The 57671-nt window shown below is 42.1% G+C and carries 46 protein-coding genes, 1 other RNA gene and 1 pseudogene (1 of these 48 running past the window's edge); 30 read left to right on the forward strand and 18 right to left on the reverse strand.

What is annotated here, in order from left to right; translation table 11 throughout:
* The first annotated feature begins 137 nt into the window (after positions 1 to 137).
* The 5 genes from VB740_RS20115 to VB740_RS20135 all read left to right on the forward strand — a co-directional run bounded on the left by VB740_RS20115 (position 138) and on the right by VB740_RS20135 (position 3884).
* On the forward strand, positions 138 to 503 hold the full coding sequence (locus VB740_RS20115) for a ferredoxin thioredoxin reductase catalytic beta subunit (RefSeq protein WP_323201731.1): 366 nt from the start codon (positions 138 to 140) through the stop codon (positions 501 to 503).
* On the forward strand, positions 500 to 892 hold the full coding sequence (locus VB740_RS20120) for a DUF309 domain-containing protein (protein WP_323201690.1): 393 nt from the start codon (positions 500 to 502) through the stop codon (positions 890 to 892). Before VB740_RS20115 ends, VB740_RS20120 begins: the two co-directional genes overlap by 4 nt.
* A gap of 325 nt (positions 893 to 1217) precedes the next feature.
* Positions 1218 to 1715: an LptA/OstA family protein gene (locus VB740_RS20125; RefSeq protein ID WP_323201691.1), complete on the forward strand. Its 498-nt coding sequence runs from the start codon at positions 1218 to 1220 to the stop codon at positions 1713 to 1715.
* A gap of 30 nt (positions 1716 to 1745) precedes the next feature.
* On the forward strand, positions 1746 to 2474 hold the full coding sequence (gene lptB, locus VB740_RS20130; protein WP_323201692.1) for an LPS export ABC transporter ATP-binding protein: 729 nt from the start codon (positions 1746 to 1748) through the stop codon (positions 2472 to 2474).
* 294 nt (positions 2475 to 2768) lie between these two features.
* The gene (locus VB740_RS20135) at positions 2769 to 3884 is read left to right on the forward strand and encodes an LptF/LptG family permease (protein ID WP_323201732.1); all 1116 of its coding nucleotides are present in this window, start codon (positions 2769 to 2771) and stop codon (positions 3882 to 3884) included.
* Positions 3885 to 4109: 225 nt separating this feature from the next.
* Here the strand turns inward: VB740_RS20135 and VB740_RS20140 are convergent, their stop codons facing one another.
* Entirely contained in the window at positions 4110 to 4730 is a 621-nt protein-coding gene (locus VB740_RS20140) for a CP12 domain-containing protein (protein WP_323201693.1), read from the reverse strand.
* A gap of 430 nt (positions 4731 to 5160) precedes the next feature.
* Between VB740_RS20140 and VB740_RS20145 the strand changes: the two genes are divergently transcribed.
* Positions 5161 to 6459: a hypothetical protein gene (locus tag VB740_RS20145; protein ID WP_323201694.1), complete on the forward strand. Its 1299-nt coding sequence runs from the start codon at positions 5161 to 5163 to the stop codon at positions 6457 to 6459.
* A 30-nt stretch (positions 6460 to 6489) separates the two neighbouring features.
* Here VB740_RS20145 and VB740_RS20150 read toward each other — a convergent pair whose 3' ends face one another.
* Entirely contained in the window at positions 6490 to 7170 is a 681-nt protein-coding gene (locus tag VB740_RS20150) for an S-layer homology domain-containing protein (RefSeq protein ID WP_323201695.1), read from the reverse strand.
* A gap of 154 nt (positions 7171 to 7324) precedes the next feature.
* The gene (locus VB740_RS20155) at positions 7325 to 7804 is read right to left on the reverse strand and encodes a hypothetical protein (RefSeq protein ID WP_323201696.1); all 480 of its coding nucleotides are present in this window, start codon (positions 7802 to 7804) and stop codon (positions 7325 to 7327) included.
* Between the two features lie 189 nt (positions 7805 to 7993).
* Between VB740_RS20155 and rpiA the strand changes: the two genes are divergently transcribed.
* A complete protein-coding gene (rpiA, locus tag VB740_RS20160) occupies positions 7994 to 8704 on the forward strand; it encodes a ribose-5-phosphate isomerase RpiA (protein ID WP_323201697.1) in 711 nt (236 codons plus the stop codon).
* A 248-nt stretch (positions 8705 to 8952) separates the two neighbouring features.
* Here the strand turns inward: rpiA and VB740_RS20165 are convergent, their stop codons facing one another.
* Positions 8953 to 12894, reverse strand: coding sequence for a DUF4347 domain-containing protein (locus tag VB740_RS20165; RefSeq protein ID WP_323201698.1), 3942 nt, complete (start codon positions 12892 to 12894; stop codon positions 8953 to 8955).
* 501 nt (positions 12895 to 13395) lie between these two features.
* Between VB740_RS20165 and VB740_RS20170 the strand changes: the two genes are divergently transcribed.
* Together VB740_RS20170 and VB740_RS20175 are read left to right on the forward strand one after the other, a co-directional pair.
* Positions 13396 to 15624, forward strand: a complete 2229-nt coding sequence (locus tag VB740_RS20170; protein WP_323201699.1) for a hypothetical protein — start codon at positions 13396 to 13398, stop codon at positions 15622 to 15624.
* A 13-nt stretch (positions 15625 to 15637) separates the two neighbouring features.
* On the forward strand, positions 15638 to 17947 hold the full coding sequence (locus VB740_RS20175) for a hypothetical protein (protein ID WP_323201700.1): 2310 nt from the start codon (positions 15638 to 15640) through the stop codon (positions 17945 to 17947).
* On the opposite strand, the gene VB740_RS20180 is transcribed toward VB740_RS20175, so the two are convergent.
* From VB740_RS20180 to VB740_RS20205, 6 genes are all read right to left on the reverse strand, one after another.
* Entirely contained in the window at positions 17922 to 18767 is an 846-nt protein-coding gene (locus tag VB740_RS20180) for a class I SAM-dependent methyltransferase (protein ID WP_323201701.1), read from the reverse strand. The two genes, VB740_RS20175 and VB740_RS20180, sit on opposite strands and share 26 nt — an antisense overlap.
* Before the next feature lie 35 nt (positions 18768 to 18802).
* Positions 18803 to 20005, reverse strand: a complete 1203-nt coding sequence (locus VB740_RS20185) for an FtsW/RodA/SpoVE family cell cycle protein (RefSeq protein WP_323201702.1) — start codon at positions 20003 to 20005, stop codon at positions 18803 to 18805.
* 526 nt (positions 20006 to 20531) lie between these two features.
* Positions 20532 to 22013: a sensor histidine kinase gene (locus VB740_RS20190; protein WP_323201703.1), complete on the reverse strand. Its 1482-nt coding sequence runs from the start codon at positions 22011 to 22013 to the stop codon at positions 20532 to 20534.
* Between the two features lie 10 nt (positions 22014 to 22023).
* Entirely contained in the window at positions 22024 to 22575 is a 552-nt protein-coding gene (locus VB740_RS20195; protein WP_323201704.1) for a heme NO-binding domain-containing protein, read from the reverse strand.
* Between the two features lie 323 nt (positions 22576 to 22898).
* A complete protein-coding gene (locus VB740_RS20200) occupies positions 22899 to 23633 on the reverse strand; it encodes an iron-containing redox enzyme family protein (RefSeq protein ID WP_323201705.1) in 735 nt (244 codons plus the stop codon).
* On the reverse strand, positions 23630 to 24400 hold the full coding sequence (locus VB740_RS20205) for a class I SAM-dependent methyltransferase (RefSeq protein ID WP_323201706.1): 771 nt from the start codon (positions 24398 to 24400) through the stop codon (positions 23630 to 23632). The genes VB740_RS20200 and VB740_RS20205 overlap by 4 nt, the downstream gene beginning before the upstream one ends.
* A 475-nt stretch (positions 24401 to 24875) precedes the next feature.
* On the opposite strand from VB740_RS20205, the gene VB740_RS20210 reads away from it, so the two are divergent.
* Entirely contained in the window at positions 24876 to 25892 is a 1017-nt protein-coding gene (locus VB740_RS20210; RefSeq protein ID WP_323201707.1) for a hypothetical protein, read from the forward strand.
* Positions 25893 to 25973: 81 nt separating this feature from the next.
* On the opposite strand, the gene VB740_RS20215 is transcribed toward VB740_RS20210, so the two are convergent.
* From VB740_RS20215 to VB740_RS20230, 4 genes and pseudogenes are all read right to left on the reverse strand, one after another.
* Positions 25974 to 26180 carry a phycobilisome linker polypeptide gene (locus VB740_RS20215; protein ID WP_190729938.1) on the reverse strand — a complete coding sequence of 69 codons (207 nt, stop codon included), beginning with the start codon at positions 26178 to 26180 and terminating at the stop codon, positions 25974 to 25976.
* Between the two features lie 222 nt (positions 26181 to 26402).
* Positions 26403 to 26891: an allophycocyanin subunit beta gene (gene apcB, locus VB740_RS20220; RefSeq protein ID WP_100899351.1), complete on the reverse strand. Its 489-nt coding sequence runs from the start codon at positions 26889 to 26891 to the stop codon at positions 26403 to 26405.
* A gap of 65 nt (positions 26892 to 26956) precedes the next feature.
* The gene (gene apcA / locus VB740_RS20225; RefSeq protein ID WP_323201708.1) at positions 26957 to 27442 is read right to left on the reverse strand and encodes an allophycocyanin subunit alpha; all 486 of its coding nucleotides are present in this window, start codon (positions 27440 to 27442) and stop codon (positions 26957 to 26959) included.
* 397 nt (positions 27443 to 27839) lie between these two features.
* Positions 27840 to 31103: pseudogene (locus VB740_RS20230) on the reverse strand (phycobilisome rod-core linker polypeptide); the annotation flags it as partial.
* Positions 31104 to 31642: 539 nt separating this feature from the next.
* On the opposite strand from VB740_RS20230, the gene VB740_RS20235 reads away from it, so the two are divergent.
* A complete protein-coding gene (locus VB740_RS20235; protein ID WP_323201709.1) occupies positions 31643 to 32173 on the forward strand; it encodes a hypothetical protein in 531 nt (176 codons plus the stop codon).
* Here the strand turns inward: VB740_RS20235 and VB740_RS20240 are convergent, their stop codons facing one another.
* Positions 32174 to 32944 carry a 2-phosphosulfolactate phosphatase gene (locus VB740_RS20240; protein ID WP_323201710.1) on the reverse strand — a complete coding sequence of 257 codons (771 nt, stop codon included), beginning with the start codon at positions 32942 to 32944 and terminating at the stop codon, positions 32174 to 32176.
* Between the two features lie 108 nt (positions 32945 to 33052).
* On the opposite strand from VB740_RS20240, the gene VB740_RS20245 reads away from it, so the two are divergent.
* Complete coding sequence (locus VB740_RS20245; RefSeq protein ID WP_323201711.1) at positions 33053 to 33427, forward strand: hypothetical protein; 375 nt, start codon at positions 33053 to 33055, stop codon at positions 33425 to 33427.
* Positions 33424 to 33846, forward strand: a complete 423-nt coding sequence (locus VB740_RS20250; RefSeq protein ID WP_323201712.1) for a type II toxin-antitoxin system VapC family toxin — start codon at positions 33424 to 33426, stop codon at positions 33844 to 33846. The genes VB740_RS20245 and VB740_RS20250 overlap by 4 nt, the downstream gene beginning before the upstream one ends.
* Before the next feature lie 92 nt (positions 33847 to 33938).
* Here VB740_RS20250 and VB740_RS20255 read toward each other — a convergent pair whose 3' ends face one another.
* Complete coding sequence (locus tag VB740_RS20255; protein WP_323201713.1) at positions 33939 to 34457, reverse strand: hypothetical protein; 519 nt, start codon at positions 34455 to 34457, stop codon at positions 33939 to 33941.
* Entirely contained in the window at positions 34454 to 35749 is a 1296-nt protein-coding gene (locus VB740_RS20260) for an LlaJI family restriction endonuclease (RefSeq protein ID WP_323201714.1), read from the reverse strand. The genes VB740_RS20255 and VB740_RS20260 overlap by 4 nt, the downstream gene beginning before the upstream one ends.
* Positions 35750 to 35822: 73 nt before the next feature.
* Between VB740_RS20260 and VB740_RS20265 the strand changes: the two genes are divergently transcribed.
* The 11 genes from VB740_RS20265 (at position 35823) to ssrA (ending at position 45379) form a co-directional block, all read left to right on the forward strand.
* Positions 35823 to 37004 (forward strand): class I SAM-dependent methyltransferase, encoded by a 1182-nt coding sequence (locus VB740_RS20265; RefSeq protein ID WP_323201733.1) that lies wholly within the window; start codon positions 35823 to 35825, stop codon positions 37002 to 37004.
* A gap of 549 nt (positions 37005 to 37553) precedes the next feature.
* Complete coding sequence (locus VB740_RS20270) at positions 37554 to 37994, forward strand: ATP synthase subunit I (RefSeq protein WP_118167295.1); 441 nt, start codon at positions 37554 to 37556, stop codon at positions 37992 to 37994.
* A 61-nt stretch (positions 37995 to 38055) separates the two neighbouring features.
* Entirely contained in the window at positions 38056 to 38817 is a 762-nt protein-coding gene (atpB, locus tag VB740_RS20275; RefSeq protein ID WP_181984851.1) for a F0F1 ATP synthase subunit A, read from the forward strand.
* Positions 38818 to 38966: 149 nt separating this feature from the next.
* Complete coding sequence (gene atpE, locus VB740_RS20280; protein WP_012411162.1) at positions 38967 to 39212, forward strand: ATP synthase F0 subunit C; 246 nt, start codon at positions 38967 to 38969, stop codon at positions 39210 to 39212.
* A gap of 337 nt (positions 39213 to 39549) precedes the next feature.
* On the forward strand, positions 39550 to 39981 hold the full coding sequence (locus VB740_RS20285; protein ID WP_100899338.1) for a F0F1 ATP synthase subunit B': 432 nt from the start codon (positions 39550 to 39552) through the stop codon (positions 39979 to 39981).
* A 193-nt stretch (positions 39982 to 40174) separates the two neighbouring features.
* The gene (locus VB740_RS20290) at positions 40175 to 40747 is read left to right on the forward strand and encodes a F0F1 ATP synthase subunit B (protein WP_323201715.1); all 573 of its coding nucleotides are present in this window, start codon (positions 40175 to 40177) and stop codon (positions 40745 to 40747) included.
* On the forward strand, positions 40744 to 41298 hold the full coding sequence (gene atpH, locus VB740_RS20295; protein ID WP_323201716.1) for an ATP synthase F1 subunit delta: 555 nt from the start codon (positions 40744 to 40746) through the stop codon (positions 41296 to 41298). Before VB740_RS20290 ends, atpH begins: the two co-directional genes overlap by 4 nt.
* A gap of 190 nt (positions 41299 to 41488) precedes the next feature.
* Positions 41489 to 43009: a F0F1 ATP synthase subunit alpha gene (gene atpA / locus VB740_RS20300; protein ID WP_323201717.1), complete on the forward strand. Its 1521-nt coding sequence runs from the start codon at positions 41489 to 41491 to the stop codon at positions 43007 to 43009.
* A gap of 95 nt (positions 43010 to 43104) precedes the next feature.
* A complete protein-coding gene (locus VB740_RS20305) occupies positions 43105 to 44052 on the forward strand; it encodes a F0F1 ATP synthase subunit gamma (protein WP_323201718.1) in 948 nt (315 codons plus the stop codon).
* A 103-nt stretch (positions 44053 to 44155) separates the two neighbouring features.
* Positions 44156 to 44920, forward strand: a complete 765-nt coding sequence (locus VB740_RS20310; protein WP_323201719.1) for a class I SAM-dependent methyltransferase — start codon at positions 44156 to 44158, stop codon at positions 44918 to 44920.
* Between the two features lie 66 nt (positions 44921 to 44986).
* Positions 44987 to 45379, forward strand: a transfer-messenger RNA (tmRNA) gene (gene ssrA, locus VB740_RS20315).
* Between the two features lie 129 nt (positions 45380 to 45508).
* On the opposite strand, the gene VB740_RS20320 is transcribed toward ssrA, so the two are convergent.
* Positions 45509 to 45964: a helix-turn-helix domain-containing protein gene (locus VB740_RS20320; protein WP_323201720.1), complete on the reverse strand. Its 456-nt coding sequence runs from the start codon at positions 45962 to 45964 to the stop codon at positions 45509 to 45511.
* An 868-nt stretch (positions 45965 to 46832) separates the two neighbouring features.
* Between VB740_RS20320 and VB740_RS20325 the strand changes: the two genes are divergently transcribed.
* From VB740_RS20325 to VB740_RS20350, 6 genes are all read left to right on the forward strand, one after another.
* Positions 46833 to 48551: a diflavin flavoprotein gene (locus VB740_RS20325; RefSeq protein WP_323201721.1), complete on the forward strand. Its 1719-nt coding sequence runs from the start codon at positions 46833 to 46835 to the stop codon at positions 48549 to 48551.
* 180 nt (positions 48552 to 48731) lie between these two features.
* Complete coding sequence (locus VB740_RS20330; protein ID WP_323201722.1) at positions 48732 to 50444, forward strand: diflavin flavoprotein; 1713 nt, start codon at positions 48732 to 48734, stop codon at positions 50442 to 50444.
* Between the two features lie 425 nt (positions 50445 to 50869).
* The gene (locus VB740_RS20335) at positions 50870 to 51931 is read left to right on the forward strand and encodes a hypothetical protein (protein ID WP_323201723.1); all 1062 of its coding nucleotides are present in this window, start codon (positions 50870 to 50872) and stop codon (positions 51929 to 51931) included.
* A 308-nt stretch (positions 51932 to 52239) separates the two neighbouring features.
* A complete protein-coding gene (gene cysC / locus VB740_RS20340; RefSeq protein ID WP_323201724.1) occupies positions 52240 to 52767 on the forward strand; it encodes an adenylyl-sulfate kinase in 528 nt (175 codons plus the stop codon).
* A gap of 438 nt (positions 52768 to 53205) precedes the next feature.
* Positions 53206 to 54294, forward strand: coding sequence for a TIGR03032 family protein (locus VB740_RS20345; protein WP_323201725.1), 1089 nt, complete (start codon positions 53206 to 53208; stop codon positions 54292 to 54294).
* 19 nt (positions 54295 to 54313) lie between these two features.
* A protein-coding gene (locus VB740_RS20350) for a beta strand repeat-containing protein (protein WP_323201726.1) crosses the window boundary here: on the forward strand, positions 54314 to 57671 show its 5' portion. It continues 944 nt past the right edge of the window; the window shows 3358 of its 4302 coding nt (coding positions 1–3358); its start codon is at positions 54314 to 54316; its stop codon lies off the right edge, out of view.

Consider the following 57671-nt stretch of genomic DNA (forward strand, 5'->3'; position numbering starts at 1 on the left):
TGATCCCAGCAGACTGTACATATCAGCCTTTGAGCCAAGGTAAAACAATTTGAGCAGGTAAGGTTGGGGAAATACACCCAGTAATCCCCTAGTACGGCTGAGGTACAATGCAAAGAAATATTTAAATTATGAGCGACATGATCACATCAGAACATAACACAAAATCCAGCGATAAAAGCCTAGAGGCAATGCGGCATTTTTCCGAACAATACGCCAAGCGTACTGGAACATACTTTTGTTCTGAACCCTCTGTTACCGCGGTTGTGATTGAAGGACTAGCCAAACATAAAGATGAACTAGGTGCGCCTTTATGTCCCTGTCGCCATTACGAAGATAAAGAGGCTGAGGTTCACGCGACATATTGGAACTGTCCCTGTGTACCAATGAGAGAACGCAAAGAATGCCATTGCATGTTATTCCTCACCCCTGACAACGAGTTTGCTGGAGACAAACAAGACATCTCTCTCGAAACAATTAAAGAAGTACGAGAAAGTATGGGATGAGCGAAACTATCCCCCAAGAGTTTTGGCAAGGCGTAGAACAGTTCAATTCTGGTCAGTTCTACGCTTGTCATGACACTTTAGAGGCTTTGTGGATTGAAGCTAGTGAACCGGAAAAAACCTTTTATCAAGGTATCCTCCAAATCTCCGTGGCGCTGTATCATTTGGAGAATCGGAACTGGCGAGGTGCAGTAATTCTATTGGGAGAAGGCGGCAATCGCCTGCGGCGTTACCCATCTAGTTACGGCGGCGTTGATGTAGATGAGCTATTGAGTCAGAGTGCATCATTGTTGACGACATTACAACAAATAGGGCCAGATAAGATTACATCTGGTGATCTAGGTGAAAATCAAGTCTTATCTTTGCCTAAAATTGTGCTTTCTACTGATTAGGCAGCTGGTAAATTAATTATGCGTTGCCCAAAATTTTTAGTAGACACAATTCATGTAGACGCATACTCCTAAGTCGAAGCAAGCTACGCAAAGCGTCACGTAGAGAAGCGGCTACTCTTGCGAGAACGCTTTCAGTGAAGCCGCAGGTTATTGTGCCTACGTCATTTTCCCTTAAATGCCAATTACCTGAAACCTTGAGGTTGGGGGTAGCGTCACTACTTCAGCCAGTAGTTATCCGAAATCACTCCAGATTGTATATTTAATATCTGGATAAAGTACTTGAGATAATTAGAATGCAAGCTGAAATCCTGAATCCCCAATTGCTATGATGCCCTGCTATCAATTGCCCATATCCCAGATGCGTCGCTTTGGATTAGCTTTAATGCTGCCAGTTGTACTCTTGGGCACTTTTGCCTTGCCTGCCCAACTGCAAACCGCTACTGCACAAACATCTAGAGACAATCGACCCCTCACTATCCGCGCTGATGTGCAGGAATATGATGCTAAAAATCAAGTAATTACCGCTCGCGGTAACGTGCAAATGTTATATCCTTCTCGTCAGCTTCAGGCAACATCTGCCCAAGCACAGTACTTTAGTAAGGAACGTCGGATTGATTTCAGTGGCAACGTCTATATTTTGCAACAGGGCGGTAACAGTATTCGGGCAGAGAAGGTAACGTATTTAATTGATGAAGGGCGATTTGTTGCCTTACCTCAATCCAACCGTCAGGTAGAGTCCATTTACATGATCGAGGAATCAGATAATAACGCACAAAGTGCGACACCTGCCCCACAAACACCACCTTTGAAGCCTTCTAATTAGCATCTACCACCAAGAAAGGGCGGCTCCAGCGTGAAAATTGTTTTAGAGAATATTCACAAATCTTACGGCAAGCGAGTAATTGTCAATCGGGTTAATCTTTCTGTTGCTCAGGGCGAAGTCGTTGGTTTATTAGGCCCCAATGGGGCTGGAAAAACGACGACTTTTTACATTGCCACAGGTTTAGAAAAGCCCAATCAAGGAAAAGTCTGGCTGGGTAATCTGGATGTTACAGAAATGCCAATGCACAAAAGGGCACGACTTGGTATTGGCTATCTAGCGCAAGAACCAAGTGTTTTCCGCCAACTCTCGGTACAGGATAATATTCTGTTGGTACTAGAGCAAACGAATGTGCCACGATGGGAGTGGTCAAGGCGACTCACAACTTTACTGCGGGAGTTTCGGTTGGAAAAATTAGCCAATAGCAAAGGAATTCAACTTTCTGGTGGTGAGCGACGGCGGACAGAATTAGCAAGGTCTTTAGCTGCTGGACAAGAAGGGCCAAAATTTTTACTTTTGGATGAACCATTTGCGGGAGTTGATCCGATCGCAGTTTCAGAAATTCAGCACATTGTCGCACAACTGCGCGATCGCGGTATGGGAATCTTAATTACAGATCATAATGTCCGCGAAACCCTAGCTATTACAGACCGCGCCTATATTATGCGCGAAGGACAAATTCTCGCTTTTGGCGCTGCTGATGAACTCTACAGCAATCCCCTAGTGCGGCAATATTATTTAGGGGATAATTTTCAAGTTTAAATTAATATTTATTTAATTAATAATTTTAAAAGCTATTTTTAATTTTTAAACATGAATTTATCAGTTAATTTTGACATGTTTAAAATTAAAGTTGAATACTAAATACAGTCAAAAATCTATTCCCTATTCCCTGTTCCCTATTCCCTGTCTCCACGACTAACTTCACAACTTAAATAGAATCGCTATATATTTTGCTTTACCAGGGTTGCCAATATTTAACTTTTCAAATTGCTTATGATATCAAAGAAGTTTACGTCTTTCTATAAACTCCATTCGCTGATGCCTTTTACGATCATGGATCGTTACCTTGCCAGCGAATTGTTAGCGCCGTTTTTCTTTGGTGTCGGAGCTTTTTCATCAATTGGCGTCACTATCGATGCTGTATTTGATTTAGTCAGAAAAATTGTAGAATCTGGGCTACCGATAGACATTGCTATTCAAGTTTTTTTGTTAAAGTTTCCCAACTTTATCGTTTTAGCCTTCCCCATGTCTACGTTGCTGGCTACTTTGATGACCTACAGTCGTCTTTCTAGCGAAAGCGAATTAATTGCCCTGCGTGGTTGTGGGGTAAGTGTCTATCGCATGGTGCTAACTGCCGTGATGTTAAGCCTTGTGGTTACAGGAATGACATTTGTGTTTAACGAACAAATTGCACCAGCAGCAAATTACCAAGCGGCGATGACTTTAGAGAAAGCCCTTAAATCAGATAAGCCAACTTTTAAACAGCAAAATATTTTTTATCCTGAATACCAGGATGTTACACAGCCCGATGGCTCTAAGAATAGGATATTGACACGTTTATTTTACGCCGACCAATTTGATGGTAAGCGGATGTCAGGTTTAACGATTATTGACCGTTCAACAAAAAATCTAAATCAAATTGTGGTATCAGAATCTGCCCAGTGGAATGCTTCTCAAAATGTCTGGGATTTTTACAACGGTACCATCTATTTTGTCGCTGCCGATCGCTCCTATCGCAACATCGTCAGATTTGAACACCAACAATTGCAACTACCGCGCACGCCATTAAGTCTGGCAGAAAAAAGTCGGGACTATGGTGAGATGAATATTTCCGAAGCACTAGATCAACTAGAAGTTGAATATCTTGGTGGCGATCGCCAAAAAATTCGTAAACTCCAAGTACGGATTCAACAAAAAATCTCTTTACCTTTTGTATGTGTAGTTTTTGGCTTAGTAGGTGCAGTGATGGGAAGCATACCCCAGCGAACTGGGAGAGGTACCAGTTTTGGGATTAGTGTTGTAGTTATTTTTTCGTACTACTTAATTTTCTTTATTAGTGGTGCGATCGCGCAAGCAGGTGTTCTCTCTCCCTTCATAGGAGCTTGGTTACCCAATTTTCTGTTTTTGGGAATCGGCTTATTCTTATTGATGCGAGTTGCCAAACGATAAATTGAAATAGCAGGAGAAGACACAAGGGGGCAGGGGGCAGGGGGCAGGGGAGGCAGGGGAGGCAGGGGAAGCAGGGGAAGCAGGGGAAGCAGGGGAAGATGAGGGGGAAAAGGGGAAATTATTTAACAAGTTTTTTCCTTGTCTCTTCCCAATGCCCAATGCCCAATGCCCAATGCCTTCATCCCCAATGCCTTCATCCCCAATGCCTTCATTCCCAAACTTCAATTAAGGATGATAATTTCGACATTCTGGTGCATTTGGGTTTTCCTTACAGTATTCTTCAAAAGACACTTTGGCTGATACCATCCCCTCAGCTTTTTGATGAGCGGCTTCTGCTTGAAGTTCTTCTACCTCATCCCAGGCAGCTGCACAGGCTTTAGAATAAGCACCTTGTTCGGTACAAATAGCCCGAGATTGCTCAATAGCTTTTTTAATTCTCTCCTCTAGCAATAGGGCTTTTGGCGCTTCTACAAAGTCGCTTTTGGTCAAAATATCGGTAATCGAGATGATGCCCAACAGCTTGCCTTGAATCACAGGTGCTCGATGAATACCAGTGTTAGCAAATAACCGCGCTACATATTCCACACCCAAATCAGGATTGACCACAATGCAAGGCTTGCTCATAATTTCGTAAACCCGCACTTGCTTTGGGTCTTTACCGTAGGCTGTTACCTTATAGACAATATCCGTTTCTGTAACAATGCCATAAGCATCATTCTCATGGCGATGATCCACAACCAGCGCCCGCAATTTTTTTTCCTTCATCACCCCCACTGCTTCAGCAACAGTCGCCGAACCGCGAATGGTAACTACATCTTTGGTCATGATATCTTCAGCTTTCATCATTGCTGTAGTCTCCTGGTTAATAGTACGGTGCAGCACAGTGCCCTTAGAGGCGTATCGAAGCATTGCAGCACACAGTTTAGTTTGCTAACTAGAAAGTAAAAAAGTTGAACTTTTGTCCAGCTACAACAATAAATTAGACCAGTTGTCAACTCCTGATGTTATCCACTGTTACCGATACCAAAAAAATAACCACAAATTGCCATAACTTTCTAGAAAATCTTGTCAAAGGACTTCAGCCACTAAAAAGTAAATTTTTGACTACTACATGTCTATTGATAATGACTAATAAGTGGTGGAGAAGTTAGGATAAAATCACTATCCAACTTCATTTGAGATATTTCCTGTTGAGGAAACCAAAAGAATTAAACAGCAACGCCTTCAGCTTCCATCAAGTTTTACCAATTTAAAGTAAATTTACATTAACAATCCCATGCCAAATCGTCATTATCCTCCCGCCTATTTACGCTATCTCAAAGCCAGGTTATGGAATCTAGGGCGACCTGGTTTTTGGGTAACTGCAATTTTTCTATCCGTATTAGGGCTAGTAACCTGGGAATACTGGTCAAACCCAGATATTTTTGTTTATAAGCAAAAAAAACAAGTCGCTTCGCAAACACCTACTGATTCATCGCTGTCAGAAGAAAACAGAGCCATTGCAGCTGATATTGATAACCTGCCAGTTTTATTTAATGACTTTGAGCAATCAACTCTTCCAATAACGGCAAATAACCCCAACGAGAATACTGAGGCAAAAAATAGCAAAAACTTTTTAGAGGATGTCATTAACAAACAAAAATCTGCTAGCAATATCAAATTAAATCCTGGTTTAGGTGTTAATAGCGACATCTCTCCAAGCGTGAAAAATCCCTTTGTTGTACAAACAGAAAATTTATTGCGGACTGGGACGTTTGATAGTAATAACCAGTTTTTAGGTCTCAAGACCTTAACTGCGGCGTCTGAACCAACAGGAGAGGAACAAACATCTTCTAGCCGGGGAATTGGATTCCCAAATCAAACCAACAAGAATCAAAATTCTGTCTCCATCAGTCCTCTGCAAGCGTCACTTAATCAATCGACAAACCAAAAATTTTCTAGCTTCAATGGGACTGCAACTCAGACAAATGCCTTCGGTCGAGCCTCTGAGCCAGGAACAACGTTAATGCCACCCATTAACACCTTAGTAAATCAAAATTCTCTACCAACTACTGGGTTAACTACTGGGACAGGCTACACCTCAACGGGTACGAACTTCCAGCAAAATCCCTATACTAATTTAAATAACGGTCAGGTATTGCCTAGTAATGGGTTAAATACTGGTACAGGCTACACGTCAACAGGTACGAACTTACCGCAATATCCCTACAATAATTTAAATAGTGGTCAGGTCGTGCCTAATTTAGCACCAGTCACACCTCCAGTCACCTCTGCTGCACCATATAATATTGCACCTTACTCCAGCCAGAGTCCAAATCAAAATGTGGTCATCCCCACAAATCCTGCGGGATATGGAAATTATGGATTACAGCAACCGATGCAACCACCACAATCTAGTTATGGAAATTATGGGTTGCAGCAACCGACGCAACCACCACAATCTAATTATGGAAATTATGGGTTGCAGCAACCGACGCAACCACCACAATCTAATTATGTGTTGCAGCAACCAACACAGTCTAATTCCTTATATCTTCGCCAGATTCGAGACAAGTATAGACCGGATCAAAGGTAATTTTAAGCACCTTGGCTGGATAAAGTCTAGCTAAGGTGATTGTGGGCTATTTGGAATAATCGGAACTTCTGGTGTTTCGGGTTGTTGCTGTTGTCGTTGTAAATATTTACTCAATACATAAGCCATATCTCCACGGGTAACGGGTCGTAATGGGGAAATATTGCCTTGGGCATCTGTGTTGAGAAATCCTTCAGTAGCTACTGTAGCGATCGCTTTTCTAGCCCAACTTGGGATAGACTTTTCATCTGGATATGAAGCCAGAATTTCATTAACAGCCTCATCGGGAAACTGAAATACACCATAAGCTTGGGCGAAAATAGCAAGAGCTTCTGCCTTTGTCACCTTTTGGTTAGGGAAGAATTCATTGCCCCGATAGCCTTTCATGATGTCAGTTTTTAAGACTGTCTGTATATCATTAAATGCCCAATGAGAACGAGGAACATCTGGAATAGCTAAATTTTCTTTGCTAACAGCTTGTCTGTTATTTAGCCCAAATGCCTTTACCATAATTGACGCTAATTCCGCCCTACTTAGTAACCTTTCTGGATAAAATTTGCCATCAGAAAAGTTTGTCATCCATTTGACAGCAGTTACCTGTTGAATGGAATCAGATGCAACCCCAGAAGTAGTTTCTGGCACTTGGGTCTGAGCAATTGCTGGTAAGTTTTGTAGTAGTACCACTAAAGATAGAGTAATTGAAAGCTGACGCATCACCATAACCACTTTTAGCTGCTAACGTGAATTTAAAAAACTACGTTACTGAGGTTAACGCAAAATTTGGTATTTTTAACAACCCGTAACTCAGCTAGTGACGAATTGAGGCTGGGTAATGTTGCTTTAGCTACGTAGGGTGTAACTATAAATTTTAAAAATTAGGACTTTGTTCAGAATCCCAGCACTTATAATTATTCCAGATTCTACCAGTGTGTTCACATTCTGATTTATCATCAATCCAAGGAATTGAAGTAGGGTAATAGGAGCTTGATGTGGGAGTAAGTGAAGACAATGCAGAAGAAAATATAGTGTAGCTACAAATTGATAGAATGATTAGAAATCCTATGAGGAATAAAATATTGGCAGGAGTCCACAAAGGATATAAACCTCTTTCAGAGCGTAAACGAACTTTAGACCGATGTTCTGAACCTGCTAGCAACACCAGATAAAACCTTAATCTGGGAATTGGTACTGAAACTCTTATGTCTAAAGAATGACGTGTCCTAGCACGAGATGCAAAACTCTTTTTTATGGCTTCTAATTGCTCTAACGTGAAGGTATTTGCTACTTCAGGGTCAATCTTAGCGAGAAGTTGCTCAAAAGTATGATCGACGTACTGAGGCTTTTTCATATTTTTGTATAGTAATATACACTGTTTACGTTAGTCATCTCCTTTTTTCCGGACATTAAGATATTTTATTTTTTAGAATTCCCTAATCAAGGAAGTAGAAATTAGCAAAAACTTGTTTTTTACCTTTCATCTTTTGAGGTTATCTGCCCACTACTATGGACTATAGTCAGTTTTTCAGGAGTTTTGGCAATGACCGCAGCAGCAGATCCCGTAAAGTTGATGAAGCAAGAAGTTGGCAAAGCCGCCGCGGCCCTAGTAAAGTCGGGTTCGATTGTCGGGTTGGGTACGGGGTCAACTACAGCATATACAATTCAGTTTTTAGGCGATCGCCTCAAGTCTGGTGAACTTCAAGATATCATTGGTATACCCACCTCGTTTCAATCAGAAGTACTGGCCAAGGAATACGGTGTACCTCTCGCTACTTTAGATGCTATTGACCACATCGATATTGCCATTGATGGCGCAGATGAAGTCGATCCGCAGAAGAATTTGATTAAAGGCGGTGGTGCAGCACATACCCGCGAAAAAGTCGTAGACTACCTAGCAGAACAGTTCATTGTTGTAGTCGATAGTGGTAAATTAGTAGACCGCTTGGGTTCTACTTTCGCTGTACCCGTGGAAGTGATTCCAATGGCAATTACTCCCGTGACTAATGCCATCAAAAAACTCGGTGGCAAACCAGAACTCCGCATGGGTATAAAAAAAGCTGGCCCAGTGATCACTGACCAAGGTAACTTTGTCTTAGATGTCCGATTTGACTCTATTGAAGATCCAGTCAGCCTAGAAAAGACATTGAATAACATTCCCGGCGTGCTGGAAAATGGTATTTTCGTTAACTGTGTCGATTTAGTTTTGATTGGTGAAGTCAAAGATGGTCAGCCATTAGTGCGCCAACTGTAAGAATTTTGGATTTTAGATTTTGGATTTTAGAGACATCTAAAAATCCAAAATTTAACGATGACATCTCCAGAAATTAATTTAGTAGTCGGACAAAAATATTTACAGTCATTGTGTAATTAATTCTGTCTGACTACTCCTGCGTTATCTAGAAACCTTGTAGAGATGTAGCTGTGCTACATCTCTACGTTCTTTTCACGAGATGTCTAAATATTTATTTTAAGACGTTCGCTACAGACTAGAATTGACCGCTAGACAATAACGTTAGTACCTACTACCAGATTTGTAGCCGTGAAATTATCCAAAGTCACCAAGGTGAAAAAGTAATAACCAATACCATCGGAAGAGTACTTAACTTCTGTAGAAGTACCCGATTGCACAAACCCTAGGTAGCCATCTAAGATGGGATTGCTGCCACTGTAGCCTCTACTCTTAAACAAGTCAGTAAGGATTAATTTATCCTCACTCTGATTAAAGTCAGTGATTGTACCAGCATAGCTCAAAGTTTGATAGATAAACTGGTCATCACCGCTACCGCCAGTCAGGGTATCATTACCTGCACCACCAATCAGGATGTCATCACCTGCACCACCCATCAGGATGTCATCACCTGCACCACCGCGTAGGAGGTCGTTGCCACTTTTGCCATCAATGCGGTCATCACCCTCCTGACCATTAATCACATCCGCTGAGTTATCAAAGCCATTGACATTATTGTTCAGGTCATTGAGAAAGGTGACTGTGTTTTTGTTGAAGATAGCGTTTTGGGTGGAGTTGGCATTGAAGACATCGAAGCTGTCACGAATACAAGTTTGCCCATCAAACAGGATATTGCCTACTACCCATAGGTTATCTAGATTTTCCAAGGGAAAGTTTTGCAGGATAACTGTGTCATCAGCCACCCCTTCAAAGGTGACTTCTAGATTGTTACCATTTTGGGTGAGTAGCAGATTTCGGGCAGTCAATCCAGCGCCTTGGAATTTGAGAGTATCCAATTCGCCAATGATTGCTGCTGATGGATTTGAGCCTTTACCTAACCCACCGAAATCGGTAATGGTATCAACACCGTCACCTAAATTGTAAACAAATTTATCCTTGCCACCGCCACCAGTTAGAATGTCGTTGCCTTGACTACCTGTAATGATATCGTTCGCAGCGAGAGCGTTAATTATGTCACCATAGTTGTTGCCTACGAGATTATCAGCGCCATTGGTTCCATTCAGCCCGTTGAATTCTACGGCACCAATATCAACTTTACCCTCAGATATTCTGTCAAATCCAGCACCGCGTTGATCGGTGGTGATACCAGAAGGAACTAGAGCATTATTGCCAGCGTTAATGGCAGGACTACCCGCAACTAAAGCATGAGTAAAGGTGGCGCCGCCATTATTTTGCAGCGCTCCAAGAACAGAGTCAATGTTACCGTCAATAATTAGGTTATTGCCAACATCAGTGAAACTGCCACCGAAGCTGCCTACAATGATGCTATTTCCAGCGATGACGGTGCCTTCGTTAATGCTGTAAAGGACAGTGCTTCCCGTGAGGCTGAGGTTGCCTGAGTTATAGATGTTCTTGCCGTAGGCGGGTATCTCTGGGCTTGGCAGATAGCGAGACAATGCGCTGGTTGCCACGCTATTGCCAGAGACAGTGCTATTAGTTAGGCTGAGGTTCCCTGTGTTAAATATGCCACCACCGTAGGCAGAAAATTCTCTAGTGTACGCGCTATTGCTAGAGACGGTGCTATTAGTTAGGCTGAGGATGCCTGAGTTAAATATACCACCGCCTAACGATGACCCCCTATTATCAGTGACACTGCTGCTAGTCAGACTGAGAGTGCCTCTGTTAAAGATGCCACCTACTGCCCCGGTATTGTCAACGACAGTGCTTGCTGTCAGGTTTAGGCTGGCGTTGCTATTGACCAAAATACTGCCATATAAGACATCATTACCATTAGCAATCGTCAAGCCATCAATACTGGTATCTGTTCCTGTTCCTGATATCTCCAACACACCGGAGGTATTATTTCCGCTGACGGTGAGGTTAGATACCCCAGTCCCCAAAATGGTCACATCATCGGTAATCACCAATTTTCCAGAGGTGAGAGTAATGATATCTGGGGTAGCATCGGTGAACACACCCGCAAAGGTAATCGTATCCGCCCCAGCAGTAGCATTGGCATTGAGGATAGCTTGCCGCAACGACCCTGCCCCAGAATCGTTGGTATTAGTCACTACGGTGTCACTGTTAACAGGTGGTGTGATGGTGGACTGGACTTCATAAGCACCAATATCCACAGTACCGCCAGATATCCGGTCAAATTCAGCGCCCCTTTGGTCAGTAGTGACACCAGCAACGAGGGAATTATTGCCAGCATTAATGGCGGAACTATCCGCAAGTAAAGCATGGGTAAAGGTTGCACCACCGTTATTTTGCAGCGTACCGAGTTTTGGGTCAATGGGGCTGGTGCTAGTGCCAACGAAAGTGCTGGTAGTAAAACCAGTGCTACCAGTGTTATTGCCAATCAGGTTATTGCCAGAGTCGTCGAAGTTGGCGGAAACATTGGGGTTGATGTCGGCGGAGGTAGAGTTGTCGAAGTTGCCTGCAATGATCGTGTTTCCAACAGTGATAGTCTCACCATCGTTGGAAACGCCGCCACCGTTGCCACTATTATCGCCGTCAGAGTCAGCCGTGTTATTGGTAATCGTGCTGTTTATGAGGCTGAGGATGTTGTAGTTATAGATACCACCACCATTTAATAACGATGTATTTCCAGAGATGGTGCTATTAGTCAGGATACCTGTACCAAGTCTTATACCATAAAAATATGTTCCACTATAGATGCCACCACCGTCGTAGTTCGCTGTATTACCAGAGACAGTGCTATTAGTCAGCATCAGGATGCTTTCATTAGAGATACCGCCGCCATAGTCCGCCGTATTGCCAGAGACAGTGCTGTTAGTTATGCTGAGGATAACGTTATCGTTGCCGTTTGGGTCACTGTTAGTGATGCCGCCGCCCCTGGACGCTATATTGCCAGAGACAGTGCTATTAGTTAGGGTGAAGTTGCCTTGATTAGAGATGCCACCGCCGCTATATTTGGCAGTATTGTCAGAGACAATGCTATTAGTTAGGCTGAGGTTGCCGCCAAGGTCATTATAGATGCCACCGCCAAGGTTGTTCGACGTATTGCCAGAGACAATGCTATTAGTTAGGGAAAGAATAGTATTGGCATTGATCCTAATACCGCCGCCCCAGATATCAGTCTTACCATTAACGATCGCCAAACCATCAATGCTGACATCTTTCCCTATTCCCGATATCTCGAATACTCTGGAAGCATTATTTCCACTCACGGTCAGCTGAGATGCCCCAGTTCCCAAGATAGTGATATCATCGGTAATGCTCAGTTGGCCAGAGGTGAGGGTGATAACATCTGGAGTGGCATCAGTAAAAATTCCCCCAAAGGCGATCGCATCATCCCCAGCTGTAGCATTGGCTAAGTTAATTGCCTCTCGGAGTGTTGTGATGCCGTTATTCGGCTCACCATCATCAGTGTCCCCAGTATCGTTTACTGTGAACGTCGCCAGTACTCCTACGTAAGCCTGCTGCGTCTTTTCCGTAAACACTAAACCCGCTTCTATCTCAGCAGTGCGGACTGACAACTCCCAGTTACCGCCTAATGCTGCATTACCTATTCGCTGACGGGAAGCGGCAATATTCGCTCCGGTGAGTTGGTGCAGTTTGTCTATAAATTCTATCCCTGTATCACCCAAAGCCACATTGCAACCATAGATAAGTAAGTTCCAAAGGTTATTGGTTTTAGCAGAAGCTGAAAATATCTTTTGCCATTTTTCCAGTTGCTGGCTGTATTCGTCGAGGGTATCCAGTCCTAAATGGGTGTTGCCCAATTGCAAGTAACCTGGGGCACCGTGACACACAATATGAATATTAGTCAAATTCGTGCGATGTCCAACGACAAGCCGCTGCGAGTCTACGTAACTCGTTAGAATTGCCGTAATTTCTTCAACACCGTTCTGTGACGAGTCAAGCACGAACACTTGGGCATTATCAAGCACGCCATTGACTAAATCGCTATAGTCTTCAACTGCCATGTCAATAAAGACTAAATTATGGGCATAAGAGTTGGAAAGTACAGGATTTGCTTGGACGTGTGAGCTATGTAGGGTTGCCATTTATTTACTTCAAGCTAAGGTAATGAGGGAAACTCAAACCGACTCCAGCCGCGTAATTACAGGATTTTCACACAACTACCAATAGCTAAAAATACTATATTTATACTCATTATTTTCCCTTTTGTTGGTATCATCTAGCAAGTTGAGGCTTTTGTAAAGTAAGAAAAGTATTGAATTTTACAGAGCTTTGTTCCTCACATATAGTACGGGAATCAGAAATCAGATTTTATACTGGTTCATCCTGAAAAACTCAATTTTTCGCCCACAAACTTGATTTAGCAAGTTTTATTAAGAATCGTATCAGATATTCAATTGATGAATTTGGATTTTGAAGATATAGCTTTTTTGAAAATGAATATTATAAATTGACAAATGTATTACACAATATTTAATAATATATCTCAGTAATCAAACGAAAAGAATTATTGCCACCTTTTGACAAAGATTAATTTTTAATAGTGCTAATCATGAAAAATATCAAAAAATATTACAAGTAAGAGTATGGAAAAAAGTGTTATTAATGCTAGTCTTTCAACTCAAAACCTAACCTTTCGTCCAGGTGATACTCCTGTATCCTTTGAAGTAACTGTCAATAATGACAGCGATCGCTTTGTCAATTTTCAGATAGAAATTGCCGCAGCGGGAGAAACCCGGAATACAGGATATCGCTGGTATCGACTCGAACCAGAGGTAGCAGCAGCTAAACCACCAGGTAGTAGTACCATATTTCAAGTTTTTGTATTCAATACACCCATTCCGGGATTTGTCGGTATTGTCAACCTGATGGTAAAGATTTTTTCACCGCAATTAGCACAACAGTCCAGGCTGGTGCTGCGCCTGAAAATTGAGCGAGACAATAGACCAACACATTTAAGTGTAGAATTGCCTGTGCGAGAGTTCCAGGTTTATCCCCGCAATTCTGTAGATATACCAGTACGTGTACGGAACTTGGGCCAACAACCAACTGAGGTAGTACTACGTTTTACAGGCGTTGAACCGTCTTGGCTGACTGGTAGTGCAGAACGCCGATTATCCTTAGATCCAGGTGGTTTAGCAGAAGCTACATTTCAATGCCAACCACCTTCTGTAGTACAAGCGCCCAGCCAAAATTACCCTTTTAGTATTGAAGCTGTTAGCAATAACGGTTATCCAACTAGTGCTGAAGGTAAGATTGAAGTCTTACCCGTGGGTTTTATAGACTTTACTACTACACAAAAACACCTCAAAATTCCTAGTAAATCGGCATGGTTGCCTGACTGGAAATCTAATACAGCTTCCTTTGAATTACTATTTAAAAATGCTAGCAACCTCAATCAGCAGATTAATGTGCAGATGCAGGGTAGAGACTGGCGAAAATGCAGTTTCAAAAAGCTTCCCGAAATTGCCAATCTCCATCTAGGAGAGACAAGTAAAGTTATCTTAGATGTTAAAACAAAACGCCCTTGGGTAGGAATTGGCAAAACTTTGTTGCTAGAGGCCAAATCGGAGTTATCTGACCAACGTTTAGGCAGTACAGACCCCGCCACGCAGACATTAGAAGTAGAGACTCTGCCAATCATACCTCTATGGTTACAGTTGGCTGCGATCGCACTTTTAGCTGCACTCCTAGCATTAATATTGCAACCAAGAAATGTAATGCATACACGTTCTGTAAACTCAGTACGTTTTAGTGGCATTGGTTTATCTGTCGTCAGTGGCTCAAATGATTGTACCTTAAGACTTTGGAGAATCGGTACTGATAGCTTAGACGCCGATGATACAGTAAGATATGATGGGCAACCCCTTGCTTGTGAACGACTGCAACAGCCCAAAGGATTGATGGCGATTACTGATGACGCAGTACAAGTCTTACGCTTCATGCCATTACAAAATGATCGTGTTGCTGTTGGTTTAGATAATGGCGTAATTGAATTAAGAGATGTCCCTTCAGGTGCAAAGATTAGCGAACTTCAAGACCCTAAAGATCAAAAAGCCGATCGCGTCTTTGACCTAGCTTTCACCTCAAACTCACTTAACTTATTCAGTGGTTATGGCAGTGGTAAAGTTAGATTGTGGTCAAGACCAGCGCCCAACACTAATTTCTTACCAGAACCGCAAGTTATCGACATCCAAAGTAGATTGAAACTATCACGTTTCCAAGTTCGGGCATTAAATCTCAGCCCAGATGCAAAAACTCTAGCAATTGGTGGAAACTTTAAGCGTTTCATCTTATGGCAGTGGAATCCAACTCAATCTGATAAACAATTCCCAAGTTTATCAGTGCAAAATCTAGAAAAACTAGACGAAAGAGTTGGGCCTGAAGACTTTATTTGGGCATTGGCTTTTGTTCCTAACTCGGCAGAAAAAATCCTCGCAACCTCCGATTCTGCGGGATTCATTACGATTTGGAATTTAAATCAATGCCAAACTCTCAAAAATCCGAATCCCCTCCTACAAGTGAATGAACTCAATTGCTCACCAATAGACCGTTGGTCAGCATCAAAAACATCTGTGCGTAGTCTGGCATTTAGTGATGATGGTAGTCTCTTAGTAAGTGGTGGCGATGATGGACGAGTAATAGTTTGGTACTTAACCTCCGAACATAAGCTCGACAAAACAAAAGCAGCAGAAGGTAAAACAATTTACCGAAGCTCTAAAAAAATTAATAGTATCGACTTGAAAACTAATCAAGTAACCATGATTGTGAGTGGTAGTGAAGATTTTCAGGTCAAACTACACCGCATCAAATAAGGGAGTCGATAAAATGCAACCTAAATTCAATCCACTGCAAGTTATTATCAACCCACCTGGAATTCAGTTTGGGATGCCAGGAGATACCATTGAACTCTATGTTGTTGTGATCAATCAGGGAGATCAAAGTGCGGTTATTGACTTATATTTTGTTTTTGACGAAGTATTTCAAAATTTAACCGGCTGGTCTAGTTCTCCTAGAGAAAGTTTAGCATTAGCTCCCCAACAGAATAGTGACGAAGTAAAATTTGAGTTTCAAATTACGGCAAATGCTCTCCCCGGAACCTATGACTATACATTAGTCGTTGATTCTCCTCTACATTATCCGCAAGATACACCCATAACCTTCCCAAACCAAATTAAGGTTCTGTTAAAAGAACAGACTGCAATTCGGGTGAATGACCCGACATTTTCCATTAGACCAAACACCAACCCCAACAAACCGCTAATTTTCAATTCTGGTGAGCCTCTGCAAGTGGAGGTTATAGTAGACAATCGCTCTTATCTGGTGGATAGGTTCCGCTTGAGTTGCCCAGATTTAGATGATGACTGGTTCACAATCAGTTATCCCGCAACTGGATTTGAGGGGGCAGGATTGATATCTGATGTAACTGCACTAGAACTCAACCCTGGTACTCAAGGTCAAATATTGTTGAAATTTCACCCACCTGGGGATACTCTCGCGGGAAGCTATTCTCCCACAATCCGCTTGTATTCGGAAAACTCTCCAGACTTAGTACTGTTGGATTTGGTATACATCCAAATTCCGACAAATTATCGCCTAGATATAGAACTTCATACCATCTTAGGACAAGTTAGCCGTAGTCTTGGCAAGTACGAATTATCACTAGCTAATCGGGGTAATATTGTTCGTGAACTGATATTAAGTTTAAAAAGTAGAGATGAGGAAGAACTATATACTTACAAATTTGAACCTACTGAAGTAAGATTATTACCCAACAGAAGTACTGTGGTCAATTTGGCGGTTAAACCCAGACCTTGGTGGCGACGACCGTGGTTTGGTGCAGGGCTATTGGTCAACTTTCAACTCGACATTAAAGACCCCCAAAATTTACCCTTGCCTAACACATTACCTCAGGGAACTTTGGTATGGAAACCCCGTCCTTTGTGGCAATTTATTCTGTTAATTTTAGCAGTTTTGGGGTTATTAGGAGGGATAGGATTCATCATTTGGCGAATTTTAAACCCTGATCCTTTGAGGCTAGAAAATTTTAGTGCCAATAATCCTCGAATTACTGAAGAGGAGGATGAGGTAGCTTTGAAGTGGGACATTCACAATTATCAACAGTTACAAAAGTTGGTTCTAACGGCTAAAGGTTCACAACCTATTCAGCCTATTACCTATGACTTTAGCAATGGCATTCCCGAAACACTGGGTAAAGTAAGCGCTAATGAAATACCTCCTTGTCAAGTACAAGATAAACAAGAGCTAATTTGTAGCAATGTTAAAACCGGAGTAAAAACAAAAGGAAATTACACATTTGAATTACAAGCCTTTTATCGTAATGGTATACAATTATTTTCTCCTAAAACCCAAGTAGTTAGCCAAACGACCCAAGTAGAAATAGCTGAAAAGCAAATTGCTGAAGTGCTTAATTTCAAAGCAGATAAACAACAGTATACAAAAGGTCAAAATATTCTTTTAAGCTGGACAATCGCCCGACCATTATTGCTGGCACAAGTTCAAATTGCTGGCAATGCAGATGATGGTACATCCTATGGTGAACCAATTACTTACAAATTTAATCAAGGTAATCTTACAGACGCTAAACTTCAAAAGCTATGTACACAACAAAATCAACAACTACAATGTACAAATATTCCTCTATCAGCAACTAAAGCCGGAAACTTTGCATTTGAAATCAAAGCTTTTCCTAACAATGGGAGTGATAAAATTAGTTCTAAAAAGACTGAGTCTAAAATTGGCATATTACCGAAACCATTTAAGATTGTCTCTTTCAGAATCAACGGTAGTGAGCAACCAAATCTCGTTCTCAACGAAGGCGAATCTGCTACTCTGAGTTGGAGAGTAGAGGGAGAAAATATTCAGGTTAAACTTCTACCATACGGCAATGACGTTAAACCAGTTGACTCAATCAAGCTTCCAGTAAATCAAGCCTTCCCGCCTCAAATCGGACTGCTAGTGAATGATATATCTGGTCAACAACAATCCCAGCAAAGAGGATTTGCAATCACAGTGCTCAAAAAAGTAGAGCCTACTCCTACACCTAGTATTAACCCACTTGCGCCTAATCTTCCATCCAACAGTAGCCCATTTAAGACTCCCCTACCTCTGAGGTAGCTTTTTGGGCGATGTGAAAAGCAGAGATATATGAAAGTTGCAGACTGCCTCCAAAATCATCTTCTATACGATGTCTCAATCCCAAAAATAAAGACTCTTTATTTTCTGAATCTAATTTTATATATGGCGAGTATGTAGTCAAAAGTGTTAAATATTCATCAGCAGTATAGGTTACTTCTGATATAACTTGTCCTGATATCAAGCCTTTGAATTTTCCCGAATCAATGGCCATATTTCCTAATTGTCTCAAGATATATTCTTGAGTTTTTTGGTCTTCATATCGATCAAGAGATGGAGTATGTACTTGATAGATTTGCGATAAACTTTGATACACTTCGTAGCTGGGTTGAAGTTCCTTGTTCCACAATAAAATCAGGTAGCCATTCTCTTTTAAGGCATTTGCTGCTTTTGAATATCCAACTTCTGGTGATATCCAATGAAAAGAACTTGCTGCTAAGACGGCATCAAATTCAAGTGCTTTTAGTTCCCACTCTTCAAATGATGTGTTCTCAATCTCTACATTAGAATACGGTTGACAATTCTGTTGAGCTAACTGGAAAAAATCTGGATTGGGTTCTAAGCAGATTATAGAGCAACCTAATTGAGCGATGCCTACCGTTGCAGTTCCAGGACCACATCCCACTTCCAAAATTTTTGAGTTAGTCGAGAGTTGAGCAATTTCCACAACTTGGTGAATCAAATCTTGAGGATAACGGGGTCTTGCCTTGTTGTAAGCTTCTGCTGCAGGAGAATACCAATTTTTGCGCTGTTCAAGGTCTGTGCTGGAGTAGTTGATTATTGTTTGTTTTAGGTCTTTCATAATCTATTGAATTCCTGCAAAGAGCTTTTGCTAGCTCAATTCCTATTCTTCTGAAAAGCTCGACGTCTACGCCCATTTTCCAATAGGGGTTTTCGCAACGGTACTACCTCAGCTTCGCTACTCTCGCGTGCTACTCGAATCAGCAACCCAGCAGCGATTAAACTAGCAATCATGGAATTACCACCATAACTAAACATGGGCAAAGGTAGGCCAGTAGTTGGTAGAGAACCTGTAGCAACACCAATGTGGAGCAATGATTGTCCTATCATCAAAATCGTCACACCGATCGCGACCAATCGATGTATTGTATTTTTAGCCTTCAGAGCCACGATTAATCCAAGAGTGGCGAATGTAGCTAAAAGTGCCAACAGTACCATACTGCCGACAAAGCCAAACTCTTCGGCGAACACTGCAAAAATAAAATCAGTATCCTGAATTGGTAAATAAAATAGTTTTTGTTGGGAAAGTCCAAATCCAGAACCCCAAGTTCTACCAGAACCCACAGCTAATAAACTTTGGACTAACTGGTAGCCATCTCCTCTCGCATCTGCCCACGGATTGAGGAATGACATCACTCGCCTACGCTGATACTCTTTGATACTAATACTGAGTATTGCCAACATTACTCCGCCAATTGCTGTTCCTCCCAGATATTTGTAAGGTAAGCCAGCTGCTAGAGCAATTAGCCAAATCGTCATTCCGCAAAGTGCTGTTGTACTCAAGTTAGGCTGGGCAAGAATTCCTAAAAGTACCAGACCGAAAATACCCAACCAAGCCAAGCGAACCCGCCAACTGATTCGTTCCCACTGACCAAAAAGCCGCGCACTTTGTAGCACCAAAAACGGTTTAATTAATTCTGAGGGTTGAATCGGAATTGGCCCGATCGCAATCCAACGCGCTGCGTCAAAAGCCTTCTTTCCCAATCCTGGGATCAATGTAATAAAAATTAACGTCAAAAACACTAATAAAAACCAGTGGGATAGCCCCAAAATTTTCTGCAATGGCAAATTAACAATAATATTGAATCCGATTAAGGAAACTAAGACCCAAAGCAGTTGACGTTTAAAGTAGTACAACCCATCATCATGACGGGCATCAGCGACAGGATAGGATGCTGAAAATAGTATGATCAAGCCGACGAACAGCCAAATCAACGTTAACCAGCGCAATAGCCGCGCTTCTAATGCCCAGTTGGAGACTGAACTATCAAAAATTGGAATCAGGCGGCGTAGATTCACGAGTAGTACTAGGTAAAAAATTAAGAATTTAAGAGTTAGCAATAAAACTCATAAATCATAACTTATAACTCATAAGTAGGCTTTACAACCATAAATTTTATAGTTGTCAACTTCAATACACTGCTCGATCAATATTTGCGATCGCTGCATTGAAAGTTACAAGCATAATTTAATACATTACATATAAGTCAATACGGTTCAGTTAAGGAAAATTGTAGGTTGGGTTAAGCAAAGCGCAACCCAACAAAGCTCCGAAAATATTGGGTTACGTTCCTCAAGCTAACCTACACAATTTAAGGCTTTTGACGCTAAGGAACGTGGATTAAATAAAGTGCAAAAGTAGGGTGTGTTAGCGGAGCGTAACGCACCATTCCCAGTTTAATCAGAATTGCAGGTTATTAAATTTGCATTCCTAACTGAACCGTATTTACATATAAGTAATTTAAAGAATAATTTAGAGTTCCCCTGAATCTGAGGCTTTTTTAGTTCAGAAGTTCGGAGAGTCAAAACCATCAAGTGGTGAGTCTTACTCCCCCACTGCAAGCATTGCTGAATTCTGACAATTCATAAAACTCAAGGATTTAACGCCATTAACTGCTTGTCTTTCTATAGACAGGGGAATTTCAATCCAGAACTCAGTTCCTTGTCCAGGTTCTGATACACATCTCAGTGTTCCCCCATGTTTTTCAACTATAATTTGATAGCTAATTGATAAACCTAATCCTGTACCCTTACCTACAGGCTTAGTTGTGAAAAATGGATCAAACAGTCGTTCCTTAACTGCTTCTGTCATTCCTGAACCATTATCAGCAATTCGGATAACACACTTAGTTTCGATGACTTGCGTAGTAATTGTAATTTTATTAGGATTAGCCTGAATTTCTGCGATCGTGCGTTTATTGTTATAGTTATCGAGCGCATCAATGGCATTACTGATAATATTCATGAATACTTGATTGAGTTGGCCAGCGTAGCAATCTACTAAAGGTAAATTTCCATAATTTTTAACCAGTTTGATACCAGGATGATCAAGACTATTCTTAAACCGATTCTGTAAAATCAGCAAAGTACTATCCAGCCCCTGGTGAATATCAACAGTTTTCTTCTCCGCTTCATCAAGACGAGAGAAATTCCGCAAGGACAAGACAATTTCCGAGATCCTTTCGGCTCCTACTTCCATCGAATTTAGGATTTTGGGCAAATCATCTAGTAAATAATCTAACTCAATTTCCTTAATACATTCTTGAATTTCTGATACAGGACTTGCATAAAATTGCTGGTAAAGATGCACAAGCTTCAGCAAACATTGGGTATAATCTTTTGTATATTTTAAATTACCGTAAATAAAGTTAACAGGGTTGTTAATTTCGTGAGCAACTCCCGCAACTAACTGTCCCAAACTAGACATTTTCTCAGCCTGAACTAATTGGGCTTGAGTTTGCTGTAGCTCTCGGAGGGATTTTTCTAATTTTTTAGCCTGAGCCTCAGCAATTTCTGCTAGATTTTCCTTGATTTGCAACGCACTCCGTAGTTGTGCTCTTTGCTGTTTCAATTCGCTTGTTAAGTTTTTAGCATCAGTCAAAGCGGTGTTTTGAGCTTGCAGTAGAAATAGGAAATCAACAATTGGATCGTGAATCGCAAAGTCTTTGAGTTTCAGACCCAGAGGAGCCAGACTAATTGTATCTGTAATCCAGGGAGAACCTAAAAAAAATATCATCTCCTGTTCTGGTTGATACATCATCTGACCCTTGAGATGCATTCCATTGTGGAGAAACTCTAAAATAAACAATGCACGAGACTGTTTACTAATAGCATCAAAATCAACTAAAACTTTTGGACGATTTATCTGGAAATGCTGCTCAATCAATTTACCAACTAGTGGTTCAGGACTAATGCGCCCTAAAACATCGCCAACTTGGACGATTTCTCGATTACGGCTAAAGGCAAAATGGAAGGGAAAAGCCTTCGCCAGCAACTCTGGCGAAAGCGTAAGGTGAGGAGGAGCCATGCTACTACACTCAATTTGGTTTATAAATCACTAAAAATTCATCATGTTCAGCACCTTCATCCCGATTCTGGGTTTGGGTAATATGAACTTCTGTATCAAACCTAGTTCCCAATCCCTGAACTAGTCCAATAATCATTGGCGTTAACCCTTCTCTATCAGAGCGATAATGTAAGCTCAGAGAATTTCCTTCCATATCAGTACATTCAAATGATGGGGGTTGAAGTTTAGGAAAGCTAACTCCCACACGAGCATGAAGATTATCGAGGTTTTCTAAAAACTCAGGTAATGTATCTCCACTCATATCCATCATTTCGCCATAGCCTTCTTCGGCTGTGTACTGAACCCAGAATTCTCCAAAGGCTTGCATAATCTGTACGGGGGATAAACTCAGAACGACACTAGCAGCTTTTACCAGCTTGTGGGTTATGTCATCTGGATAGCCTTCCATACTCAGGAAAACATCTACATCCACCTCTGCTTTGTGCTTAATTTTTTTCCAAGTTTCTTCGCCAAAGCGACTGCACACCATGTCTTGAATCGCCTTGTTCACTAAACCGTACATGGAAGCCTCCCCTTACTGCACTTAATTTTGCTTTGTGAATTTACCCAAGACTCGACAACTAATTTCTGAAAAGGATTATTTAAATAAGAAACTTTTCTGTAATCAAATCTTAAAATGTTTCTATTAAAGCTTTAAAAACCGAAAAAAAGTAGGGAAAACTATTTGTATTTTAATGCTACAAATACTCATTGTTACAACCGTATTTTCACTTATTCATTTTACCCAGCTAGTTTTGAGGATTTATAGTAAAGACTTTAGTGCTAAAAAATCTAAGACTAAAGTCTATGAACTTTTTCACCCCTCAAAATTAATGCCACAGACTACTACAGCAATTCATCAAAAGGCAGCCATGAATCAGGATACAGACTATATTTAGAGACTTGACGCTGAATTCCGTTAAAAAATTGGAGCCGGGCATCCATAGCTTCTGCAATAGCCAGCTTTATTTTGATATCTTCTTCATTCATAGTAATCTGAGGTTCAATCACTGCTGCTAGCTTCGCTGCGTGGCTATCATCCACATCAATATGGACTTCAAAAAAGATCAGCGATTCTTTGGGTAAAGGAGTAGCGCCAACAATTCCTTTGTATAGTTGCGTGTACAGCGAGCTAACAATCCCTTCGGAAGCATAACAGACAGCACCGAGTGCAGCTAAATAGCCATATTTATGTGGCATCTGCAAGTAGGTTTCAATAAGGGCACGAGTTTCAGGTGTAGTGGGTAGTGCTGCTAAAGTTTCGTCATGGATACCAAGGGCGCGGGTAAATTGACGAAACAATTCTGGGTGGGATTGAGCTATATCTCCCTGTCCCATTTCGTCAAATAAGTTTTCTAAGATGACTAACTGACTAGTTTCATCTTGGCAGCAAGACAAGATGCTAGCTAAGATACGATTAAATTCTTTGGAGAATTTGTACATCTGGACAGCTAGTACCTGTACGTCTGGTAAAAATAAATTTCCAGCCCGACAGCGAGTTAAAAACTCATGATTCCATAGAGGATGATTAACCGTTATTTCACGGAAGGAATTTCTAACTAAAGAAGGTGTCTGTATCATCGTGATATTTGTAAGGCTAGATGGAGTGGTTGATCAAGTAAGGGGCTAAAAAATGATTCATCTATTGCGATATGTTCTGAAGTCACACGCAATTCCTGTAGAATGGGCATCGTATTGAAGCCAGCAATTCTAAGAGCATTAAAGTAATCCTCAAGAGTTTTGTGAATCAATTGGACATTTAGCCAGGAGCCATCTCGTTTCCAAATACGACCAGGAAACTGTTGGTCTCGCTTGCTGAAGTAGCCTGTACCTTCAACTTGAAAATAAAAAGGATATGCTGCCTTCCGCATATATGGGAAAGAGGGATGGGGAACGCTAAAGACAAATCGACCACCCGGACGAAGAATGCGTGCAACTTCTGACATGCATTCTTGGGTCTGAGCAATTGTTAAATAGTTAAATAAAAATACTGCAACAACTAAGTCAATTTCGCCATCATCAAACTGCTTAAGATTGGTAGCACATCCTACTTCATAGGTAATGCCTAGAGCATCTTCTACATCTTGCAACTTTGCGGCTGCAATCATGCCTTGGGAAAGGTCTATTCCATGTACTTGTGCAGCACCACGTCGGCGCAATTCTCGGCTGCAATAACCTTCTCCACAACCTATATCAAGTACTCGTAATCCACCAACAGGCTCACAAAGCCCTAATACTATAGGGCGAGCAGTAAAGTCTGATAGGGAAATAGGTTCTCCTCTAACCCACTCTGATGCTGTGCGATTATATAAGTTTTTAGTTGAGTTTTTATGATTCACATTTGGCATTTTTAAATATTTATTTATATTTGATTTATGTTTGCCTTAATCAGTTTGTTTGATTTGAAATACCTGATGTATATGTTCTAACAATTAATACGTTATGTTGATAATGTTGTTTTTACCGATTTTGATTTGCTTTTGAATTTTGAGTCTATAAACTATCCTTTTCAAGGAAAAACTACTATGAAGCCTATTAACTTGTTAGTTTCTTCAAATATAAACAGTTAAATAATATTTAATTTCATGAACTTACCTTCTTACTTAGCTAATAACAGCTTTATATTCTATTTATAAGCTTTAAGTTCATCTATACTTTACTAATAAAGTTAAAATCAACTCTTTGAATCAAGATAAATTAGAGAAATAAAACAGTATATTTTACGAAGTAAAAAGATAAGAATCTTGCTAATTTGTAATAGTCAGATTCGTTTGAGAAACGAAATGGCTTTGGTTACATGAGTTATTTAGATAATTTAGAATAATGCTGGAAGATATGTTATTACAAGAACCATTAGCAGAATCAAGAGTGTGCGATCGCTTAAAATATGAACGTGCGATTGCATTTTCTGAGCTTGGCGATCGCTTCTTTGATGAGCTTGCTGATAAAATCGCTACAAGGCGACAGTACCGACTACTGTTTGAACACACATTAAAGCCTGAGTTATTTCAGCAAATCAGAATTGCTGCTGCGGGTTATATTTCAGCATGTTTGAATAGTCCTCTCATTCTTTCAGAAGCTGAAATGCTTGAACGACTACTGGAAGCCAGAAATACTTTGCCGAACTATACTGGTACTGGTCTTTTAATGCCCAAGCGAGAACATACTCTCGCATTTAACCTTTTTCAAAAGAGTGTAGCTGAGGCTTTCTACCAACTAGGAGCAAATGACCTGATTGATGCAGTGGATTTACCAGTAAATCTTCGTATGGTGTACGGCAAAACTGACGCAAAAAAGTTGGGTCTGCCCTTCGCTAGCTCAAAGTGCCATAGCGATGTCTGGGCAGGTGTTGCTGCCGATGCAACTGTAGTGGTTTTGCCACTATTTGGCGACATCGATAATATAACCATCGAAGCGGGTGAAATGCCCCGCGAGATGGAACTACAAGCTATGCAGGTGATGTCAGACTTTGATGAAGGTCGGGATATTCCGATGGTTGTCTCCTACACGGAAGCACAACTACAACACGGCACAATGTATTTTAATGATGCCCGTGGATTACATCAAACAGTAAGAAGGAAAACTGAAGGTTTAAGAATTTCAGTAGATTTCCGATTCCGTCGAAAATTTAATGAAGCTTACCGGGCGATGGTAGCACCTAGTATTGGTGGTATTGAAGAAGATATGAGTGTGCCCTACGAAGACTGGCTGAAGGTTGGTAAGGAAACGCTAATTGTGTTTGATGAAACTGTTGAACAGACTAAGAATAAACAGAATCCTAAAGCTCCAGTTCCACTTTACACTCGTGGGTATCGCCTTTTAAATATGTTCAATTGTTGATTTGCAAAAATTCGAGCCATAAAAAAGAGGTCTTTACTGACCTCTTAGCAATTCTCTAAAATAATGTTTTATCTACAGTAATTACGACAAGCCAGCATTAGTACCTTGCTTACCAGTTGCTAGTTCTACCTTGATGATTGTGCCGCCTGCTTTTTGAATGCGTTGCTGTTCACGGAACCAGTTCTCATAGGGAACTAACTTAGTGAAGTAAGTATTTTGGAGTTCGCGTTGGGTACGAATTCGGGTTTGGCTGGGAACTAGAGCAGTAATTTTAAACAAACGGGACATATTTTGAAAATCTCCTGTATATCTTGTGAAAACTTTTTTATCTCAAAATCTTGAGTGCAAATCTTTTAATCATTCAAAGGCTGGAAATCAAACATCAATACTAGACCACCAACACTCATCACTGATAATTTACCAAGATAAGCAATATAACGTTCTAGCACTCACGGTTGATTTCCAGACCTTAATAAAGCCGCACCTAAATTCTTAAGCGCAAACTAGTTCTTAGCTTAAGCCAGAGGAGATATAGTCTAAGTAAACGCCCATTTCCTTACCAGCATCAGAACCAACCAAACTGGCGGTTACTTCCTTGATTGCTTGGATAGCTTGTACAGTAGCACCGACGGGAACTCCTAAAGAGTTGTAGGTTTCCTTCAAGCCATTTAATACACGCTCATCCAAAATGGAAGGATCGCCAGCTAACATAGCGTAGGTGGCATAGCGGAGGTAGTAGTCCAAATCACGGATGCAAGCTGCATAGCGGCGGGTGGTGTACATGTTGCCACCGGGACGGGTGATGTCAGAGTATAGCAAAGATTTTGCTACAGCTTCTTTAACGATCGCAGCAGCGTTAGCGCTAATGGTGCTAGCAGCACGGACTCGCAGTTCGCCAGTGGCAAAGTAGCCTTTTAGCTTTTGTAAAGCAGAAGAGTCTAGGTATTTACCTTGAACGTCTGCGGAGTTAATGACAGCGGTAATTGCGTCTTGAGCCATGTTATTAATTCCTTATTTCCAACCGTATTGCAATACTTCTGTTTCGGCAGAGAAACAGCATCACCTTATAGCAGGGCACCAACTAAGTAGTCGAAGTAAGTACCAGCTTCAGCAGCATCATCACCAGACATCAATGTAGTAGCTACATTCTTCAGTCCACGAATACCTTCAGCAACACCATCGATAGGAGTTCCTAAGGACTTGTACATTTCGCGGACACCGATAACACCAATCTCTTCGATGGGGGTAACATCACCAGCAACGATACCGTAGGTAACGAGGCGGAGGTAATAATCTAGGTCACGCAGACAAGTAGCGGTCAATTCTTGACCGTAAGCGTTACCACCAGGAGACACAACATCAGGACGCTTTTGGAACAGTTGATCGCCAGCTTGCTTAACCAGACGTTCACGATTTTCTGTCAAAACTTGAGCAATCCGCACACGGCGCTCACCACTAGCAACAAAAGATTTGATCCGATCCAATTCACCAGGGCTGAGGTAGCGAGCTTCTGCGTCAGCATTCACGATAGCTTTCGTGACGATACTCATTAATGGATTCCTCCAAATACGAATGAAACCAGGATTTGATTAAACTGGTACGACTTTAAATTTGGTTCACTGAGTTTGTTTTCTCGTTCTTTTAGATACAACAGTTTAATCACTGCTACGGCTAATGAGTTACGAGTTTTCTTGAGTCAACACAAGTACACAAGCTTTTAAACTCAGTTACCTTCCGCAAAACATTTTCCGGCATTCTGTTGAGCATTTATGACTGCTCTTAACACTTTGTAATATTATTTTTCAGAATTCCCGATTTTAGTCCCAATCTGAGAGCAATATTACGAAAGGTTACGAAGGGGATAGGGGGCAGGGTACAGTAAATAATCTGTTCCCTATTCCCTATTCCCTATTCCCTATTCCCTATTCCCTATTCCCTATTCCCTATTGGGAAGCGGTTGTAAGGTACAACATCTTCACCGAAGTAGCGGCTATATTCTGGGCTATCGACTATTGCTTCTACAGTCGCCGACAAACCACTATCAGCTAGCAGATTGTTATACTGGCGAATTTCTTCCTGATCTGCGGGTGTACGCCCCAATAGATGACGGAAGAGGAACTCAATCACCTTGGCATGAGGATAAGGTGATAAGAAGCGCTGACGATAGATTTCAGAACTAGCTAGTTGACGGACAAACTCCCGCACGGAAATTTCACCATTCTGGAGTTTGTTGTCTAGGTCAGTACGGCGGAAATTATCAGGCACCTCACCGCTAAATACATCCAAAACTTGACAGTAAATGGCGTTAATTGCCTGTTGTCTTTCAGCTTGGTTTGTGGTTTCTGTTAGACGATAAATGCGTGCATGTTTACGCACAGATACTTCCACAGATTGTCCGCTCCCATCGTTGTAGGAACGACCCAGTTCAGCAAATGAGGGCTGACCATTTGTTTGCGCTGCTATATCTGCGATCGCCTGGGTCAAAAGCGATGTATCGGTGCTAACTCCTACACGCGGTTGCACTGGCTTAAAGCTCGGTACAACTACGTCATCGTTTTGCTTGGTAAGCTGATTGTACAGCCTCTCCGTATTCGGGAAGTTTGCCGCAGGTAGAGTTGGGAAGCGACGGTAAGGCACCGTATCTTCACCAAATACCTGGTTATATTCCACACTATTTACCAAAGCAGCAATAAAGGCACGAATACCTTGAGTAGCCAAAATCTGGTTATACTTGCGGATTTCTGCCTGGTCTAATGGCGCACGTCCCAAGAAGTGTTTGGTTCCCAACTCAATCACCTTGGTGTTGGGGTAAGGTGTGTAGAATTCTTTCAGGTAGAGGTTCGAGTAACCCAAACCTTCAATAAACTCCTTAACACTAATTTCGCCATTCCCCAGCTTGCTTTCCCATTTTGTAAATTCGTTTTTGGCGATGTATGGTGCAATATCCCGCTCAAAAATCTGACGATATGCAGCACTAATCAAAGTTTGCACTGCAACTTTGTCACTGTTATTCGCCACCAACTTGAAGATTTTGGTTTGTTCGCGTTGCTTGCTGACACCTTGGTTAACGCGGAACTGAACATCTGGTTCTGACCGTTTTTCTGTGACTGTACCCAGTGTCACAAAGCTTGGCGTTACTTCCTTCTGAACTTTCGCCGCAACATCTTCACGAATGCTACCAACGCGTAATTGTCGTCCTGATACACCACCAGGAGTCAGATACCGTTCATAAGGAATTGTATCTTCACCAAATGCTTCAGTGTATTCTACGCTGTCAATAATGGCATCAACCACCGCGTAAAAGCCTTGTTTGGCAGCAATGTCAAAGTACTTGTTGAGTTCTTGACGACCATAAGTTGGACGACCCAACAAGCGGCGGTGAATATACTCAATCGCTTTACAAACATAGAGCGATGTCCAGTACAGATTGCGGAATACATCCGACTTAGCCAAAGCACGGATAAACTCCCGTACAGAGATATCGCCGTTTTCCAGCTTGATTTCCAATACCTTCGGGCGCTGACCTTCGTAAAGATCGCGACCGAAAACTTGTAGGTAAGCAGCTTTAATCACTGCTTGCGTCGAGCTTTCAGAGAATCTGACGCTAGAACCTTTTTCAGCTTTTCTACCAATAGTACCAGGCAGCTGATCTAACTTGAACACCTTGGGACCAAGGGTACCAGGAGCTTCACCCCGCGCTTTGGGATTGCTATTTTGGTTATTAATCCCTGCCCCTTGGTGAATTAGGATGCGCTTGGTATCCTTGCCAAAAGGAGCCGGACTGGTGCTGGGGTTGCGAGTTTCTTTCGGGAAAATCGCCCCAAACTGAATTTCCAAGGGGTCATTTCCAGAACCATAGGGATGTTGGTCTGGTAGTGGTTGTTCGTAAGCAGCAAATGTGGTTATAAACTGAGGTATCTTGCGGAAAGGCGCACTGTAGTTAAACAGGTCTTGCTGCGGTCCCCAGTTGCGACATTCTTGTGCCTCTTGACCAAGACCCCGGAGGTAAGGTACTGTCTCTTCGCCAAAATAGTCGCCGTATTCAGCAGAATCTACTAAGGCATCTACTAAGGCTGGCAGACCACCGTTAGAAACAATCGAGAAGTATTTTTGTACTTCTTCGCGGCTACTTGGGCCCCGTCCCAGAATGTGACGGAAAGCTAGTTCAATGACTCGGCTGTTAATAAAAGGCTGGTAAAACTGTTTTTGGTAAAGGGGAGATTTAGCTAGACGACGAACAAACTCCTTCATGGAGATGTCGCCATTTTTCACCTTGGATTCTAGGTCAGATATGGACAAGCTATAAGCACGAGTAATATCGCGCTCAAAGATTTGTCGATAGGTCGCTTTGATTACCTCATTTTTTTCGCTACTTGATAACCCAGTTTTCATCACAAACTTGGGACGTCGTTCTGCCGCATTAAAGTAAATTTGCGGCAGTTCCAACCCTTGCTGGTCGCTAGAGGGGCGTTGGCGAACTTTAGTTGAAGGTGTGGCTGCTTTGAATTCTGTTAGCAAAACATCCATGTACTGAGACACAATTTCTGTAGCCTCAGCATCTTTGCGGAAAAAGGAAAGCGCTCCGGCTTTGATTTCTTGCAAAGCTACCAGCGTTGCTTCACCAGAGCAGGCATTTTCAATTATTTCCCGCAAACCCCGTGTGTTCACCGCTATGATGTTGGGGTCGCCAGCAACGATCGCATAAGTAGCGTAGCGCAAGAACCAGGATAAATCCCGCAAGCTCTTGGCCATATTGCTTGGGCCATATCGAGCAATGTTAATTGGTCTGAAACCTGGAGGTGTCGGGCCACTGGGGGATGAGTTAAATATTGATCGTAGATTTTCTAGGAACCCACCACGACTTTCAACGTAGGTTACAGTTCCTAGTTGCATCCCTTGTTGAACATTAGCACCACCACCACCAGCAGTTACTAGTTCCGCTTCTCTGGGCTTTTCTAAAAAAGCCATTGGCGAACCACCGACAAAAATCCGGTTGGCAGCGCGAGATACAATAATCTCGGCATTATCCGTCAGCGTCTGGGAAATTTCTAGACGCTTTGCACCAGACGCAAAATAGCTTGCCAGTTCATCTAATTCACCACTTCCCAAAAAGCGGTCTTGCTGCTCGGCTTGGGTAATTGTCGCTACAGCTAGGGTTTGATATAGTTGCGGACGCGCAACTGAGCTTCCACCACTTGCCTTAACACTCATCGGATTTGTAAAACTCCCATCATAATCATTTATGTGTTAAGTCTGGGTCGCTTTGAGGCTTGACACATCGGTGTGTCTGTGCTTTATAAGCTTGAGAGTACTGCCTGCAAAACTGCCAGTAAATTAACCCGGTTAGCTTTTAGATTAAAACGTTTTGCGTTCTCAAAGCTGGTTTATTAAGAAGTGTGTAGAACCTGTAGTTTAGATGCATCCAGTCTTAAGAGTACATACCCTTGTTTGGCTGAAACAAAATTTAAGTTTTGTAACTCAGTGGTAGGTCAGGCACGGTCTACTGATGCCGAAAACCTTTATTTTGATATTTGTGGCTGTGTCCACCCTATTGATTATTACAACTTATACAAAATTTTAGTTGAAATCAAATTGCCTACGGTAATGTCGGTGGACAGTAGTCATTAGTCGATGTTAAGTTGTTTTTGCTACTGAAAGTTAAATATTCATAAATAACGCCGATGGCAAATAATTCCTCAATCTCGTTGAATTAAGCTTTAGCTATCAGCATTCTATATAGGGAAAATACTATGAACAAAAGTTGTAAATTTAACTATTTATTCAATGCTACTCTGTCTGCGATCGCAGTTATTTTGGCTGTCACTCCTGCAAATGCGCTTCCAGAGCAAAACATCAACACCGTTGTTAAGTGGGCAAAGACTCGCTCCCAACTACCAACTTTGCGATACAACAGCGAAGCCCACGGCTACGAGGGAACAAAAGGAAAATTATACTTTTATGCTGATGTCACCGAAGAAAATGGAACAGTGACCAAAGAAGGAATAACCGTGAGTGGTGACTCAAGCATCAAATTCACCACAAAAAATGCCAAAGCAGTGAAATTGTTACAAAATATTTATAATTCTAATATTGCTAATGACTTTCAGAAGTCCCGGTATGTAAGCAAAGTTGGGCGTGACCAGTATTATCGCGGGCAAAAATTTGCTTACATCATGGCTGAGGTGCAGGGGGGGTCATCATTTCAGATAATTCCCTTGAGAAATTTGCAAGAATTTATAAATAATGCAAAGTATTGCCAAACTAATCAATGCGACCTTTGATTAAGTTTGTAGTCTAGAGTTTACATAAGCATTATCAGTAAGCAAAGGCACGCAATCACTAACATTGTAGGCGGGGGACAGTTCAACATCTGACTCAAAACCTTTTTCAATCAACTCTTTAGCCGAACTGCATTTTTTCAAGTACCCCAATAAATCCTGCTGAAAAGCCTGAAATGTTGTCACAGCAACTTCAGCTTCTGGTGATAAACTGCCGTGTAAATAACTAAGAATTGCCCCAGCACCAATTAAATCTTCAAATGCAGGGCGGAGGCTACCATCTTCTTTCCATCTTTCACCGGCAGGAATTACAGCGATTTTATCACCATACTTTTGAGCAAACTGCGCTACAGCTTGGCAATTTCGCAAGCAACCAGCCAAAGTTGGTGTATTCCCTGTATGTAAAGTCAGAAAAGAACCATTAGGTGAAGGTAAAACTAGTCTAGTTCCAGCAGGAATTTGAGCTACCGATTTTGGCGAAAGGGAATATCCTGTTGTAGTCCAACGTTGTCTATGACTTGCCAACTCTGCTTGCACTGACTTGGCATAATCTATAGCTGATTCATCTTTATATGCGTAAGGAAAAATGATTGCGCCGTTGTTGGTGGCAATTTCTACACAAGTAGAAAAAGAAAGAACGTCAACTATTACAACTACATCACTGATGGGAGCGAGTTGAGCAACACCTTGTGGCCCCCATTCACAGCGTAAATTAAACTCTGATTGGTTGTAAATCATTGGTGCGATCGCAAAAGACAATATGATAAGAATCAACCATATATTAAGTAAGGCAGTGTAAATTCCTAAAGGTTTGTAGTCATCACAAAACAGTAAGTAGGTCAGCAGTTATAATCAATATAAAACTTTCAGGTTGGAAATATTATGAACTTAACTGTTAAAACTTATCCTAACAATATTGCACCCAAGTTAAATTATGATGTGCTGATTGAAAATCAACCAGATGGTGGAGTTAGTGCGACAGTGCTAGGCTTGCCAGATTTTAAAGGCTTTGGTGTGACTAAAAAAGAAGCACTAGAGAAACTAATTAAACTTTTACAAGAACGAGAACCAGAAATAGTAACTTTGGAAATTGAACCTCCCCAAACCGAACATCCTTGGATGAAATTTGCGGGTATGTTTAAGGATGATCCTCAATTTGACGAGATGCTGGCATATATAGAAGCTGATCGTCGTGAACTTGACGCACAAATGGAGGGATATTATCGGCAACTTGATGCAGAGGATGAAACTAAGTGACTTTATGGATACTTGATACGGATCACGTCTCACTTTTTCAACAGATGCATCCAGTTGTTACACAGCGTATTAATGCAGTAAATTCTGAAGACATTGCCATAAAAATAATTACAGTTGAAGAACAACTGCGTGGGAGGTTTAATGTAATCAGAAAGGCTTCTTCATCTGATGCATTGCTATTAGCTTACACAAAACTACAGGCTACTTTAGAATTTTTCAAAAATGTCCGATCGCTAGCATTTGACGAGTATGCTATTAATTGTTACGAAGACTTGATTCGTCAAAGAATCCGCATTGGTACTCAAGATTTACGCATTGCGGCAATTACATTGTCAGTGAATGGGATTTTAGTAACCCGCAACCGGAAAGACTTTGAGAGAGTTCCTAATTTGCGTTTAGAAGATTGGACTATATCTTAAATTGTTTGCCGATGACGACCTCCTTTTCCTGGTGATAAATGTTCCATCATAATGGCAATTCCTTTATCTGATGATTATAGATAAAATTTCAATTATGTTTTTATTTGTTTAGCTACATCTAATATTTCTTTAATCGTAAAGTAAATATAGTAAAATACTGGTATTTTATTAATTTCTATAACACCGTATTTTCGACTTTTCACGTCTTTAGAAGACAGTTTATGTTCATACCCACGGTAATTTGGAGAAAGATTTGCTAGTTGAATTGGAGTGCATCTTTCATCAAAAGTTATGCTCCATTTAATTTTTAATTCTAATTTACCATTAGAGCCTCGTTCTAAGTCATAAAATAAGTTTTCATAAAAATAGCTTATTTTTACTTTGTTGAAATCTTTAAAATCTTCTTCTGTAATAAGTTTTGAATACGATAATTGAGTTCGGATGACACCAGCAGGATATATTTTTTGAAAAAATTCATCTACTTGCGTAAACATATAATTCTCTATAGCCTTCTTTTGCCCATCGTTAGCAAATGAAATAAACGGAACGTAAGCGCTCTCAAAGTCTTCATCTACTGAACAAGTACCAATTATATTTTGCTTCAAATTCATAATTTATCTTCTAAATAAATAGTTTGTATTAAAGAGAAGTTTGCCCTAAAGACTGTTATACCTTTAAGGTTTAGCTCTGGTTCTAATTCACCCAATGGTTCAGATGGTACTACGTCATAATAATAGGGAATAAAAAACTCATTTGCAGAAATATTATGTGTTTTCTGTAGAGCATATTCGTATGTAAGTTGTTTAACTAGATCATCTCTATATTTTTTGGCTGACTTTGGAGACAGTTGTTTATTCTTATAAAACTCCAGTGGTACATTTTTATAATCAATTATTTTTATAGTTTTACCCTCTTGAAAATTATAGTTTTCTGTTGTAGTCTTACCTTCTAAAACTAAATCAGGGCGGATAAAACGCCGTAGTATTTTAATTTCACTTAGTTTCTCAATCTCATTCGATCTAGATGATAAATTGAATTTTCTCTCATTTAAATCAAATTCAATACAAAACAGTTCGTCCCATTCAAATTTTTCTGTTTTTTGTGCGACTTTCCCTGAATTATTGGAAATTTTCAAGGTTTTACAGTAAACCCATTGATTCCAGTATGCAGTTCCACCATTAGCTTTGCGATTTCCGACTCGATCTTTATCTTCTCCTTCTCTTTTTGAGTTCTGATACCCTTTCAGAGGTATGTCTGTATCCGCATAGCAAATTTCGTCGCGGTGTTCTTTAAAGAAATAAGTGTTGCACATATCCTCCCAAATCAGGGAAAATCCATGCACTCCCCAGAATTCACCATCACCTTGCTCAGGATTTATCTCACCGTAGAGAAATATTTCAATAGCTTCGTAAATTCCCCAATAGTCAGCATCCTTGTAGTAAGTATTTTTATCTATTTTATCTAGCGCTTCTTTGAGAATACTAATAGTCTCTTCAAAGGTATCTTTCCCAAAAATCGATTGGTTGCTAGTAAGATAATCTTCCTTAAAACGTTGAGAAAGAAAGCGTATATCTTGAATGCGTTCTTTAATGTTATCTGGCACATCGCTATTTAACTGTTCTATAATCTCATCCAGAATATAGCAATACAAATTTACAAGGTCAGTACTTTCATAGCGTAGCGTCGAACGCGGCAGATCCATCCATTCAACATAAATTACATCGTCATTTAGATAGATAGCACGATCAAGGTATTTGTCAATTTTAGAATAGTCGATTTCATCACTACGTCTAAGTTTCTTTTGAATTGAGTTGATTGCCAATTCATCGTAGGCTTCCAGAACTCGCTCAATCATTTTAATCTTACTGTAGAGTATACAACCATCTCCTTCCTCTTCTTGCAAACAGGTGGTAAAACTTCTTAGCTATGAGCAACAAATATTCGATAAACTCAGATTGCCCCAAAATTTAGTCATCATGTCCGATTCCCAAACTGTTAGTGCTGCTGTTGCCAAACTCTACAATACCTACCCCTTTCCGCCAGAAGCTTTGTTGGATGAACCACCCCCAGGCTACAACTGGCGCTGGAATTGGCTAGCCGCTCATAACTTCTGCACAGGTCAAAAACCCCAAAGGCAAGATATTCGGATTTTAGATGCAGGTTGCGGCACTGGTGTGAGTACAGAGTACTTAGTTCACCTTAATCCTCAAGCTTCTGTTGTGGGAATTGACCTCAGTACTGGCGCTTTGGATGTAGCAAAAGAACGTTGTCAGCGTTCAGGGGCAACCCGCGTTGAATTTCATCACCTCAGCTTGTTTGATGTGGAACAGTTACCGGGTGAGTTTGATTTAATCAACTGTGTTGGTGTTTTGCATCATACCTCCGATCCCATTCGTGGTATTCAAGCTTTGGCGAAAAAGTTAGCCCAAGGTGGGTTAATGCACATTTTTGTGTATGGGGAGTTGGGACGCTGGGAAATTCAACTCATGCAAAAAGCGATCGCACTTCTTCAAGGTGACAAAAAAGGCGACTACCGCGATGGTGTCCAAGTCGGACGACAAATATTTGCTTCACTACCAGAAAATAACCGAATTGTCAAATACGATAAACAGCGTTGGTCATTAGAAAACCACAAAGATGAAAACTTTGCGGATATGTACGTACATCCCCAGGAAATTGACTACAACACTGAGACGCTGTTTGAATTAATAGATGCTTCGGGATTGGAGTTTATTGGTTTCTCGAATCCGAGTTTCTGGGATTTGCAGAGACTTTTAGGTAAAGCACCAGAGTTAGTAGAACGGGCAAAAGATTTGAGCGATCGCCAGGTTTACCGCCTGATAGAATTACTAGATCCAGAAGTAACTCATTACGAATTTTTCCTTGGTCGTCCTCCCTTAATTAAGTCCGACTGGTCAGACGATAACGCCCTACTGGCAGCCATTCCCGAACTTAATCCTTGTCTTGAAGGATTTCCCAGCCAATGTTTCTTTAATTACGATTACCAGATTGTTAATTTATCTGTAGCAGAGTTTGAATTTATGCAAAAATGTGATGCTAATTCAACAGTGGCAGATATTTTAGCAGGTGTGCAACTGGGATTGGATGGGGTAAGAACGCTTCTTCAGCAGCAGTTGATTTTATTGACACCTGTTTAATTACACTTCACGTTGATACTAAGTTAAGATTTGTCAATTTATACTCGTCCTGAGGAGCGATCGCCCATCACCAATTTTGGCAAATTAATGTAAATTAGGAAAGTGCCCAAGAAACGGGTATTTGATATCTTAAAAGTTGAAGTTTTCTGAAATTCAGCAGTGGTGCGATGTTTAATGACTTGCCGCTACTCTACGATTTTTGATTTGCGACACGTTCATACGCTCCTCAAGCACCAGTTGATTTTATTGACACCGACTTAATTCAAACAGCAAGATGTTATGTAACGACTTTGGAGGAGAATTATTCACTTAAAAAAAACTGGAATTGGAAGAAATTTTGAATTTTCAGGCAACAATTATTGATTATTCAATCCCTCGCTCTCTCACATCATCAGGCGCTCTCTCGCTTCTGTGAGCGCGATCTTACTGACTATGTAACGTTGACAAGAAGTTAATTGTTTTTTCCTAAAGTATTGTTACCGGATCGTGATATGATTCAGCTGACTGAATGTGCAGTCATCATATTTAACTGTACTGGTTTCAAGTCCCGTGAGCTTGTCAGACGAATCAATTGCGCCCACTCCGACAACGCAACAAGATGCTAAAACTGGTTCTGGAGACACAGAATCAGGTAACTCCATGCAAGAGTTCCATCAACTCTTCCAGCGATTATTGGTAATCACGCTTGTCTTGACGGGGGTTATTTTTATCTCTGTGTGGATTTTTTATTCCTTAAACATTGCCCTAAATTATTTAATTGGGGCGTGTACAGGTGTGGTTTACTTAAAAATGTTGGCTAGAGACGTTGAGCAGCTTGGTAGTGAAAAAACCAGTCTGAGCAAAACTCGTTTTGCTCTGTTTATTGGAGTGATGATCGTGGCAACTCAATGGCGTGAGCTACAGATTCTGCCCATTTTTTTGGGATTTCTAACTTACAAAGCCACGCTCCTCGTCTATATGGTGCAAATTGCGTTCATTCCTGATTCTTAAAAAGTCAGGCTCACTAAAGATAGTAATCCCATCCTCGCTCGTTGGGGAAAAAGCTTGAAGAATGCAAATGCTTAGTGTCTTAAACGCCTTTAATTCTTTTCCCCTCGCCGCATTAGAAGTAGGTCATCATTTCTATTGGCAGTTGGGCAATCTTAAAATTCATGGGCAAGTTTTTCTCACCTCATGGTTTGTGATTAGTATTCTAGTAGTGGCTTCAATAGCTGCTACTCGAAACGCACAAAGAATTCCCAAGGGCATCCAGAATTTGATGGAATATGCCTTAGAATTTATTCGTGATTTGGCAAAAAACCAACTTGGTGAGAAAGAGTACCGCCCTTGGGTGCCATTTATTGGCACATTGTTCTTGTTTATTTTCGTATCGAACTGGTCAGGCGCACTAATTCCCTGGAAGCTCATCAGGCTACCTTCGGGTGAATTGGCAGCTCCCACCAATGACATCAATACGACTGTTGCATTGGCATTGCTAACTTCCTTAGCGTACTTTTACGCAGGTTTTAGCAAACGGGGTTTAGGCTACTTTAAGAAATATATAGAGCCAACACCCGTTTTGTTGCCGATCGCAATTCTAGAAGATTTCACCAAGCCCCTCTCCCTAAGTTTCCGGCTATTTGGTAATATTTTGGCGGATGAGTTGGTAGTCGCGGTTTTGGTACTGCTAGTTCCTCTATTTGTACCTCTGCCTGTAATGGCCTTGGGTTTATTTACCAGTGCCATTCAAGCTCTGGTTTTCGCCACCCTAGCCGGAGCATACATTCATGAGGCAATGGAGGGACATGGCGGAGATGAACATGAGGAGCATTAAACTTCTCAGTTGATAGCACAGTTCCAAGAGCATATTCGCTCAAAACATCGCAAAGCGCGATCAAATGAACTCATGTGCAGCGTGAAAACCACGTCTCTAATCGTTAACGTACTTCTGTTAGTTTTGTAATCAAAGCAAGGAAAATCAACATGGATCCATTAGTTCAGGCTGCTTCAGTTCTCGCTGCTGCTTTAGCGATTGGTTTAGCTGCAATTGGCCCTGGTATTGGTCAAGGTAACGCTGCTGGACAAGCAGTAGAAGGTATTGCTCGTCAACCTGAAGCAGAAGGAAAAATTCGCGGTACTCTGCTATTAACCTTGGCATTCATGGAATCCTTGACTATCTATGGCCTAGTAATTGCCCTGGTATTGCTGTTTGCTAATCCTTTCGGTTAATACCTGAGAATTTTTGTGAGTGTGGAGACGTGAATCATCACGCCTCTACAATCTAAGAGGTTTTAGGTATTTAGTCATTACTAATGTGATTTTAGATTTTGGATTTTGGATTATCAAGAGTTTTCGGTACATGTGCCGAAGCTGATTGGTGGAGCAAATCTCAAATCATCAATCTAAAACGCCCAGAAGAACATAACCTTGGGTTAGTGTTAATCCAAAATTGCAAATCTAAAATCCAAAATTACTTGACCCTTGTTGGCTATGGGTCTCTAAAATATGAAAGGTTGGATGATGTTGCTAGCCATGAAAACTGCTACTCCAGCCAAAGAGGAGACAAATGTTTGATTTCGATGCTACCTTGCCCTTCATGGCATTGCAATTCCTGCTATTAGCAGCTTTGTTGAATGCAATTTTCTATAAGCCACTGACCAAGGTACTAGACGATCGCGATAGTTATATCCGAACGAATACCCTTGAGGCGAAAGAGAGCTTGGCTAAAGCCGAACGCTTGGCTACCGAATATGAGCAACAACTCGCAGACGCTCGCAGACAATCGCAAGCTACCGTAGAAGCAGCTCAACTTGAAGCTAAGAAAATTACTGCCGAGAAAATCGCTGAAGCCCAAAAAGAAGCTCAGTCTCAACGAGAACAAGCTTCTGTTGAAATAGAACAACAAAAGCAAGAAGCTTTTCGCACCTTAGAGCAACAAGTTGATGCTCTAAGCAGGCAGATTCTAGAAAAACTATTGGGGCCAACTCCAGTTAGATAAGCTAACTAAACTGGCTCTGTGAAAGCATACGCGCAGCTGGGCCCTAGTCCAGAGCGCAAAATTTAAGTGTCAAAAAAAGGCACTTTTTCCCTTCTGGGGAAAGATACTTAATTTCCTTACAGGGAAAAGATACTTAAATTTCCTTCCCTTGGGAAAAATACAACGTATTAGCAAGCGAGCAGCGCACTTGTAAATGGGTATCATGGGGACATTCTTATTACTTGCCGCAGAAGCGAACGCTGTTCACTCTGAATTGGCAGAAGGCGCAGGAGAAGGTGGTTTCGGTCTAAACCTAGACATTTTTGAAACCAATCTGATCAATCTAGCGATTCTGGTTGGCATACTATTCTACTTCGGACGTAAAGTTTTAAGCAATATCCTGAACGAGCGACAATCCAATATTGCCACCGCAATTCAGGAAGCAGAAGGGCGCTTAAAAGAGGCAAAGACTGCCCTTTCCCAAGCGCAAGAGCAGTTGAAGCAATCTCAAGCAGAAGCAGAACGTATTCGCCAATCGGCCGTAGAAAACGCTCAAAAGACGAAAGAAGCCTTGTTAGCGAAGGCAGCGCAAGACGTAGAACGCTTGAAACAAACAGCAGCAGCAGATTTAAACACCGAAACAGAGCGAGCGATCGCTCAACTACGGCAACGAGTTGCTACACTAGCATTGCAGAAAGTCGAATCACAACTCAAAGGCGGGATTGCTGACGATGCTCAACAAGGTTTAATTGATCGCAGCATCGCACAACTGGGAGGCAATGTATGACAAGTCAGGTAGCGGCAGCCGAAGTAGCCCAACCTTACGCACAGGCACTTTTGTCAATAGCGCAATCGAAAAATTTGACAGAAGAGTTCGGGGAAGATGCGCGTACTTTCCTGGGACTGCTCAGAGCAGACAAACAGCTACACAACTTCTTCAGCAACCCATTTATTCAGGCTGAGAACAAAAAAGCTCTCATCAAACAAATACTCGGTGAAGGCTCTAACCCCTACTTACGCAACTTTTTGTTGATATTAGTAGACAAACGCCGCATTGCATTCTTGGAATCTATTTTTCAACAATATCTGGCGCTGTTGCGGCAGCTGAATCAAACCGTATTAGCGGAAGTAATTTCAGCCGTTCCCCTCACAGAAGCTCAACAGCAGGCAATCATCCAAAAGGTTATTGCCATCAGTAATGCTCGCCAGGTAGAACTAGAAACCAGGGTAGACAGCGAGTTAATTGGTGGTGTGATCATTAAAGTAGGTTCGCAGGTAATTGATGCCAGTATCCGGGGTCAATTGCGTCGCCTTTCATTGCGCTTAACTAACAGCTAGAAAGTTAGGAGTTAGAAGTTAGGAGTTAGGAGTTAAAAGTTAGGAGTTAGGAGTTAAGTAAACAATAATTTATTTTGACTTTTAACTTTTAACCTTTGCTTTTTTAACTCATCGCTCTTAACTCATCACTCTTAACTCATCACTCCTAACTATTGAATTTTCCCGTCTCGAAAGCAAACAAGATAGACACATGAGCATATCAATTAGACCTGACGAAATTAGCAGCATTATCCAACAACAAATCGAGCAATACGATCAAGAGGTCAAAGTTGCTAACGTTGGTACTGTCCTACAAGTAGGTGACGGTATTGCCCGGATTTATGGTCTGGAAAAGGCTATGGCTGGGGAACTCTTAGAATTTGAAGATGGCACAATTGGTATCGCCCAGAACTTAGAAGAAGACAACGTGGGCGCGGTGCTTATGGGTGAAGGGCTAGAAATTCAAGAAGGTAGCTCTGTAACCGCTACTGGTAGAATTGCTCAGATTCCAGTAGGAGAAGCTTTAATTGGAAGAGTTGTAGACGCTTTGGGTCGCCCCATCGATGGTAAGGGAGACATCAAATCCTCAGAAAGCCGTTTGATTGAATCTCCAGCACCTGGTATCATTGCTCGTCGGTCAGTACACGAACCCATGCAAACTGGGATTACAGCTATTGACTCAATGATTCCCATCGGTCGTGGACAACGGGAATTGATTATTGGCGATCGCCAAACCGGTAAAACTGCGATCGCAATCGACACAATCATCAACCAAAAAGAAGAAGATGTAATTTGTGTATACGTTGCGATCGGTCAAAAGGCTTCCACCGTAGCTAACGTGGTGCAGACATTGCAAGAAAAAGGCGCAATGGATTACACCATCGTCGTTGCAGCTAGTGCGAGTGAACCAGCAACATTACAATACCTAGCTCCTTACACAGGCGCAACTATTGCTGAGTACTTTATGTACAAAGGCAAAGCTACCCTGGTAATTTATGATGATCTTTCCAAACAAGCCCAAGCTTATCGCCAAATGTCACTGTTGCTACGTCGCCCACCCGGACGCGAAGCTTACCCCGGAGATGTATTCTACATTCACTCCCGCTTATTAGAAAGAGCCGCAAAGCTGAGTGATGAATTAGGTAAAGGCAGTATGACCGCCCTACCAATCATCGAAACCCAAGCTGGTGACGTTTCAGCATACATCCCCACCAACGTAATTTCTATTACCGATGGTCAGATATTCCTATCTTCTGACTTGTTCAACGCTGGTATTCGTCCAGCTGTGAACCCAGGTATTTCTGTATCCCGCGTGGGTTCTGCGGCGCAAACCAAGGCAATGAAAAAAGTTGCCGGTAAGATTAAATTGGAACTAGCCCAATTTGACGACTTGCAAGCCTTCGCACAATTTGCTTCTGACTTAGATAAAGCCACTCAAGACCAGTTGGCACGGGGTCAACGCTTACGCGAACTCCTCAAGCAGCCACAAAATTCGCCACTCTCGGTATACGAGCAAGTAGCAATTCTTTACGCTGGTATCAATGGCTACTTAGATGATGTACCTGTTGATAAAGTCACAACCTTTACCCAAGGTCTGCGGGAGTACTTAAAGACTGGTAAAACCCAGTATGCCGAAGGAGTAAGAAGCTCCAAAGCACTAGGTGATGCAGAAGAAGCTGCCTTGAAAGAAGCACTTACCGAATACAAGAAGACCTTCAAAGCAGCAGCGTAATTAGTCATCAGTCATTAGTCATTAGTCATTGGTAAATAACTAATGACTAGTGACAAAGGACAAATGACAAATGACTAAGGACTAAGGACAAGAATATGGCCAATCTAAAAGCAATACGCGATCGCATTCAGTCGGTCAAAAACACCAAAAAAATTACAGAAGCCATGCGTCTCGTAGCTGCGGCTAGAGTGCGCCGGGCGCAAGAACAAGTGCTAGCGACTCGCCCCTTTGCCGATCGCTTGGCACAAGTATTGTATGGTTTACAAAGCCGTTTGCGCTTTGAAGAAGCAAACCTGCCACTGCTGAAAAAAAGAGAAGTTAAGTCAGTCGGGTTGTTGGTAATTTCAGGCGATCGCGGTTTATGCGGCGGCTACAATAATAACGTTATCCGTCGTGCAGAGAACCGCGCCAAGGAAATTACGGCAGAAGGTTTAAACTATAAATTTGTGCTCGTCGGACGCAAATCTACGCAGTACTTTCAACGCCGCGATCAGCCCATCGATGCTACCTACAGCGGCTTAGAGCAAATTCCTACCGCAGCCGAAGCCAACCAGATTGCCGATCAACTACTTTCCTTGTTCCTTTCCGAAGAAGTTGACCGCATCGAATTAATCTATACCAGATTCCTTTCCTTGGTTAGCTCCCGTCCTGTGATACAAACCTTACTGCCCCTCGATCCGCAAGGTCTAGAAGCAGGGGATGACGAAATCTTCCGCTTGACAACCCGTGGTGGTAAATTTGAAGTAGAACGCGAAAAAGTGGCTAGCCAAGTCCGCCCGTTGGCTCCTGATATGATTTTTGAGCAAGATCCAGTGCAGATTCTTGATTCTCTATTGCCCCTGTATCTGAGTAACCAACTATTGCGAGCGCTCCAAGAATCAGCGGCTAGTGAACTAGCTGCGCGGATGACAGCCATGAGTAATGCCAGTGAAAATGCTGGTGAATTGATCAATACTCTCACCCTGTCTTACAACAAAGCCCGACAAGCTGCAATTACCCAAGAACTTCTTGAGGTTGTAGGCGGTGCTGAAGCACTAACTTAAGATATACTAATTATTTATTTGTAGTGCATTGTAACATTTAGCCAATTGCTAATCTTAAAATAATTAGCAATTGGCTATTTTTAGTATTTGGGACTTTTTATAGATGACATTGACGGCATATGGGCCATTATGTACTGAGTTTTATGAAATAACCAAGCCCCTTGATGGAGATTACCCAGATATTCCATACTACATCAGACATCTTTCTTCAATTGGTGGCAGAATTTTGGAGGCGATGGTTGGGACGGGACGACTACTTATCCCACTGCTAGAAGCTGGTATCAATGTTGAGGGTATTGATAGTTCAACGGATATGCTGGCTGCTTGTAGAAAACATTGTACTGATAGAAATTTAAATCCTGTTCTGCATCAAGGTTGTGTAGAAAATCTGGACATTCCTGGTAAATTTAGTGCGATTGCAGTTTCTTTCGGCTCGTTCATGCTGCTAGAAAAGCGAACTGCTGCTGTGGCTGCATTGCAAGCTTTTGCTCGACACCTGGAACCACAAGGGCGAATCTTTATCGATTTGGAATTACCTATTGAAGATTTTAAGACAGAGAATCTTCTTAAGCAGCGCTCGCCAATCAACTGCCCTGATGGATCAACAATCCTCTTGCAATCCACATCTCGGATAGACTGGCTAAATCAACTGAATACGACTGTGATTCGCTACGAAAAGTGGAAAGAGGGCAAACTTGTTGCCACAGAATTACAAAATTTTCCTCTACATTGGTTTGGACGTGACGAGTTTATTATGTGTTTACGAGAAAATGGCTACCAAGACATCACCTTATGCGCCAACTACACTGATGGTCTACAGCCAAGCTCCTATAAAGATACCCTGTGTTTCTCAGCAGTACTGGCATGAAACAAAAATTTTTTGTCAGTAACACATTTCCAAAATTGAGTATTATAATTGAAGTATGAAGCGCATGGGTCCGTCACGGTTTCGACAGGTTGGCGAACGCTGCTCTGTGATTCAGGTCGAGAGTGAGTCTCCTCTCGCAAATCAAAGGCTCAAACAAAAAGTAAATGCGAATAACATCGTTAGCTTTGCTCGTAAGCCTGCTCTAGTAGCAGCTGCCTAAAAACCTCTTACAGGTTCGAGCGTCTTTAGTTTGACTCCGTTAAGGACTGAAGACCAACCCCCAACGGATGCTCTAGCAAGCGTTCTCTGGTTGGCTTGTTAGCTAAGATTAAATCAGAGCATCCTACGTTCGGGATAATGAACGATTCCCGCCTTGAGGGTCAGAAAGGCTAAACCTGTGAATGAGCGGGGGGTCAATACCCAATTTGGACAGCAGTTCGACTCTGCTCGGATCCACTAAAAATAAATAACAAGTCCACCAAACAGTTTAATGTTTAGGTGGATTTTGTTTTATTACGCAAAACCATTGCTCTCCCACTCCCAGACTTGAACTTTCGTTCAGGTTTGGGAGAGGTTTGTCGATTCGGGTTAATTATTCTGTTCCTGGGGTTGTTTGCGTGTGCTTCCAAATCTCCTTCCCCTTTTTTTAAGTACCCGTCGTAATCGATCTGCACTCAAGTTTACTTGACGCTCAGATGCCAGTTTTTTTGCTAACTGCTTAGAGTTATAAGTTTTGGGTTCTTGAGCCAAACAATTTTCTAGATAAAGCAAATCTGATTCCGAATATCGGGGTTTTCCCCCTCGACCAGGAGCATCCCATAGGCCTGCTAAACCCATTTTTTCCCAACGATGAAGGGTTTGACGTACTGTTGAAATTGCCCAGTTCAAACCTTTAGCAATATGCTCATTTTTTAAGCCGCGAGCATTCAGCAGTAAAACTTGAGCACGATCCTTGGTACGCTGAGGAACATCTTTGGCTTTTCTTAACTCTTCTAATGTCAGCTTTTCTTCTTCATTAAGAAAGACTTTCAATCGGCATCCCATAAACGATAACCTTTCACATAGTCAATTTTTGGCATTGTTATGTCTATTCACGCCTCTATACTTCCTACGGCATATATCCAGTAATATATCTTTAACTGAATAACAAGTATTAAGTATGCAGAATTCTAGCCTTATGGCTAGATGAAAATAATTTCTTGGCGTTGTCTTGATTAATGCCTAAGGTCAATAATAATAAAACTGTATCACTAAAATTATTAGATTATTCGTATTTTTACGGTCTTTCATCGAAACTTTAAAAATGATTTTTACGCTAGTTTCTACTTGACCGAGCACAAAAAGATATACAGCCTTGGTTCTTTTTATTCGTCTCGTTTCAGACACTTTACTTTGATTATCTGTAAAAACACATCTGTTTCTTTAGCTTTACATAAAATTTATATTTTACGCGTAAATATTCTTGGTTCAGACAAGAATATTTGTAATACCTATTTGAACAACAGCATTAACAGCTTATTTGATACATATTTCAAATATGTAAAAAAGTTGCCTAATTTTTCTTACTTTTCCCACTTTTCCTACTTTTCCTACTTTTTTTTTAGGTATTCAATTTGGATTATCTTAGATATATGATTATTTTTTTATCTTTTTATCATCAACTAATATGATGAGCATGATATTTATAAATTAAAACAAGAACAAATAAACAGCATAATTAAAAACTCAGTAAAGATAGAGTAATAAATTAATATTAAGTAGATTTTTTGAGTTAAATTTCTTGCCAATAAACAGTAATAATTGATACAAGATAATTTTTGCAAAAACTGATATTCATTACAACTTAAAAAAAAAATAATAGGGACAATGGGGGCAGAAGAAAAACCTGTTAATTTGCGCTCGGAGACGAATAATGGTAGCGATCGCAGAGAACGTTCAACATCGGCTAACTATACAAACTGTAGAAATTGCCCCTAATACAACGGCGATTCGCTCTCTTGATTGGGATCGCGATCGCTTCGATATCGAATTCGGACTGCAAAACGGCACAACCTACAATTCATATCTAATTAGGGGTGAACAAACAGTTTTGATCGATACTTCTCACCAGAAGTTTCGTGATCTGTATTTAGAGACTCTAAAAGGTCTTGTTAACCCTAAAACAATTGATTACATAATTGTCAGCCACACAGAGCCAGACCATAGCGGCTTGGTGGAAGATGTTCTTCAGTTAGCTCCTAGAGCTACCGTTTTAGCCTCAAAAGTTGCGCTTCAGTTTTTAGAAGGCTTAGTCCACGATCCATTTTCTAAGCGAGTTGTCAAAACCGGCGATCGCATAGATATAGGTAAGGGACACGAAATGGAATTCGTGAGTGCGCCTAACCTGCACTGGCCGGATACAATCTTTAGCTTTGACCGCAAAACCCAAATTCTCTACACCTGTGATGCTTTTGGGATGCATTTTTGTGACGATCGCACCTTTGATGAAGATTTAGAGGCGATCGAAGCTGACTTTAGATTTTACTACGACTGCTTGATGGGCCCTAACGCTCGTTCGCTGCTGAATGCAATGAAGCGGATGGGTGATCTTGGGAAGATTAATATTATCGCTAACGGTCACGGGCCGCTATTATACCATCATTTAGATGTTTTAACCGGGTGCTACGAAAATTGGAGCCAAAAGCAAGCTAAAGCAGAAACAACAGTTGGCTTGTTTTTTGTTTCAGATTACGGGTACGGCGAACGCCTTGGTCACGCAATTGCCGAAGGTATACTAAAAACTGGCATTGGCGTAGAAGTACTGGATCTGAGTACTGCTGAGAGCCAAGAAATTCAAGAACTAGCCGGGAGAGCATCTGGCATTATTATTGGTATGCCCCCGACTACTTCCGCCGCCGCCCAAGCTAGCATCAGTTCAGTGCTAGCTGTCGCCAAGAACAAGCAATTGATTGGGCTGTTTGAATGTTACGGTGGGGATGATGAACCCATTGATACACTCCGCAGACAATTTCTTGACTCTGGCATCAAAGAAGCTTTCCCACCCATTCGGATTAAAGAAGTTCCCAACGCATCTACATTCCAGTTGTGTGAAGAAGCGGGTAAAGACATCGGACAATTGCTGGTGCGCGATCGCAACATCAAGCAAATCAAGTCCCTTGATGTCAACATGGAAAAGGCATTAGGTCGGATTAGCAGTGGACTATATATAGTCACTACTAAAAAAGATGATGTCTCAAGTGCAATGCTGGCATCCTGGGTAACGCAAGCGAGTTTGCAACCCTTGGGATTAACAATTGCCGTTGCCAAAGACCGCGCCATTGATTCCTTAATGCAAGTAGGCGATCGCTTCGTCCTCAACGTTTTGGAAGAAGGCAATTATCAAGAACTCAAAAAACACTTCCTCAAGCGCTTGCATCCTGGTGCTGACCGCTTTGCTGGGGTAAAAACTCAAACCGCGAAAAACGGTTCCCCAATTCTAACTGATGCTCTGGCATACATAGAATGTGAAATCCAAAGCAGCATGGAATGCAGCGACCACTGGATTTTATATTGCACCGTCCAAGAAGGTCGTGTCTCCAAAAACGATGGATTGACAGCCGTTCGCCATCGCAAAGTAGGAAATTACTACTAAGAAATAGGGAATGGGGAGTGGGGAGTAGGGAGTAGGGAATAAATACGCAGGGGAGCTTATGAGCAGAGAAGAACTTGTACAAGTCTTTGCTCATTTCCCATTCTCCATTCTCGATTCCCGATTCCCGATTCCCGATTCCCGATTCCCGATTCCCGATTCCCCATTCTTTATTTAACAGCTATGACCAATTCCAAGCCACGCGACGTCCAAGTTCTACCAATTGCTACAAATACTAAGGCGATCAAAGCACGTAGTTGGTCACGTCTGCGGTTTGAAATTGAATACGCACTTGAAAGAGGTACTACCTCCAATTGCTATTTAATTGAAGCTGATAAAACCGCACTTATTGATCCACCGCCAGAAAGCTTTACCGAAATTTATTTAGAGGCATTGCGGCAGACTTTAGATTTACAAAATTTGGATTATATAATCCTGGGTCATTTTAGTCCCAATCGAGTTGCCACCCTCAAAGCAATTTTAGAACTGGCACCACAGGTAACTTTTGTTTGTTCTCTTCCCGGTGCGAACAATTTGCGTGCTGCTTTCCTAGATCAGGATTTGAAAGTCTTGGTGATGCGGGGGAAAGAAACTCTGGATTTAGGCAAGGGTCATGTTTTAAAATTCTTACCCACTCCCAGTCCACGCTGGCCAGAAGGACTTTGTACCTACGATCAGCAAACCCAAATTCTCTACACAGATAAGTTATTTGCAACTCATCTCTGTGGTGATGAACTGTTTGATGATAACTGGGAAGCGCTTAAAGAAGACCAGCGTTATTACTTTAACTGCCTGATGGCTCCCCAAATTCCTCATGTGCAAGCAGCTTTAGAGAAAATATCAGATTTGCAGGTGAGAATGTATGCTGTGGGTCACGGCCCCTTAGTACGCACCAGCTTAATCGAACTCACCAAAGCTTATGCAGAGTGGAGCCGTTCTCACAACGATCGCGAGATTTCTGTTGCCTTACTTTACGCTTCAGCTTACGGCAATACGGCGACTTTAGCACAAGCGATCGCTCTGGGGTTAACTAAAGGTGGAGTCGCAGTCAAATCGATTAACTGCGAATTTGCTACCCCTGATGAAATTCGCATCAACTTAGCACAGTCAGAGGGTTTTATCATTGGTTCTCCTACCATCGGTGGTCATGCGCCAACTCCCATTCATACTGCTTTAGGAATTGTGCTATCGAGTGGTGACAACAGCAAACTCGCTGGGGTTTTTGGTTCTTATGGCTGGAGTGGCGAAGCATTTGACTTAATTGAAGGTAAACTCCGGGATGCTGGATATCGCTTTGGCTTTGATACCTTGAAGGTGAAGTTTAAGCCTGATGATGTCACTCTCAAGTTCTGTGAAGAACTAGGTACAGACTTTGCCCAAGCACTGAAAAAGGCTAAAAAGGTACGCGTACCACAACAAGCGGCTACTCCAGTGGAACAAGCTGTTGGTCGCATCGTTGGTTCCGTATGCGTGATCACAGCGAAACTTGGAGAAGTGTCTACCGCAATGCTAGGCGCTTGGGTTTCTCAAGCCACCTTTAACCCACCTGGACTAACTGTTGCGATCGCCAAAGATCGAGCGATCGAATCTTTGATGTATCCAGGCGGTAAGTTTGCCTTAAATATTCTACCTGAAGGCAATCACCAAGACTACATGAAGCATTTCCGTAAATCTTTCGCGCCTGGAGAAGACCGATTTGCCAACTTTAGTACAGCAGTTGCAGATAACGGCTGTACCGTCCTCACCGACGCTTTAGCATATCTAGAATGCTCAGTCAATCAACGTATGGAATGTGGCGACCATTGGGTTGTGTATGCAACTGTGGATGAAGGTAAGTTACTCAAGCCTGATGCTGTTACTGCCATTAACCATCGCAAAACTGGCACTCATTACTAACTCTTTATAGGTACTCTCTAAATTAGGAGATTATCCTGCAATGCAACTCTAGCAGCATTTTTGCTACTTACTCTGTCTGCTAGAGATACAATCAATTGCGCTAGATGTTTACACATCTAATAAATCCACCTCTCACCCTCATGTGTAGGTGGATTCTTTTTTTTGTTAACTAGAAACCATTAAATAAAACTTGTATTTAATACGTTTAGAAATAAAAGCGACTGCATAAATGACTGATCTACATAATAAGTTCATACTTTTTCAGCATGATTTTACACTTAATTATTAAATAATTTAGTTCATAAAAAATATGATTAAGATAAGGTTGTGAAAATATTAAAATTTGATGTTGTGGGTACTTGTAATATTTCGTAAATCAACCAAAATATTTATTGCATTTAGCTAGTGGAAATAAGGAGATACTATTGAATAGAAGAATAAACGCGCAAAGTTTTGAACTTAAGCCGCTTGGGACATATTTAGTTGAAGCTGAACTAATCACTCCAGATGAATTAGACACAGCACTCAAGACACAAAAGTTGAGTGGTGAGCAATTGGGAGAAATTCTGGCAATGCATGGTTTTGTTAAGCAGCAAACTATTGAGTACTTCATGTCACACGTTGTATTGCCAGAGCGACACAAAATCCTAAAAAACAAGTCATGTTCAGACAATGGTAGGAGAAATCAGATATCTGTCGTCGAGTCAACGAGTTCTATAAAACCAGAAGATGCGAGCGCAGCGTTGCAATCATCGCATAAATTGAAAATCTATCTTTCTGCCAAAAAAACCCTCAAATTACTGCTTGGTGTAGTATTAAGCCTTGTTCTTCTCAGTCTCATTGCTAATTACAATGTCTACCATCTACCTGACTTCCCTGGCAGGGATACCTTTAGACTTCTATTCGACCTCAACAGCGAGGAAAATATTCCTACAATTTACTCTGCGGGAGCTTTACTATTTTGTTCCATTCTGCTAGAGATCATTTTCCAAGCTCAGAAGCTAGCTAAAAAGAAAAATTTCTTGTCATGGAGAAGATTGTCAATAGTCTTTGCTGGTTTTTCCTTAGAGGAATTGATCGGTTTTCATGAAAGAGTAACTCCGCTACTGCGAAGGACATTCAATACTAGTGGTTTTCTTTACTACGCTTGGGTTATTTTGGGTGCTATCTTCGTAATCGGGTTTTTGGTAGTGTTTGGGCGATTTGTCACTACTCTTCCTAGCAAGACACGACGCTTGTTTTTTATTGCTGGAACAATTTATGTAGCAGGTGCAATTGGTAGTGAATTGGTAGGCGGATATTATGAATCTTACTACACTCAAAATAACATCGTTTATACCTTCATAACGACTATAGAAGAGGTGCTAGAGATGCTGGGCATAATTGTCTTTATCTATGCGCTGTTGTCGTACATAGGTTGCAATATAAAAGCAATAGATATAGGAGTCCACATTAATGATTATAAAAAGTCAGACCAGCGGACTTAGGTCAAGCATAGCCAAATACAATCTTTTAGCCTTTTGTGCTTAAAAAGAGTTAGTTTTTGATAAGTAGCAAGTTGGGTGATTAGAACAATTATCTTTTTGATTATGGGATGGGCTTCTTGCCCGTCCCAATTTTTTGTCGAGATCAGAGTACGCCCAAGGAAATTTTTGCTATTAAGCCAATATGTTTTCACAATCGGCGAAAATATATTCCGCGATCGTAAAAAGAGATTGCTACTGCTCTGAGTGGTTTGGAAGCGATACCTTATTAAGAATGAACCATCACATAATTTGATTGGAATAAATCAAGCATGAAACAGCAAGGTGCAATTCTCTGGCTGACAGGGTTAAGTGGCGCTGGTAAAACAACTATCGCTCATGGTGTAGCCCAAAAATTGCAAAAGCGAAATTACCTAGTTGAAGTCTTAGATGGTGATGTCGTTCGCGCCCATCTTTCACAAGAGTTGGGTTTTAGCAAACAAGACCGAGATACAAATGTGCGTCGTATTGGCTTTGTTGCTAACTTACTCAGTCGCAATGGCATAATAACGATTGTTGCTGCAATCAGCCCCTACCGTGAAATTCGAGATCAACTCAAACAGACAACTACTAATTTTGTAGAAGTTTATATAAAAGCCCCACTTGCAGTTTGTGAATTCCGTGATGTAAAAGGACTTTACGCTAAAGCCAAGTTAGGACAAATAAAACATTTTACTGGCATCTCCGATCCTTATGAAGAACCATTAAATCCAGAAATTATCTGTCAAACTGATAAATTCACCATTGGGCAATGTGTTAACCAAGTACTTGACTATTTAGAATACCAAGATTTTATCTAGAACTAGCCATTTCAAGGTCTTATGTAATGGCTTGATTTGTAGTTTGCTCAATGGTGAAAATCTATTGTGTGGAGAATAGAAATCTTACTAAGGAAAGTGTTTGAACGAAAGAAAGCACTATGTCTCAACAGAATCAGATTCTAGCCCAGAAACACAGAATATCAATACACCTTAAAAGGGCTAATTTTAGATTACACACAAGATACTATTGTGTTACAAAACCATCTATTATTTTTAGAGGGTCTCCGACAATACTCTGGTAGATTTCTGAAATGAGGAACCATTGGCTATGAAATATATCGAGTGCGATCGCTCTGAGCAGATGACGGAACTACTTTTGCTGGTGCATTGTCTAGCTTACATCCAAGAGTAGGAGCATCGTGCTCTGCGGCGAAATTATTACCGACCGAATACCAGGTTATCAGGAGTCTAAGCCAAGTGAATCCTAATGACAGCACCATTAACAAACCATCTCTAGAAATCAATGCTTCTCGCCAATTTACCGCTTGGCTGTATGAGCAAAACCTGAGTTTGTCCTTCACTACCTATCAAGCAGGGAAGTTATTCTTCATCGGCTTGCAATCAAACGGCAAATTATCTGTATTTGAACGTAGCTTTGAGCGGTGCATGGGGTTGTATGCCAATGGCAACAGTCTCTACATGAGTTCCCTTTACCAACTGTGGCGATTTGAAAACATCATCCAACCTGGACAAAACCACCAAAGCTACGATGCTCTTTATTTGCCCCAGATGAGTTATGTGACGGGAGATTTGGATATTCACGACATCGCTTTGAGTAGAGCAGAAGAAAAAGATTTAAAATCACAAAGATTAGTATTTGTCAATACCCTATTTAGCTGTTTGGGAACAGTCAGTGAAACCCACAGTTTCGTTCCCTTATGGCAACCAACCTTTATCAGCAAGCTAGCTGCGGAAGATAGATGTCACCTGAATGGGTTGGCAATGCAGCAAGGAAAACCGAAATACGTCACTGCCGTCAGCCAGTCTGATGTGGGAGAAGGCTGGCGGGAGCATCGGGCAAATGGCGGCTGTGTCATTGACGTAGAAAGTAATGAAATCGTGTTGCAGGGGCTTTCTATGCCTCACTCCCCTCGGTGGCATCAGGAAAAACTCTGGCTGCTCAATTCAGGTGCGGGAGAGTTTGGCTTTGTCGATTTAAAGCGGGGAGTGTTTGAGCCAGTCGCCTTCTGTCCGGGATATCTGCGCGGTTGTGCATTTTATGGCGACTTTGCGGTAGTGGGAATTTCTCAACCCAGGCATAACAAGACCTTTAGCGGCTTACCTCTAGACGAGAAATTGCAACAGAAAAACGTTGAGCCTCGCTGTGGGTTACTAGTGATTGACCTGAGAAGAGGCGATATTGTCCATTCCCTGCAAATGGAGGGGGTAGTGCTGGAATTGTACGACGTAGTAGCACTTTTGGGAGTACGTCGTCCAATGGCGATCGGATTTCGCAGCGACGAAATTCGGCGGGTGATAACGGTGGGATCGGATCAAAACCAATAATTCAGAGGAATCAACAACAATGACAACTAATCCAGCAGTTTTCAACCTTTCTGACCTTGATGGCAAAAATGGTTTTGCGATCGCTGGCTCTAACCTAGGCTTCTCCAAAAGCAGTGCCGGAGATATCAACGGCGACGGCTTCGACGACCTAATTATCCAGGCACCTTATGCCTACTCCAAAGATCAGCAATCTGCTGGGGAAAGCTACGTAGTGTTTGGCAAGAGCAGTGGCTTTGGTTCAGTCCTCTCTCTCCCGTCCCTAGACGGCAGCAACGGCTTTGTGATCAACGGCATTGATCAGGGGGATAGCTCAGGCGGCTCTGTTAGCAGTGGCGGAGATATCAACGGCGACGGCATCGACGACCTGATTATTGGAGCGCCTTTTGCCAACCCCAACGGCCAGCAATCTGCTGGGGAGAGCTACGTAGTGTTTGGCAAGAGCAGTGGCTTTGGTTCAGTCCTCTCTCTCCCGTCCCTAGACGGCAGCAACGGCTTTGTGATCAACGGCATTGATCAGGGGGATAGCTCAGGCGGCTCTGTTAGCAGTGGCGGAGATATCAACGGCGACGGCATCGACGACCTGATTATTGGAGCATCTAGTGCCTCTCCCAATGGTCGGCAATCTGCTGGGGAGAGCTACGTAGTATTTGGCAAGAGCAGTGGCTTTGGCTCAGCCCTCAATCTCTCATCCCTAGACGGCAGCAACGGCTTTGTAATCAACGGCATTGATCAGGGGGATGGCTCAGGCGTCTCCGTTAGCAATGGCGGAGATATCAACGGCGACGGCATCGACGACTTGATTATTGGGGCATCTAGTGCCTCCCCCAACGGCAAGTTACTTGCTGGGAAGAGCTATGTGGTGTTCGGCAGCAGCAGTGGCTTTGAAGCTAACCTCAACCTCTCGTCCCTAGATGGCAGCAACGGCTTCGTAATCAACGGTATTAATCGAGGTGACCGCTTAGGTTCCTCCGTCAGCAATGCCGGAGACTTCAATGGTGACGGCTTTGATGACCTGATTATTGGGGCACTTTTTGCCTCCCCCAACGGCAAGTATGATGCTGGGGAGAGCTACGTAGTATTTGGCAGCAGCAGCGGCTTTGGAGCTAGCCTCGATCTCTCGTCCCTAGACGGTAGCAACGGCTTCGTAATTAACGGCATTGATCAAGGGGGCAGATCAGGTTCCTCCGTTAGCAATGCCGGAGACTTCAACGGTGACGGCTTTGATGACCTGATTATTGGGGCACCTTTTGCCAACAGCAACGGCAAGTTATATGCTGGGGAAAGCTACGTAGTGTTTGGCAGCAATAGTGGTTTTGGAAGGGTTCTCGAACTCTCCGATCTCAATGGCAGCAACGGCTTCGTAATTAAGGGTATTGATGTAGTTGGTTACTCAGGTGCCTCCGTCAGCAGTGCTGGAGATATCAATGGCGATGGCTTTGATGACCTGAGTATCGGGGCAACTGTTTCCTCAAACGGCCCAGTTTCGTCGAATGGAGAGAGATACGTCATTTTTGGCTTTGCGACTACTACAGATCCTAATCAGCCTCCAGTTGCAGGTATCGATACGGCTACCACCGACGAAGCCACGCCCGTTAACATTTCAGTCTTAGCCAACGACAGCGACCCAGATAGCAACCCCTTAGTGGTGACAAATGTCAATGGTAATACGGTGACTGTTGGCGCTCCTATTACCCTAAGTTCTGGTGCTTTACTGACTCTCAATGCTGATGGTACTTTTACTTACGATCCCAACGCTCAATTTGAAACTTTGGGTATAGGTGAAATCGGCAGCGATCGCTTCACCTATACTATTAGCGATCGCAGTTTTACCAGTACAGCTAGCGTCAATCTGACCATCAACGGGGTGAATGACCCACCCACCTTGATTTCTGCTATCAATTTATCTGACTTCAACGGCAGCAACGGCTTTGTCCTCAACGGTATTAACGCAAATGACAATTCAGGTTCCTCCGTCAGTAATGCCGGAGACTTCAACAGTGACGGCTTTGATGACCTAATTATTGCGACAAGAGGCGCGGGGGAGAAGTATGTAGTGTTTGGCAGCAGCAGTGGCTTTGGTGCTAACCTTCAACTTTCATCCCTAGATGGCAGCAATGGCTTTGTAATCAACGGCTTTGACGAGACTGGCTACTCAGGCAACTCAGTCAGCAGTGCCGGAGACTTTAACAGTGACGGCTTTGATGACCTGATTATCGGGGTAAGTGGTGCCGACCCCAACGGTCAGTTATCTGCTGGCGAGAGCTACGTGGTGCTTGGCAGCAGCAAAGGCTTTGGAGCTAGCCTCAATCTCTCGTCCCTAGACGGCAGCAACGGCTTCGTAATCAACGGCATTGCTCAGGGTGACTATTCAGGCGACTCAGTTAGCAGTGCCGGAGACTTCAATGGTGACGGCTTTGATGACCTGATTATTGGGGCAGTGAATGCCGATCCCAACGGCGAGTTAGTTGCTGGGGAGAGCTACGTGGTGTTTGGCAACAAGAGCGGTTTTAATGCCCAACTCAACCTCTCTACCCTCAACGGCACTAATGGCTTTGCCATCAACGGCATTGATGCGTATGACTTTTCAGGTAACTCAGTCAGCAGTGCCGGAGACATCAACGGTGATGGCTTTGATGACCTGATTATTGGGGCAAAGAATGCCGACCCCAACGGCAAGTCTGATGCTGGGGAGAGCTACGTGGTGTTTGGCAGCAGCAGCGGCTTTGGAGCTAGCCTCAATCTCTCCTCCCTAGATGGCAGCAATGGCTTCGTAATCAACGGCATTGATGAGGGGGACAATTCAGGCTCCTCCGTCAGCAATGCCGGAGACTTCAATGGTGATGGCTTTGATGACCTGATTATCGGCGCATACCGTGCCTCCCCCAATGACCAATTCCGTGCTGGGGAGAGTTACGTGGTGTTTGGCAGCAGCAACGGCTTTGGAGCTAGCCTCAATCTCTCATCCCTAGACGGCAGTAACGGCTTCGTAATCAACGGCATTGATGCACAAGACACTTCAGGCTTCTCCGTTAGTAGTGCTGGAGACTTCAACGGTGACGGCTTCGACGACGTAATTATCGGGGCCGATCAGTTTTTCTCTCCTGGAGAGAGTTACGTGGTGTTTGGCAGCAGCAGCGGCTTTGGAGCTAGCCTCAATCTCTCATCTCTAGACGGAAGCAACGGCTTCGTGATCAACGGCATCGATGAACGTGACAATTCAGGCAACTCAGTCAGCAGTGCTGGAGACACCAATGGCGACGGCTTTGATGACCTGATTATCGGCGCAAAATATGCTGGAGAGAGCTACGTCATCTTTGGCTTTGGGGCTAAGGCTATCACCAAAGAAGATACTGCTGTTAACATCTTTGCTAGCACCA

This window comes from Nostoc sp. UHCC 0251 (assembly GCF_034932245.1).
Classification (GTDB): Bacteria; Cyanobacteriota; Cyanobacteriia; order Cyanobacteriales; family Nostocaceae; genus Nostoc.

Coding starts and splice junctions, on each gene's coding strand:
- VB740_RS20305 (WP_323201718.1), top strand. CDS start 43,105: ATGGCCAATCTAAAAGCAATACGCGATCGCATTCAGTCGGTCAAAAAC.
- VB740_RS20145 (WP_323201694.1), top strand. CDS start 5,161: ATGCCAAATCGTCATTATCCTCCCGCCTATTTACGCTATCTCAAAGCC.
- VB740_RS20190 (WP_323201703.1), bottom strand. CDS start 22,013: ATGGCTCCTCCTCACCTTACGCTTTCGCCAGAGTTGCTGGCGAAGGCT.
- apcA (WP_323201708.1), bottom strand. CDS start 27,442: ATGAGTATCGTCACGAAAGCTATCGTGAATGCTGACGCAGAAGCTCGC.
- atpB (WP_181984851.1), top strand. CDS start 38,056: ATGCAAATGCTTAGTGTCTTAAACGCCTTTAATTCTTTTCCCCTCGCC.
- VB740_RS20245 (WP_323201711.1), top strand. CDS start 33,053: ATGAACTTAACTGTTAAAACTTATCCTAACAATATTGCACCCAAGTTA.
- VB740_RS20290 (WP_323201715.1), top strand. CDS start 40,175: ATGGGTATCATGGGGACATTCTTATTACTTGCCGCAGAAGCGAACGCT.
- VB740_RS20200 (WP_323201705.1), bottom strand. CDS start 23,633: ATGATACAGACACCTTCTTTAGTTAGAAATTCCTTCCGTGAAATAACG.
- VB740_RS20320 (WP_323201720.1), bottom strand. CDS start 45,964: ATGGGATGCCGATTGAAAGTCTTTCTTAATGAAGAAGAAAAGCTGACA.
- VB740_RS20155 (WP_323201696.1), bottom strand. CDS start 7,804: ATGAAAAAGCCTCAGTACGTCGATCATACTTTTGAGCAACTTCTCGCT.
- VB740_RS20140 (WP_323201693.1), bottom strand. CDS start 4,730: ATGATGAAAGCTGAAGATATCATGACCAAAGATGTAGTTACCATTCGC.
- VB740_RS20215 (WP_190729938.1), bottom strand. CDS start 26,180: ATGTCCCGTTTGTTTAAAATTACTGCTCTAGTTCCCAGCCAAACCCGA.
- VB740_RS20235 (WP_323201709.1), top strand. CDS start 31,643: ATGAACAAAAGTTGTAAATTTAACTATTTATTCAATGCTACTCTGTCT.
- atpH (WP_323201716.1), top strand. CDS start 40,744: ATGACAAGTCAGGTAGCGGCAGCCGAAGTAGCCCAACCTTACGCACAG.
- VB740_RS20310 (WP_323201719.1), top strand. CDS start 44,156: ATGACATTGACGGCATATGGGCCATTATGTACTGAGTTTTATGAAATA.
- VB740_RS20125 (WP_323201691.1), top strand. CDS start 1,218: ATGATGCCCTGCTATCAATTGCCCATATCCCAGATGCGTCGCTTTGGA.
- VB740_RS20285 (WP_100899338.1), top strand. CDS start 39,550: ATGTTTGATTTCGATGCTACCTTGCCCTTCATGGCATTGCAATTCCTG.
- VB740_RS20180 (WP_323201701.1), bottom strand. CDS start 18,767: ATGAAAGACCTAAAACAAACAATAATCAACTACTCCAGCACAGACCTT.
- VB740_RS20325 (WP_323201721.1), top strand. CDS start 46,833: ATGGTAGCGATCGCAGAGAACGTTCAACATCGGCTAACTATACAAACT.
- VB740_RS20165 (WP_323201698.1), bottom strand. CDS start 12,894: ATGGCAACCCTACATAGCTCACACGTCCAAGCAAATCCTGTACTTTCC.
- VB740_RS20175 (WP_323201700.1), top strand. CDS start 15,638: ATGCAACCTAAATTCAATCCACTGCAAGTTATTATCAACCCACCTGGA.
- VB740_RS20135 (WP_323201732.1), top strand. CDS start 2,769: ATGGATCGTTACCTTGCCAGCGAATTGTTAGCGCCGTTTTTCTTTGGT.
- VB740_RS20265 (WP_323201733.1), top strand. CDS start 35,823: ATGTCCGATTCCCAAACTGTTAGTGCTGCTGTTGCCAAACTCTACAAT.
- VB740_RS20210 (WP_323201707.1), top strand. CDS start 24,876: ATGCTGGAAGATATGTTATTACAAGAACCATTAGCAGAATCAAGAGTG.
- VB740_RS20115 (WP_323201731.1), top strand. CDS start 138: ATGATCACATCAGAACATAACACAAAATCCAGCGATAAAAGCCTAGAG.
- apcB (WP_100899351.1), bottom strand. CDS start 26,891: ATGGCTCAAGACGCAATTACCGCTGTCATTAACTCCGCAGACGTTCAA.
- rpiA (WP_323201697.1), top strand. CDS start 7,994: ATGACCGCAGCAGCAGATCCCGTAAAGTTGATGAAGCAAGAAGTTGGC.
- VB740_RS20255 (WP_323201713.1), bottom strand. CDS start 34,457: ATGAATTTGAAGCAAAATATAATTGGTACTTGTTCAGTAGATGAAGAC.
- atpA (WP_323201717.1), top strand. CDS start 41,489: ATGAGCATATCAATTAGACCTGACGAAATTAGCAGCATTATCCAACAA.
- cysC (WP_323201724.1), top strand. CDS start 52,240: ATGAAACAGCAAGGTGCAATTCTCTGGCTGACAGGGTTAAGTGGCGCT.
- atpE (WP_012411162.1), top strand. CDS start 38,967: ATGGATCCATTAGTTCAGGCTGCTTCAGTTCTCGCTGCTGCTTTAGCG.
- VB740_RS20120 (WP_323201690.1), top strand. CDS start 500: ATGAGCGAAACTATCCCCCAAGAGTTTTGGCAAGGCGTAGAACAGTTC.
- VB740_RS20195 (WP_323201704.1), bottom strand. CDS start 22,575: ATGTACGGTTTAGTGAACAAGGCGATTCAAGACATGGTGTGCAGTCGC.
- VB740_RS20170 (WP_323201699.1), top strand. CDS start 13,396: ATGGAAAAAAGTGTTATTAATGCTAGTCTTTCAACTCAAAACCTAACC.
- VB740_RS20330 (WP_323201722.1), top strand. CDS start 48,732: ATGACCAATTCCAAGCCACGCGACGTCCAAGTTCTACCAATTGCTACA.
- VB740_RS20205 (WP_323201706.1), bottom strand. CDS start 24,400: ATGCCAAATGTGAATCATAAAAACTCAACTAAAAACTTATATAATCGC.
- VB740_RS20150 (WP_323201695.1), bottom strand. CDS start 7,170: ATGCGTCAGCTTTCAATTACTCTATCTTTAGTGGTACTACTACAAAAC.